Here is a 57,671-nt window from a genome sequence, read left to right as displayed (position 1 = left end):
ACGTCGTACCCTTCATCGGCCTTTGCAACCAGACGCGGGATCTCTTCCGGCGGGTTTTGCAGATCGGCATCAAGCGTAATAATCAGATCGCCCGTCACGTGGCTGAACCCGGCCATAATAGCGGAGTGCTGGCCGTAGTTACGGTTAAGCAGCACGGCAACAATATGGCTGCCCTCGGCCTGCGCGGCTTCGGTCAGCATCAGCGCGGAATTATCGCTACTGCCATCATCCACCAGCAGTATTTCATAGGCTTTGCCGAGCGTGTCGCAGGCGGCCGTCGTGCGGCTGATCAGTTCGGGCAGGCTCTCCTGTTCGTTGTAAACGGGGATAACCACAGAAACTTTTTGTACAGGCGGTGCGCTGAACATATCAATTTCCTGCAAGCTGATGGAGCGCGGTAATGACGCGGGTTGTGTCGTCATGAGTCATGTCCGGGAAAAGGGGGAGAGAACAAATACGCGCGCTATTCCATTCAGAATTCGGGAGCGATACATCAGGAAAACGCTCGCGGTAGTATTTTTGCGTGTGCGCCGCGCGGAAATGCAGGCCGGTGCCAATGCCTTTTTCCTTCAGGGCTGCCATCAGGTTGTCGCGAGAAATCCCGCAGCGGGCTTCATCCACGCGAATGATGAACAGATGCCAGGCGTGGACGTGCGGCCATGAAGGAATACGCAGCGGCTGGAACGGCGTATCGGCAAGCTCGCGCAGATAGCGTTCAGCAATGTCATGACGTCGTGCGTTGGCCTCTTTCAGTTTGCCCAACTGCACCAGCGCCAGCGCGGCGTTGATATCCGCCAGGTTGTATTTGAAGCCGGGCGTGATAACTTCTGCCTGCGGCGCACGACCGTGCGTCTGGCGGTCGTAGGCATCCACACCCAGGCCGTGGAATTTCAGGCTACGGATCCGCTGCGCCAGTTGCGCATCGTCCGTGACCACTAACCCGCCTTCGGCGCAGGTCATGTTTTTAATGGCGTGGAATGAGAAAATCGCGGTGCCCTGCCAGCCCACGTGACGCGAGTGGTAGTACGTGCCGGCTGCATGCGCCGCATCTTCAATGACTGCGATACCGTGACGCTCCCCGATGGCGCGAATGGCGTCGATGTCACACGGCGCGCCGGCATAATGAACCGGAACAATCGCTTTTGTGCGCGGCGTAATGGCGGCGTCGACCGCATCCGGCGTGACCATCAACGTATCCCGGTCCACATCAATCATCACCGGGGTTGCGCCCAGCAGCACAATCATATTCAGTGTGGATACCCAGGTCAGAGAGGGGGTGATCACTTCATCGCCTGGACCAATACCCAGCGCCATCAGCGTGACATGCATTCCCGCGGTCGCTGAGCTGACGGCAATCGCATGTTGATTCCCGGTTAGCTGACAGAATGCCTCTTCAAGCGCCTGATTTTTCGGTCCTGTGGTGATCCAGCCGGAGGTTAATACCTCCTGCAACGCCGCTAATTCCTCGCTACCCATGGACGGCCGGGAAAAAGGCAAAAAATCACTCATCATTAATTTCCTTGAAATAAGAATGGCACGCTTTTGATATTAACCAAATGCCGGCTCGTTTATTTCAACGAACCATAAACTTATATCAAGGTAGCTAACATTTCTTAGGGAAAAATTAAGAAAGACATTCCATTCACTTTGCCCACCAATTAACCACTTAAAATACAAAGAGTTAAATTATTATGAATTATTTATTGTGTGATCAAACTCGACCTTTGCCTGCAATTTTTTAAACATAACATCAACAAACAAAAAAAATCCCGGCTATTTCTTTTAAAAGAATAAATAGCCGGGAACTTTTCTTTTTAGTTAATTGTCGCGCTTATTTTAAATTATCAGGAAAGTTTTTTGGTAACTCGCTCGCCGCACAGGCAATAACGCTTTCATTATTCGCCCCACAGTCGCGAACAAAGGTGATCGTCGCAAATTCATCAATGACTTCAGTGGGGTATGCCGGACCCGCATCACGATACGCATTCATCAATGGAATATGATCGTTCTGGAAGCAGACGGTTTTTTCTGGATTGTTGATCACCCAACGTGGGAAGAAGATGGTGCCGTGGAACAGTTTGTCACCCAGGTTTGCAATCAGGCTCACGTCGGTACCGGTTGGTTCTGTCCAGGAAATTTTATAGATGCTCTCCCCTACGCGAACAATATAAGCCTGCTGATCTTTCACCCAACGGTTCGCCACAATCCCGCTGTGAATACGGTAATCAAGGGTGGTTTCATTTTTGACATAAATCTCGTAGTTCCAGCCATTATCGTAGGTATATACAAGGTGTTTGCCGACGAAGCCGCTTAAGTCATGTTTGTCGAAGGTGTTCATAATGTGTCTCCTTTGTTTTGATGAGACGATCGTACCCCTTCAAAAAATGAATGAATAACGCTATGTTTGAATCAAATTCATCCAAATTTTAGATTAATCATGCATAAGACGACGCTTGAACAATGGTCATTACTGGAAAGAGTGGTCGAGGCAGGTAGCTTTGCCAAAGCAGCGGAAGAGACCAACCGCAGCCAGTCCTCGGTCAGCTATAACCTGTCGCTGCTGCAGGAGCGGCTGGGCGTGGCGCTGCTGGTGCCTGAGGGGCGGCGGGCTGTCTTGACCCCGGCCGGCGAACTCCTGCTCAACCAGGTTAAACCGTTGCTGAAAGCCTTCGCCTATGTTGAGACCCGTGCGGCAAGCCTGCGTAACGGAATGCGCACGCGGTTAGATCTGGTGGTGGACAGCATTTTCCCGCGCCGACGCCTGTTTGCTATTTTGCGTCAGTTCCAGCAGCTGTATCCGCAAACGCAGGTCCGCCTCACCGAAGTGCTGGAAAATAGCCGCACCGATGTCATTAATGATGAAGCCGACGTGATGGTGTTAACCCGCCGCCAGGACATAACCGGTCTTGGCGAATGGCTGATGAATATCGACTTTGTTGCCGTGGCGCATCATCAACATCCCCTCTTTAGCCTCGACGCGCCGCTTAACGACGATATGCTGCGCCCGTGGCCACTCATTCAGATAGCCGACAGCCAGACCGCCGCGCGTGCGGTCGGTGAGTCGTGGACCTTTTCCACCATTGACGCAGCCATAGAGGCGGTGATGTCCCAGGTCGGCTATGGCTGGCTGCCAGAGGAGCGTATTCAGACCCAGCTTGATCTGGGGGTGCTTAAACGCCTGCCGCTTAGCCATGGCGCACGCCGGGCTACGCCGCTGCACCTGATTGTGAAACGCTCCCTCGGCCCGCTGGATGAACAGGTTGAGACCCTGCTGCGCCTTTTTAGCCAGGAGCCGCCATCCTCACCTGCTACGCTTTAAGGTCCGAACGTTAAACACGATAAGGAGCAGATGATGAAGATCGATTTTACGGGGAAAGTCGCGCTGGTGACCGCCTCTACCGGCGGGATCGGCTTCGCCATAGCCCGAGGGCTGGCTGAAAGCGGTGCGGAAGTGATCATCAATGGCCGTAGCACGGAGTCTGTGAATAAAGGTATCCAGCAGCTACAACAGGTTGTGCCTGGGGTGCAGGTACGCGCCGCGATTGCCGACCTCAGCACGGCTGAAGGGGTGGAATCGCTGCTGAACGTAGCGACCCACGTCGACATCCTGGTCAACAACGCCGGCATTTACGGCCAGCAGGATTTTTATGGCACCGATGATGACACCTGGGAGCGTTACTGGCAGACAAACGTGATGTCCGGCGTGCGTATCTCCCGTGCACTGCTGCCGGGTATGGTGCAGAAAGGCTGGGGACGCGTGGTGTTTATTTCGTCCGAGTCGGCCTGCAATATTCCGGCGGACATGATCCACTATGGCGTGACCAAAACGGCGCAGCTGTCGCTCGCTCGCGGGCTGGCGAAGTTCGTGGCGGGAAGCGGGGTCACGGTGAACAGCGTATTGCCCGGCCCCACCCTTTCAGACGGTTTTGCCGGCATGATGAAAGACGAGATCGAGAGAACCGGCAAATCGCTGGAGGAACTGGCGAAAGAGTTTGTGATGACTCACCGCCCGAGCTCGGTTATCCAGCGTGCCGCGACGGTGGAAGAAGTCGCCAATATGGTGGTGTATGTCTGCTCGCCCCAGGCCTCCGCCACCTCGGGCGCGGCACTGCGCGTCGATGGCGGCGTGGTGGATGACATCATCTGATCCCTCAGACAGAACGGTCTGTGACCCGTCGGGCAGTAATATAGTGCGTCTGCCAGTAGTCATCAGTCAGGGTTGAAACGGTTACGCCCTGGCTGCGTGAGGCATGAATAAACTGGCTATTGCCGATGTACACGCCCACGTGCCTTCGGTCTGGACCGGTCTGAAAGAAGACCAAATCCCCCGCCTTCAGACGGTATTGCGCCACCTTCACACCACGATGGATCTGTTCGCCCGTCGTGCGCGGCAGATTAAGGTGGGCCGCATCGCTGAACAGATGCTGCATCAGCGCGGAGCAGTCCACGCCCCGATGCGTGGTCCCGCCCCACTGATAGTGGGTGCCTTTCCACTTCTGGTATTGATCAAGGATCCGGGTACGCAGTGGTCCTGTTTCCTGGTGCAGCAGCACGGATTTTGCCGGAGAAAGGGCAAGCTCGCGGTTCATTGACAGCATCGACGCCGGTAGTTGAAAACTCAATGCCGAAAACGAAGCCAGACTTAACGAGAGGATTGAAATAAGCGATCTAAACGTCATATCAAAATAGATTCAGTGAGTGGATATTTTCCTTACCGGTGGGGGCCAACGTTCCCCCGAAATAGCGCTCAATGTGGCGATAATATAGACAGCTCGCTTTTCAACCAATTATTATTGAGACCAAAAATGGACTCACTTTCCGATCGCAAGATCGCGAAAAAAATGCTCAAGACAGAAGGACAGACAGGGTAAAGCAGGTAAACTAATCAACAGAATGTGTATTTTAGCTAAGACGTATTTATGACCAATATGATTGCCGACGAGGCCGTGGCCAAATCCAACGTGCTCTCCGTCTTCGACTTTGATGGAACACTGACGCACCACGACAGCTTTATCCCTTTCCTGCGTTTTGCCTTTGGTAAACGTTACTTCGCGGGCCGCCTGGTGCGTATGGCCTTACCCACGCTGCACTGCGTGCGTCGTAAGCTGACGCGCGATGAGCTGAAGGAAGTGCTGATTAAAACGTTCCTGACGGGCGTGGATGAACACTGGCTACGGCAGCAGGCGGAAGCGTTTTGCGAAAAATACTGGGACAAGCTGATGCGCCCTGCCGGCGTACTGGCCGTCGCCGCAGAGGTGAATTCCGGTGCGGAAGTGACCATCTGCTCCGCCTCTCCGGCGCTGGTGCTCCAGCCGTGGGCTGACAAGCTGGGGATTAAGCTGATTGGCACGCAGCTGGAAGTGAAAGACGGCAAGCTGACCGGGCGTATCACCGGCAACAACTGCCGCTGTGCCCAGAAGGTGGCGAGGCTGGAAAAAGTGTATGGCGATCTGAATAGCTACCACCTGCGCGCGTGGGGCGATACCCGCGGCGACCATGAACTGCTGGCGGCGGCGCAGGATGCACACTGGCGGCACTTCCATCCACCGCGCAAGCGTCGACATTCACCGATTAAGTGTTAGACACTGTCTACCCGAAAACGGCAACCAAAGGTTGCCGTTTTGCTTTTAATGGGCTTCTTTCTTCCCCGGGAACATCACGCTGGTGATAATCCCCAGCGCCAGCACGCCAAGCACCACAAACAGGCTTGCCGTGGCACCAATGCTGTAACCGTGGTGCCAGAAGTGATCGGTGGCATTTAATCCGAGCTTGAACGCCACGAAGAACAGCAGCAGCACCACCGCTTTCTCCAGATGCACCAGATACTGCTTCAGCGCTTCCAGCACGAAGTAGAGCGTACGCAAGCCGAGGATGGCAAACATCATTGCGCTGTAAATAATAAGCGGCTCACGGCTGACGGCAATAATGGCCGGCACGGAGTCAAACGCGAACATCACATCAGAGAGTTCCACGACCGCCACGCAAAGCAACAGCGGCGTTGCGTAGCGTTTCGCCTTCTTCACGCGTCCAACCGTTACGTCCTGGTTTTCAGGTTTCTCCAGCTCCGCGTCCACCTCTTTCTGGGTCAGAATAAAGGCATTGCTGCTGATTTTAGGCCAGACAGGATAGAAGCGTTTCACCAGACGGTAAGCCAGATGGCCGGAGTAATCTTCAACCTCGTCACTCTCTTCATTGCGTCTGAGCATCATCACCGCCGTCCAGCCGACGACCAGCGCGAAGATAACCTCGACGTAAGGCCCCAGACTTAACAGGCTGGTACCAATGGCCACAAAGATACCGCGGAAAACAATCGCCCCCAGCACGCCCCAGTAGAGGACGCGGTGACGATATTTATCCGGCACGCCGAACCAGGCAAAAATCGCCATCATCACAAACAGGTTATCGACGGAGAGCACCTCTTCCAGCGCGTAACCGGTGAGGAACAGGCTCGCCATCTCTGCGCCGTGGTGAACATACAGGAACCCGGCGAAAGCCATGGCCATCATGACCCAGAAGAGGGACCACATGGCAGCGCTTTTCAGCGAGATCGGTTTATCGTGACGGTGCATAAAGAGGTCGATAAACATCGCCCCGACGGCCATCACTACAAAGACAACAACGGTTTCAGTCGGGAAACCGAGATGAGCAGCAGACATACACAACCCTTTTGGCAGACAAAACACAACACCATGCAAACTGGCGTAAACCAGGAACGGAAAGGGGCAGGCTGTTTACCAGCCTTTAACCCTTAAAGCCGCGGCCTTTCAGGCCCGGCAAAGAGAGGTACTTTACCGCACTCCATGGGGTCGCGCATCTGCCGTTTAGGCGCTCATGCCGCGCAAACGCTGCAGTACGGCCACCAGAACCGCCACTGACCAGCCCACCATCAAGGCGCCGACCAGACCTTCCACGCCCCCAATCAGCCGCCAGTGCTGAGGCAACGTGACATCGCCGTATCCCACCGTGGCGTAACTGACCAGCGAAAAGTAGAAGCTGGTGTTCCAGTCGTTAAACGCATCAATAACAAAATAAAACCCGGCGAACAGACCGGCTTCAAGAAGATGGGCGAAGATCATGGAGATAACGATCCCGACATTACGCAAAACCACACGCACCGCAGAGTCGACCTCTAAGTTAATGAATTTTAAAACGCAAAACATCCACAGCGAATGGATGACCACCGTAAGGGTAAGCAAAATAATGATGCTGAGTAGCTGCATGAAAGGTGCTCTGACCGGGAAGAAAAATGACCCCGCGAACGCAGCGGGGCACCTGGAGTTGTCTGGCCTGGTCGAAGCTTAGCGGATCGGAGGAAAAAAGTTGGTGCAATAATTGCGCTGCGTGATTATCACCCTTATAGAGTCTCCTCTTTGCGGCTGGTTCGACTGCTATGAGCGATATATCTGGAGCGCACTATCTGTGAGTCACCTCTTATTTACATCATTTAAACCTTCCATTAACTGGATAAAAAGAACGCGCCGTCGCTATAGTGGTTTTGTTTAATAAAACTCAGTTGTACCCAATAAAACAAAGAACATACCCTGCGAGGACACAATGACAGAACATTTACGTAACGGTGCTACCGCCACCGAGGACATAGAAAGAGAGACGATGCGGAAGGTGATCTGGCGTATTCTCCCGTTTCTGATTGTCAGTTACCTGGTCTCCATTATCGATCGCGGGAATATCGGCATGGCTTCGCTGCAGATGAATGAGGACCTTGGCCTCAGCAAAGCTGCATTTGGCTTCGCCAGCAGTCTTTATTTCGTGGCCTATTTTCTGTTTGAAGTACCCAGCAACCTGGCCATGCAGAAAGTCGGCGCCCGTCTGTGGATCCCGCGCATTATGATCAGTTGGGGCATCGTCTCCATGTGTATGTCCCTGGTGCAGAACACCACGTCGCTCTATATCGTCCGTTTTCTTCTCGGTGCTGCAGAGGCGGGCTTCTTCCCGGGCGTCGTGCTGTATCTGACCTGGTGGATCCCGTCCCGCTACCGCGCACGCATTATTGCGTCCTTTATGGTCGCCATCCCGCTCGCTAACTTCATTGGCTCCCCGCTTTCCGGGTTGATACTGTCACTGGATGGCTGGCTGGGTCTTCGCGGCTGGCATCTGCTGTTCATTATTGAAGGCTTGCCGGCGGTGCTGCTGGGTATTGCCGCCTGGTTTATTCTCCGGGATCGCCCTCATCAGGCGAGCTGGCTTAGCAGTGAACAGAAACAATGGCTGGAAACCACGCTGGAAACCGAGCGCAATCAGCAAAAGAATATCGGACACCAGACCACCTGGCAGTTGCTAAAGCATCGCCAAATCTGGCTGATGGCGCTGATTTACGCGGGTGCATCGTCCGCGGGTACCACCATCAGCGTCTGGTCTCCTCAACTGCTGAAATCCTTCCATCTCGATAATCTTGAGACAGGTCTGCTTAACGCCATTCCTTACGGTCTGGCATCTGTTCTCATGATTGTATGGGGACGGAATTCCGATCGTACCAACGAACGCCGCTGGCATACCGCACTCACGCTATTCATAATTGCCGCCGGCGTGTTCGCCGCCTTTGTGAGCGTTTCGCTGTCTGCCACGATCGTTATCCTCAGCATTATGCTGATAGGCGCCTATTCAATGAAAGGGCCTTTCTGGGCGCTGGCGTCCGGTTGGATGAGCAGTACTTCAGCGGCGGCGGGACTGGCCGCGATTGGCGCCATCGCAAACCTGATAGGCGGGGCGGGGGTGGTAAACGCGTACGGCATTATCAATGAGCGGACGGGCAGCTACACGCTGGCGATGCTTCCGCTGGCCGCGCTGTGCGTGGCCGGGGGGATAGCGGTGCTCATTATGGGCCGACAGGCCCGCAACGCTCAGCTACACGAAAAACAGGTCACGCATTAGCGTTGACAGAAGCGGGACAATTGTCCCGCTTCTGCATTTAAAGATGTTCTTCCGCCGTATCGCTCGTCTCCCCAAAAAACTGCTGACAGAAGAGCTTACTGGCTCCCATTTTCTGCGACAGACGGCTTGCTGCCGCCTTCATCAACTGACCTATCTCCTTCTCACGACGATCTTCCGTCAGCCGTGAGATGGGGCCGGTCAGGGCTAACGCCGCAACCAGCTTGTCGTGAACGCCGAAGACAGGCATCGCAAACGCAGCGGTGTGGGGATCGCGTGCGCCTGACGTGTAGAATGGGAGTTCAGCGTCTCCCTCCGGCAGGCTCTCATTGAGCCCCCAATGGCGTAATACCTTACTGATGGCCGAATTATCGAGCGGAAACTGGCTACCGGGAAGATTGCTGTGTCGCAGGCCATGCGACGCTTCAGCGCGAAACAGGCAAAGCCGCTGCCCTCCCTCCAGCACATACCAGCTGGCACTCTCCTGAGACGCCAGGGATAAGGCCTGAAGCTCTGGCTGAACCACTCGGGAAAGATGGAAAGATTGTTCATACAGCTTGCCGAGGTAAAGCAGACGTGGGCCCAGCGCATAATTGCCGTCTTCATGCCTGACGACGTAATTCATCCGTTCAAGAGAATTCATCAAGCGGTAAACCGTGGTTTTGTGATAACCCGATAGCTGTGCTAGCGCGGTCAGCGTCAGGCTCTCATCTCCAGGACGGAAGCAATCCAGTAAAGCCAGCGCTTTTTCAACCGCTACAACGCCTTCATTCCCCATCATTATCTCCTTGTTAGCCCGGCAGTGAGTGTACCTCAAATTTTGTGAGTCACTTCGTATTTACATCACAAACGCCATCTCGGGTCTGGCTAAAAGGAAAGCAACACCGCTATAGTTGTTTTGCACTGTACACCTGCATTGTACTTAGTAAAACAATATGGAGGCATTCATGTCCGTTACTGAAAAAAAACCGATTAATCGCCAGTTTGATCGCGTTTCTGCCGAGGACGTTCGTCGGGCTGCCGAGTATCAGGCCGCTATTCTGGCCGACGTGGCCGGTCGCCGCGGTACGCTTCATGGCCGCATCAAACCGCTGGCTCCACACATGTCCGTTGCGGGTCCGGCCATCACCGTTGAAGTCCGTCCGGGTGATAATCTGGCGATTCATGCCGCGATGGCGGTGGCGCAGCCCGGCGATGTCCTGATCGTCGATGGCAAAGGCGACCTGAGCTGCGCGCTGCTTGGGGAAATCATGGCCACTCAGGCTCAGGCGAGCGGCATTGCGGGCATTATTATTGACGGCGCTGTACGAGACGCCGATACCTTGAGCAAAGGTCACTACCCTGTCTTTTCTGCCGGTCTGAACCCCTGCGGCCCGACAAAGCTAATTTCTGGTCGGGTTAATCATCCCATTTCAGTCGCCGGGGCGACGGTTCAGGCCGGGGATCTGGTTGTCGCGGATATCGACGGCGTGGTAGTCATCCCGCGCGATGAGGTTCAGGAAGTTATCGCGCTGGCAAAAGGAAAGCTGGAGATGGAGACCCGACGCCTTGCCGCCATCCGTGAAGGCGATTTACGTCCACACTGGCTTGATGACGCGCTTCGTAAGGCAGGTATGTTAGATGAAGGGGAGACGCTGTGATGGGGGGCAAAGACGTAGTTCTGGTTACCGGAAGCGACCTGGCGGAGCAGGCCATGGTGATGTTGCAGGGCTTTGAGGTGGTGTTTGCGGGCCGCCAGCCCACAGAAGATGAACTGATCGCGCTGTGTGAACGACACAATCCTGTGGCGATTCTGGTACGTTACGGCAAGATTACCGCGAAAGTCATGGATGCCGCCCCAGCTCTTCAGGTTATTTCCAAGCACGGAAGCGGGATCGATGTGATAGACCAGACGGCAGCGTCCGAGCGCAACATCGCCGTCCGCGCTGCGCCAGGTGCAAACGCGGCGGCAGTGGCTGAACATACCTGGGCGCAGATCCTCGCCTGCGCAAAGTCGGTGGTACCTCTGGACAAGCGCCTGCGAGACGGGCACTGGGATAAGGCAACGCATAAATCCATTGAACTGGAGGGCTTAACGTTAGGGCTCATCGGATTGGGTGCTATCGGCTCGCGTGTGGCACATATTGGCCACGCATTCGGCATGAAGGTGCTGGCTTACGATCCCTATGCTAAGTCCATGCCTGCCCTGTGTGAACGCGCAGAAACGCTGAATGGACTTCTTTCCCGCTCCGATGTCATCTCTTTGCACTGTCCGCTGACCGATGAGAATCGGGGGATGATCAATAGCCAGACGCTCGCACACTGCAAGCGGAACGCAATTCTGGTAAATACGGCACGCGGCGGACTGATCGACGATGAATCGTTACTGGCGGCGCTCAGGGATGGCACGCTGCACAGCGCAGCGCTGGACAGCTTTACCCACGAGCCGCTGACGGCGCCGCACCTCTGGCAGTCCGTAGAAAACGTGGTTATTTCACCGCATATTGGCGGCGTTACCGCAGCGTCATATATCAAGATGGGGACAGTGGCCGCGAGCAATATTCTTGCTGTAACAGACGTAACCACCGTCAGCCCGTAAAGCCATCTGTGACGAGTGGCAGTGCTCTTATGTCACTTGTCTTCTGCCAGCGCCTGAGCGCACGCCCAGGCACTTGCCCATGCCCACTGGAAATTGTATCCGCCGAGCCAGCCGGTTACATCCATCACCTCACCAATAAAATAGAGCCCCGGCACGTTGCGCGCTTCCATGGTGCGTGAGGAGAGTTCATGGGTGTCGACCCCACCAAGCGTCACTTCCGCCGTGCGGTAGCCTTCGGTGCCGTTGGGCTGCACCCGCCAGGCTGTCAGCGTCTCAACCAGCACCTCCTGTTCGCGGCTGTTAAGCTGCTTGAGCGACACATCGGGGATCTGACCCAGCACCTGCAAACATTCCACCAGACGTTTTGGCAACTGCATGGCCAGCGTGTTTTTCAGGCTTTGATTCGGGTGCGCCGCGCGTTGCTCGTTGAGGAAAGCCTCCAGGTCGCAATCGGGTATCAGGTTAACCGTGACAAACTCCCCCGGCTGCCAGTAGCTGGAGATTTGCAGTACCGCCGGGCCGGAAAGACCACGGTGGGTAAACAGCAGGTTTTCACGGAACACCGTACCGTCTTCAGCCGTAATGACCGACGGCACCGAGACGCCAGAAAGCGTCTGGAGCTGTTCCAGCAGGGGCTTATGCAGGGTGAACGGTACCAGCCCCGCACGGGTGGGCAGCACGTTCAGGCCAAACTGTTCGGCAATCTTGTAGCCGAATGGTGAAGCACCGAGCCCCGGCATGGAGAGGCCACCGCTGGCAATCACCAGGTTATCGGCGCTGACGCTTTCCCCGTTTAACTGCAGCGTGTAGCCCTGCTCATCGCGGGACACCTCCAGCACTTCCGTGCGCAGGCGCATCACCACGCCGCCCTTCTCGCACTCGGCCACCAGCATATCGACAATCTGCTGGGCGGAGTCATCACAGAACAGCTGGCCCAGCGTCTTCTCATGCCATGCGATACCGTGCTTACCCACCAGGTCGATAAAGTCCCACTGGGTGTAACGCGCCAGGGCCGATTTGCAAAAATGACGGTTCTGGCTCAGATAAGCTGCGGGTTCAACATAGAGATTTGTAAAGTTGCAGCGCCCGCCACCGGACATCAGAATTTTACGTCCTGGCTTTTTACCGTTATCCAGCAACAGCACGCGACGACCCGCCTGTCCGGCCATCGCCGCACAAAACATACCCGCCGCACCGGCGCCAATTACCACGGCATCAAACCTTTCCACGTCAAAATCCTCTTCGTTAACTGCCGCGGATTGTAAAGTTTCCTCTGTGGTCACACCAGCGTAATTAACCGAGATATCAGTCATATACTTGAAATATAAAATATATTTCTTTACCTAACGCCAACAAAGCCGAAGTTATATCAAAAAAAAGCTATATTTCACTTTGCCCGCCGCGCATTTGTCCTGGATAATGCGCCGCGTTCATGTCCTCAAAATGGCGTAACGTCCTATGCTACATTTGTTTGCTGGCCTGGATTTACATACCGGGCTTTTATTATTGCTTGCTCTGGTTTTTGTACTGTTTTACGAAGCGATCAACGGCTTCCACGACACTGCAAACGCAGTAGCAACGGTTATCTACACTCGCGCAATGCGATCGCAGCTCGCGGTTGTTATGGCGGCGGTATTTAACTTTTTTGGTGTTCTTCTGGGTGGACTGAGCGTTGCATATGCGATCGTGCATATGTTGCCAACGGATCTGCTTCTCAACGTTAGTTCTGGCCATGGCCTCGCTATGGTGTTCTCAATGCTGCTTGCTGCAATTATCTGGAACCTCGGTACCTGGTATTTCGGCCTGCCTGCATCCAGTTCTCACACCCTCATCGGCGCGATTATCGGTATTGGGTTAACGAATGCCCTCATGACCGGTACCTCGGTTGTTGATGCGTTAAACATCCCGAAAGTGCTGGGAATTTTCGCCTCACTGATTGTCTCCCCTATCGTGGGTCTGGTGGTCGCAGGCGGATTGATTTTCATCCTGCGTCGTTACTGGAGCAATACGAAAAAACGCTCCCGTATTCACCTGACACCGGCAGAGCGTGAGAAGAAAGACGGCAAGAAAAAGCCGCCATTCTGGACGCGGATTGCCCTGATCCTTTCCGCTATCGGCGTTGCCTTCTCTCACGGCGCGAACGACGGTCAGAAAGGCATTGGTCTGGTAATGCTGGTACTGATTGGCGTCGCACCGGCGGGATTCGTGGTTAACATGAACGCCTCCGGTTACGAAATCACCCGTACCCGTGATGCGGTGAACAATGTTGAAATCTATTTCCAGCAACACCCTGAGCTGCTGAAGAAGGCAACCGGCGTTGACCAGTTGATCCCTTCTCCTGAAGCAGGCGCTACCACTGCGCCGGGCGAATTCCACTGCCATCCGGCAAACGCGATTAACGCGCTGGAACGTGCCAAAGGCATGCTGGGTAATATCGAAAGCTACGACAAACTGTCCGTTGAGCAACGTGGTCAACTGCGTCGCATTATGCTGTGCATCTCTGATGTCACGGATAAAGTGGCGAAGCTGCCAGAAGTGAATGCTGACGACCAGCGTCTGCTGAAGAAACTGAAAGGCGATATGCTCAATACTATTGAGTACGCGCCAATCTGGATCATCATGGCTGTCGCACTGGCTCTCGGTATCGGTACGATGATTGGCTGGCGTCGTGTGGCGACCACCATCGGCGAGAAGATCGGTAAGAAAGGCATGACGTATGCGCAGGGTATGTCCGCGCAGATGACGGCGGCGGTTTCAATCGGTCTGGCGAGCTATACCGGTATGCCAGTTTCGACCACCCACGTACTCTCCTCTTCCGTGGCAGGGACCATGATTGTTGACGGCGGCGGTCTGCAACGCAAAACCGTGACCAACATTCTGATGGCTTGGGTATTTACCCTTCCGGCCTCTATCCTGCTGTCGGGTGGGTTGTACTGGATTTCGCTGAAGCTTATCTAATCGGCAGAACGCGATAAAAAAGCGGGTCAGGAAACTGACCCGCTTTTTTTATGCTCAGTGCCAAATCATCAAGGCAATCATGCTGACCACAACCAGACCACACAGGGCGCTGGTTAAAATGAACTGACGGCGAAGACGCTCGCAACGGCGAATAAACTCTTCATCGTGGTGATCGCGATAGCGCTGGTAATAGATATACCCTACCAGACGCATCTGCTTGCTGGGCTGTCCGTGCGAGGTGAAGAACCCTCCACCGTCCACATACTGATAAAGCAACGGATCGCAACCACGAAGTACCACTAACAGCGCACGTAACGATGAGAAGTAGCGCGCCATATTCACTATGCAAACCACGCATAACGCCCAAAACAATGCGACGGTGCTAATCATACATCCTCCCCGGCGTACGCCCACGAAGCAAGGCCTCTGAGCTACCGCACTCCAGTGCCCTGACAGACAGTTCAGTGAAAGAATGAACAAAAGTCGATCCGGTTCGCGTTTTAATATCCGAACGGCTCATTAAATAGTGTAGGAGATCCGTTAATTTTTTTGCCACAAGGTTAATCGTTATCAACACCAAAGCTTGAAAAATATGTTTTACTGGGCCGTAATGAAAGCATCAGACGACGGCTTTTCCATTTAGTCATCGATAACTTAAGGAAGGAGTAACACTATGGCTTACAAACACATTCTCATCGCGGTAGACCTCTCTCCGGAGAGTAAAGTGCTGGTTGATAAAGCGGTATCCATGGCACGCCCTTACAACGCGAAAGTTTCTCTTATCCACGTTGATGTGAATTACTCCGACCTCTATACCGGTCTGATTGACGTCAATCTCGGTGATATGCAGAAACGCATCTCTGAAGAGACACACCACGCCCTGAGCGAACTGTCCACCAACGCGGGCTACCCTATCACCGAAACCTTAAGCGGCAGCGGCGATCTGGGTCAGGTGCTGGTTGATGCGATTAAGAAATACGATATGGACCTGGTCGTTTGTGGTCACCACCAGGACTTCTGGAGCAAGCTGATGTCTTCAGCGCGTCAGCTGATTAACACCGTTCATGTGGATATGCTGATTGTTCCACTGCGTGACGAAGAAGACGAGTAAGTCTGCTTTCCCTCTCCCAAAGGGAGAGGGAACCGTTCGAGCCTCTTTCCAGCGCGGGTTGGGGTGACAGCATCAAACTGCACACCCTAACCTTCCTGTTCCGGCGTCCCCGAATAAATATCAAACCGGTGCCCTTTGGTAACCACCGCATTGGCCGTGGCCACGTCCGCCAGCGGCGGCGCATAGTCCGGGCGTTTCACCACCACGCGCTTCGTGGCTAGCTGACGAGCAGGCGCCAGCAAACCATCCGCGTCTAAATCCGGTCCGACCAGCGACTGGAACACCCGCATCTCTTTCTTCACCAGCGCGCTTTTCTGCTTATGCGGGAACATCGGGTCGAGGTAGACCACCTGCGGACGCGGAGTGATATCGGTCAGCGCCGTCAGGCTGGAGGCGTGAATCAACTGCAAGCGCGCCTGCAGCCACAGTCCAATCTCCGGGTCGGCATAGCCGCGCGTCAGCCCGTCGTCGAGCAGCGCGGCCACGACCGGATTGCGCTCCAGCATCCGCACGTGACACCCTACCGAGGCCAGGACAAACGCATCGCGCCCTAAACCCGCCGTGGCATCCACCACGTCCGGAAGATAGCTTCCTTTGACGCCAACCGCTTTGGCAACCGCTTCACCGCGACCGCCGCCGAACTTGCGCCGGTGCGCCATGGCGCCCCCCACAAAATCGACAAATATCCCGCCGAGCCTGGGTTCGTCACGCTTACGTAATTCCAGATGCGCCGGCGTCATCACCAGCGCCATCAGGTTTTCATCATCATGCTCCAGCCCCCAGCGGGCGGCCAGAACAGATAAGGCGCCGTCTCCGGCGCCTGTTTCATCGACTAAACAGATCTTCACGTAACGGTTAGCCTTTAATTCCGTAGTGCTCAAGCATCGCATCCAGCTGCGGCTCGCGGCCACGGAAGCGTTTGAACAGCACCATTGGCTCTTCAGAACCGCCGCGCGTCAGGATGTTATCAAGGAACGACTGGCCGGTTTCACGGTTGAAAATGCCCTCTTCTTCAAAGCGAGAGAACGCATCCGCCGCCAGCACGTCGGCCCACAGGTAGCTGTAATAGCCTGCCGCATAGCCGCCCGCGAAGATATGGCTGAACGCGTGCGGGAAGCGGCCCCATGTTGGGCCAGGAATAACGGCGACCTGCTTTTTGATCTCGGCCAGCGTCTCGAGGATTTTCGCCCCCTGCTCCGGACTAAACTCGGCGTGCAGACGGAAGTCGAACAGGCCGAACTCCAGCTGGCGCAGGATAAACATCGCCGCCTGGTAGTTTTTCGCCGCCAGCATTTTATCCAGCAGTTCTTTCGGCAGCGGTTCGCCGGTTTCGTAATGGCCGGAGATGAACGCCAGCGCGTCCGGCTCCCAGCACCAGTTTTCCATAAACTGGCTTGGCAGTTCGACCGCATCCCATGGCACACCGCTGATACCGGCAACGCCTGCGGTTTCGATACGGGTCAGCATATGGTGCAGGCCGTGGCCGAACTCGTGGAACAGGGTAATCACTTCGTCATGGGTAAACAGCGCAGGTTTGCCATTCACCGGACGGTTGAAGTTACAGGTCAGGTACGCCACCGGCTTCTGCAGGGAGCCGTCCGCTTTACGCATCTGCCCGACGCAATCATCCATCCATGCACCGCCGCGTTTGTTCTCGCGAGCGTACAGATCCAGGTAGAAGCTCCCGCGCAGCTCGTTCTTCTCGTCATACAGTTCGAAGAAGCGCACGTCCGGATTCCAGACGTCGATGTCGGTACGTTCTTTGGCGGTGATCCCGTAAATGCGTTTAACCACTTCAAACAGGCCGTTAACGGCTTTGTTTTCCGGGAAGTAAGGGCGCAGCTGCTCATCGCTGATGCTGTAAAGGTGCTGTTTCTGTTTTTCGCTGTACCAGGCGATATCCCACGGCTGCAGCTCGTTGACACCGTATTCCGCTTTCGCGAAGGCGCGCAGCTGTGCCAGCTCTTTCTCGCCCTGCGGACGCGCACGTTTCGCCAGGTCAGTCAGGAAATCGAGGACCTGCTGTGGATTTTCCGCCATTTTGGTGGCGAGGGATTTGGAGGCGTAGCTCTCAAAGCCCAGCAGCTGTGCCAGCTCGTGACGCAGCGCGAGGATTTCAGCCATCACCGGGCTGTTATCCCACTTACCGGCATTCGGACCCTGATCGGAAGCGCGGGTGCTGTACGCACGGTACATCTCTTCGCGCAGCGCCTGATTGTCGCAGTAGGTCATGACCGGCAGGTAGCTCGGGATGTCCAGGGTTAAGAGGAAGCCTTCCTGCTCTTTCGCTTCGGCCTGCGCTTTCGCCGCCGCCAGCGCGCTTTCCGGCATACCGGCCAGCTCGGCTTCGTCGGTAATCAGCTTCGTCCAGCCCATGGTCGCGTCCAGCACGTTGTTGCTGTACTGGTTGCCCAGCTCAGACAGACGGGCCGCAATTTCACCGTAACGGGTCTGTTTCTCTTTCGGCAAACCAATGCCGGAGAGTTCGAAATCACGCAGAGCGTTATCGACCGATTTTTTCTGCGCGGTATTGAGTTCGGCATAGTGGTCGCCATCGCGCAGGTCGCGATAGGCTTTGTACAGCCCCTCGTGTTGACCAACCCAGGTGCTGTACTCAGAGAGCAACGGCAGGGTTTGTTCATACGCTTCACGGAGTTCCGGGCTGTTTTTCACTGAATTCAGATGGCTTACCGGGGAGAAGAGGCGTCCCAGCACGTCATCCACTTCGGCCAGCGGCTGACACAGATTTTCCCAGGTGTACGGCGCGCCCTGCGCCACCACGCTTTCTACCGCCGCTCGGCAGTTGTCCAGCGCCTGTGTTACGGCTGGAACCACATGCTCAGGGAGGATTTTAGAAAACGGTGGCAACGAAAAAGGCGTCAGTAATGGATTGGTCATAAACGCTGTCCTGTTGAATATGATGAATGAAGCGCGCATCCGGCGCTGTGCATATGCGATCTAGAATGGGGATAAGTGTAGAGGATTTCAATGCCAGACGTTGCGCTTTCGCGGCAGGATAAACTTTTCTGTATACTGTGGCGATACGCTCTATTTTTGCCCGATGGCGCTACGCTTATCAGGCCTACGTTTACTACCTGGAACACAATCATTCATGCTCAGTTATCGCCACAGCTTTCACGCAGGCAACCACGCCGACGTCCTTAAACACACCGTTCAGAGCCTGATCATTGAATCACTTAAAGAGAAAGATAAACCGTTTCTCTATCTGGACACCCACGCGGGCGCGGGACGTTATCAGCTGAGCGGCGAACATGCCGAACGCACCGGGGAATACCTGGAAGGGATCGCCCGCATCTGGCAGCAGGACGACCTGCCGGCAGAGCTGGAGCCCTACATTGGTGTGGTGAATCATTTTAACCGCAACGGCCAGCTGCGCTACTACCCTGGCTCGCCGTTGATTGCCCGCCAGCTGCTGCGCGAGCAGGACAGCCTTCAGCTGACCGAACTGCACCCAAGCGACTTCCCGCTGCTGCGTTCTGAATTCCAGAAAGACAGCCGCGCCCGTGTGGAAAAGGCGGATGGCTACCAGCAGCTGAAGGCCAAACTGCCGCCGGTATCCCGTCGCGGTCTGGTGCTGATCGACCCGCCTTATGAGATCAAAACCGACTATCAGGCGGTAGTGAGCGGTATTAACGACGGCTACAAACGCTTTGCGACGGGCACCTATGCCCTGTGGTATCCGGTGGTGCTGCGTGCGCAAATTAAACGCATGATCAAAGACCTGGAAGCGACCGGTATCCGCAAAATGCTGCAAATTGAACTGGCCGTGCGCCCGGACAGCGACCAGCGCGGCATGACCGCTTCCGGCATGATTGTGATCAACCCGCCATGGAAGCTCGAAGCGCAGATGAACAACGTGCTGCCGTGGCTGCACAAGACGCTGGTGCCGGCCGGAACGGGCCATGCCACCGTCAGTTGGATCGTGCCGGAGTAATCGCAGTCATCGGTGGAAACTATTGATTTCAGGTATACAATCGCGGCAATTCACGATTAAGGATAAAAGCTATGACTAAGCATTATGACTACATCGCAATCGGCGGCGGCAGCGGCGGCATCGCCTCCATCAACCGCGCGGCCATGTATGGCCAGAAATGTGCGCTGATCGAAGCCAAAGCGCTGGGCGGCACCTGCGTCAACGTGGGTTGTGTACCGAAGAAAGTGATGTGGCATGCGGCCCAAATCCGTGAAGCAATCCATATGTATGGCCCGGATTACGGCTTTGACACCACCATCAATAACTTTGACTGGAACAAGCTGATCGCCAGCCGTACTGCCTATATCGACCGTATTCATACCTCGTACGACAATGTGCTGGGCAAGAACAACGTCGATGTTATTCATGGTTTTGCGCGCTTTGTTGATGCGAAGACGATCGACGTTAACGGTGAGACGATCACTGCCGATCACATCCTGATCGCGACCGGCGGGCGTCCGAGCCACCCGGATATTCCCGGTGTGGAATACGGTATCGACTCCGACGGTTTCTTCGAGCTGCCTGCTCTGCCAGAACGTGTTGCCGTGGTGGGCGCGGGATACATCGCCGTAGAACTGGCCGGTGTGATTAATGGCCTGGGCGCAGAAACGCACCTGTTCGTGCGTAAACACGCGCCGCTGCGCAACTTTGACCCGCTGATCGTCGATACGCTGGTCGAAGTGATGAATACCGAAGGCCCAACGCTGCACACCCACGCCGTTCCAAAAGCGGTCGTGAAAAATGCAGACGGTAGCCTGACGCTTGAGCTGGAAGATGGCCGTAGCCAGACCGTGGATTGCCTGATCTGGGCGATTGGTCGTGAACCGGCTAACGACAACTTCAACCTGGCGGCGACGGGCGTTAAAACCGATGAGAAAGGGTACATCGTTGTCGATAAATTCCAGAACACCAGCGTTCCGGGCATTTACGCGGTGGGCGATAACACCGGTGCGGTCGAACTGACGCCGGTTGCGGTTGCCGCGGGCCGTCGCCTCTCTGAGCGTCTGTTTAACAACAAACCGGAAGAGCATCTGGACTACAGAAACATTCCGACCGTGGTCTTCAGCCACCCGCCAATCGGCACAGTGGGCTTAACAGAACCCCAGGCGCGCGAGCAGTATGGCGACGACCAGGTGAAAGTGTATAAATCCGCGTTCACCGCGATGTATACCGCCGTCACCTCTCACCGTCAGCCATGCCGCATGAAGCTGGTCTGCGTGGGTCCGGAAGAGAAGATTGTCGGTATCCACGGCATTGGCTTTGGCATGGACGAGATCCTGCAGGGCTTCGCCGTGGCGCTGAAAATGGGTGCCACCAAGAAAGACTTCGATAACACCGTTGCGATCCACCCGACAGCGGCCGAAGAATTTGTCACCATGCGTTAAGCAAAATGCCCCTCTGCGGAGGGGCGTTTGTTTCAGACATAAATCGTTGCACAACGAATGCTCTGAATTATTTGCCCCATAGATCTGTCTAAAAATCCCTTTTAGCCTTTATTTTTCAGGCAATTACTGTTTTAACTCCGCAAATACCTCGCGTTTAAAAACGTGATCAACCGCACATTTCCCTCAGCCAACACCGAAGCGAATGTCTACGCTTATAAGACGCCCGGAAAAAACTGTTATTTTGAACACACAACCGGAGGTCCTTATCGCCATGTTCAACCAGAAACTACAGGCTGCCGAGAACATCGAGTTCGAGATTGCAGAAGAGCTGCGCTACGAGACCGATCCCTGCGAGTTAAAACTGGATGAAATGATTGAGGCGGAGCCGGAACCCGAAATGATTGAGGGGCTACCCGCCTCTGATGCTCTGACGCCCGCCGATCGCTATCTGGAACTGTTCGAGCACGTGCAGTCGACACGGCTGTTTGCGGACAGCAAAACCTTCCCCGACTGTGCCCCGAAGATGGATCCTCTGGATATTCTGATCCGCTATCGCAAGGTCAGGCGCCACCGGGATTTCGACCTGCGCCGGTTCGTGGAGAACCACTTCTGGCTGCCAGAGACCTATACCACGGAATATGTCTCCGACCCCGGCCTGTCGCTAAAAGAGCACATTGACAGCCTGTGGCCCGTGCTGACGCGCGAGCCGCAGGACCACATCCCCTGGTCTTCTCTGCTGGCGCTGCCGCAGGCCTATATCGTGCCCGGCGGGCGTTTTAGTGAGACCTATTACTGGGATTCCTACTTCTCCATGCTGGGTCTGGCAGAGAGCGGACGTAACGATCTGCTGAAATGTATGGCGGATAACTTCGCGTGGTTGATTGAACGCTACGGCCATATCCCGAACGGTAACCGTACCTATTATCTCAGCCGCTCCCAGCCGCCGGTATTTGCCCTGATGGTGGAGCTGTTTGAAGAGGATGGTGTGCGCGGTGCAAAGCGCTACCTTGAACACCTCAAAATGGAGCATGCCTTCTGGATGGACGGGGCCGAATCGCTGCTGCTTAATCAGGCCTATCGCAGCGCGGTGCGTATGCCGGATGGCTCGCTGTTAAACCGCTACTGGGACGACCGTGACACGCCGCGTGATGAATCATGGATTGAGGATGTGGAAACCGCCCGTCACTCTGGCCGTCCGCCGAATGAGGTTTATCGCGATTTGCGCGCAGGCGCGGCCTCCGGCTGGGATTACTCCTCGCGCTGGCTGCGGGAGCCTGGCCGACTTGCCAGCATCCGCACCACGCAGTTTATCCCTATCGATTTGAACGCGTTCCTGTTCAAACTGGAAAGCGCGATCGCCAATATTTCGGCATCGAAAGGGGATAAAGAGACCGCGGAACTGTTCCGCCAGAAAGCCAGCGATCGCCGCGCCGCGGTGAACCGGTATCTGTGGGATGACGAGAATGGCTGTTACCGTGACTACGACTGGCGCCGCGAGGTCATGGCGCTGTTCTCAGCGGCGAGCATTGTGCCGCTGTACGTTGGCATGGCGACCCACGAGCAGGCTGAACGCTTGTCGGATGCGGTAAAAGCACGTCTGCTGACGCCGGGCGGGATTCTGGCCACCGAGTACGAAACCGGCGAGCAGTGGGATAAACCCAACGGCTGGGCGCCGCTGCAGTGGATGGCGATTCAGGGCTTCAAACAGTACGGCAATGACTCGCTGGGCGATGAGATTGCCTGGAGCTGGCTGCAGACGGTGAATCATTTCTATAAAGCCCACCATAAGCTGATTGAGAAATATCACATCGCCAGCAGTACGCCGCGCGAAGGGGGCGGGGGTGAGTACCCGCTGCAGGATGGCTTCGGCTGGACTAACGGCGTGGTACGGCGGTTGATAGGGTTGTATGGGGAGCCGTGACCTTCTGCGGTCTGATGCCCGTATCCATCCCTCTCCTGCCGGGAGAGGGAGAAGACAGGATTAACGAATCACTTCATAAATGGCGGTCTGTATGGACTGCCATTTTTTTGTGGTGGCATCCGGCTGTGATTGTGCCCGACGCGTCGCCAAATCCAGATCATGCTGCTGGCGCTTCACCACGGCAGGCACGGTGCAAAACGCCTTCAGATACTGTTTACGCATTGACGTCAGGGACTCGCCATTCGACATGGCATGGCTGAGCGTGTTGATAAAGCGCCGGCACGGCTTCTGTTCCACCATGTTCTGTCGGTAGCGCAACATCAGCTCCAGAACGTCGTCATAGTCAGCCGACATCGCCTCTTCCGTCCAGGAGAGCTTCCAGTCCATCCCTCCCTGCAAAAACAGCAGTGCCACCCGGGTATCATTGCGGTTAATCGCCGAGCGGAAATTATTCTCGTCCCAGGTCACGCCCATACGCGACAGCGTCTCGCGCGAGGACGGGGTTTCGCGCATCTCCTGAGGCTGGGCCGTTTCTGCAACGTTCCCGGCTGCAGGCTGGGGTTTACTGCTGGTTACCAGCCAGAAGCCGCCCGCCACAATGGCAATCACCATCACGCCAACCGCCCCCCATAACGCGCCGGAAATAAGCTGCTCACGCTGTTCTGGCGTGCGCGGTGCGCGCTGGGTCGGTTTTTCAATCGTGTCACGAACCTCAAAGAGATCCCCGCCGGTCACACGATCCATTTTCTGCGCCTTTTCCCAGAAAGCATGTAGCTCGCTGGCATCCACCGCCATCAGTCCGGCCGGGTTGACGCGGGTTCTCCCCTCTTCAAAAGCACGTTGAACCGGTCGGGTGATCTGCGTGTAGTAGTTATCCAGCAGCTGGATTTGCGCCGAACTTAACGCCTTCTGCACGGTAATATTGTTGCGGATTTGCCGAATATCATCGAGGAAGGTTTGCAGGGTTTTCCGCGGTTCCACCATCAGCGTGAGCATTGACGGATCGCTAAACAGCGAGGCGTAGTAGCGGCTGAACTCTTTTTTATCCACCAGCATCTGTGCCAGCTCACTGAACATCATGCCGCTCAGCACATCATTGATGTCACCAAGCTTCAGCCAGCGCCGCACGCGGTCCGCGTTAAACAGGGTTTTAAGATGGTTATTCAGCCGCACCTGATCGGGCCAGGCCTGCTGGATGAGCCCTTTTATCATCAACTCAATCGTACGTACCTGCTTGTGCGCCTGTTGTTGCTGGAGTTCACTGCCAGGCGCCACTTCGGTGCTGTAGGTCAGAAGAGGCTGTTGCAAACGAAGGTGCTCCAGCGTGGTCACAAACCGCATCGCGGCAATCAGCTGGTTTTCACTGACATCCTGACCGCTTTCGTACTGAGGAACACGCTGCTGAAGCAGACGCAATTGCAGCGTGAATTCGGACATCTCCGCGTCATTCAAATTGAGCGTCTTCGCAACCGCATTCCAGCCCCCCAGGCCTAAACGCGCGCTGTCCAGTTGTTCCAGAAACCAGCGTGGATCTTTTCCCTCAGAAACATGTACATTCAGGAGAAGTAAAATTTCAACCGAGGCCTGGCGAATAACCGCCAGACAGTGTTCGAACTGTTCGCGGATAGGGTGTGCTGTGCTGAGAGTCATTGTTTTCCTTAAGCGACAACGAAGACAACCAGAATGGGCCCGTAATGGCCGTTTTTCTTTTTATTTATACGAGGTTAACCATACCTGACTTTCTGTTGAAATAAAGTGACACCACGAAAATCATTTTAAATGTTTCAGGAGAATCTGAATGCCTGTCTTAACGACATCGCGTCTTATCTGTTCGCCGCTGCAAGACCTTGACTGGACCTTTTTCCTGGCGTTACAGCACGACCCCGAGGTGATGCGTTTTGTCGCGGAAGATCGCCCCGTGGAGGCGATCCGCGAGGCGTTCGAATCTCGTCTGACGCCCTGGACGCCGGGCAGCGCGCACTGGCTTTGCCTCGTTGTGCGTGACGCCACCTCCGGCGTACCGCTCGGCGTCACCGGTTATATTCATCGCGATGACGATTGCGCGGAAGTGGGTTTTCTTTTTGCACCTGCGGCCCAGGGGAAAGGTTACGGCTTCGAATCGCTGCAGGCGCTGTGCGGTTACGCCTTTCATCAGGGCGGCATCCGCCGCCTCACCGCCACCGTCACGGCGGGGAATATCGCCTCCAGACGCCTGCTGGAAAAAACGGGCTTTCGTCTGGAGGGCGAGTTACGCGAGAGTTATTATCTTGGCGGACAATGGCATAATGACTGGCTGTTCGGTTTATTGAAGCAGGAATATCTCAGCAATCATTCCTGATCTATAGCCATTTGGCGGATATTTCGCGTGCGTCGTTTACTCTACAATATTGCCATTAAGAGGAAACGAATATGAAAGGTCATGCGCTGAAGATATCTTCTGCCGCCATTGCGTTAATAAAAAAACACCAGGGGCTTTCTCTGGAGAAATATCGTGATGAAAACGGTTTATGGGTTATTGGCTATGGCCATGTTATTCGCCAGGGCGAATGTTTTCAGCGTCTTATCACGCCGCTACAGGCTGAATATTTACTTCACGATGATATTCAGCTGTGCGAAACGCTGCTGCGGGAAAAATTTAAACGCCCGTTAACCCAACAGCAGCACGACGCGCTGGTGTTGATGATGCTCAGTTTCGGTGAGACGACCTCACTCCCGACCGCAATTCTTCAGGCCGTCGCCCGGGTATAGTACATCGCGGCCTGGGTTCTGTTTTTCACCTCCAGGCGGCGGAAAAGCGCTTCCAGGTGCGCTTTCACCGTGGCGGCGCTGATGTTGAGATTGCGTCCGATCTCTTTGTTGGACTCCCCCGCCGCCAGTAATTTCAGGACTTCGCGCTGGCGTTCGCTTAAGGATAATAACGCCTGCGGCGCCGACGGTTGCCTCACCCACTCACCGGGGAAGCACACCATTCCTCGGGAGACCGAATCCAGCACCGCGGAAAAGCGCTCCGGGTGCGCATTGCGGGGAATAATGGCCATCACGTTTCGCTGCAGCAATTGCTCAACCCATCGGGCCTCTTTTTTAGCCAGAACCATTACCACGCGTATCGTCGGAAAACGCTGCATGATCGCTTCCAACCAGGCGATCCCCTCATCCTCAATTAAATTCCCGTCAATCATGACGATAGCCGAGGGTGACGCTGAAATTTGCGCCCATAAATCTTCTGCCTGACAGCTTCCCGTAATATTTATTTCCGGAATTAATTTCTGAAGACTGTGTATCGCTCCGTGAATAAACAGGGACTGCCTGTCAAACATAATTACCCGCATCGTTTTTCTCCCTCTGAGAGTCGCGAAGGGAGATTCTACAGAGGCATTATTTAAGAAAAAACTCAATGAACGGAGACGTTACAAATCCACCAGTGTTATTTATATCTCCCAGGATCTGGACACATTCAATTTGAGGATTTCCTTAAGAGGTTCCATCCCCTTAAGCGAAGACATCACAGGAACATACCGCCTGATACTTCAATACGTTGCGCATTCATCCAGCCCAGTTTATCGCTGAGCAGCGCCGCAATGGCATCACCGATATCATCCGGCAGCCCTACGCGCCCGAGCGCCGTCTGCGATGCCAGCATCTGATTAAGCTGCGCGTTGTCACGCACGCGTCCGCCGCCAAAGTCGGTTTCTATCGCACCGGGAGCAATGATATTGACGGAGATGCCGCGCGCGCCCAGCTCTTTCGCCTGGTAGCGGGTCAGCACTTCCATCGCCCCTTTCATTGCCGCATAGGTGCCGGAACCGGGTTGCGTAAAACGGGCCAGCCCGCTGGAGACGTTCAGGATCCGCCCACCGTCGTTCAGCAAGGGAAGCAAACGCTGCGTCAGGAAAAAAGGCCCTTTGAAATGGATATTCAGCGCCTCATCAAACTGGGCTTCCGTTGTCTCGGCATAGGGCGCGTACAAGCCCGTCCCGGCGTTGTTTAATAAATAATCAAAGGTTTCACGCTGCCATACGGTATTAAGGATTTCCTGAAGCTGACCGGCAAAAAGGTCGAAACTGGCAACATCGCCGACGTTGAGCTGCAATGCGGCCGCGTTAACGCCTTTTTGCTGAATTTCGCGCACAACATCCAGCGCGTCCTGTTGGCTTCGGTTATAGGTCAGGATAATTCCCGTTCCGTCTGCTGCCAGCTTTAAGGCCGCGTTTTTACCCAGGCCACGGCTACCCCCTGTGACTAATGCAATACGTTCAGACATAAGAAACCTCGTTTTGACTGTTGTGGAGATTGAGAAAGAGCTTATTAGGTGATAGAAGATCAATAAAGATGTCGCAGAGCGCTTCACTGTTTCAATTGCAACAACAATGAGCTTCGTCTATGGATAAAATTCACGCAATGCAGCTGTTTGTTCGTGTCGCGGAACTGGAGAGTTTTTCCCGGGCGGCGGAGTCACTGACGCTGCCGAAAGGCAGTGTTTCGCGGCAAATTCAGGCGCTGGAAAACCGACTGGGAACCCAGCTATTGCACCGAACCACGCGTCGCGTAAGCCTGACGCAGGACGGCATGGTGTATTACGAGCGGGCAAAAGATCTTCTGACAAACCTGGATGAACTGGACGGTATGTTCCAGCATGACCCCTCCACCATCAGCGGTCGGTTACGCGTGGATATGCCCGTCAGCGTTGCTCGAAATTTAGTCATCCCCAAACTGCCTGCTTTTCTGCAGCAATATCCGGGCATCGAGCTGGAACTTAGCAGCAGCGATCGCCTGGTGGATGTTATTCGTGAAGGGTTTGATTGTGTGGTACGCGTCGGCGCGCTCAAAGACTCGGGACTTATCGCCCGCCCGCTGGGCAAGCTGTCGGTGATTAACTGCGCCAGCCCGGATTATGTCACGCGTTTTGGCTATCCGGAAACGCTGGAAGATTTGGGTTCACACGCCGTCATTCACTATGCCGCCACGCTGGGAACACGTCCCCAGGGCTTTGAATTTTATAACGGCACGTCGACGCAGTGGGTGAAGACGGGCGGGGTCTTAACCGTCAACAGCACAGAAACGTATCAGGCGGCGTGCATCGCCGGACTGGGTATTATCCAGGTGCCGCGCGTTGGCGTGCGTGACGCTCTGCGCACCAGGAAGTTGATTGAAGTTCTCCCGCAGTACCGGGCGGAACCGATGCCGGTATCGCTGATTTATCCCCACCGGCGCAACCTCTCCCGTCGGGTACATCTGTTTATGGAGTGGCTTACTGCACTCACAAAAGCTTACGTGGATTAGTCGCAAGCTATAATTCAATAACATCCAGCCAAACGAAAAGGAAAAGTCGCGTGACGCCGGAAAACAACCCGCAACGACCTACCCAACATTTAGATTACGAACCCATCCAGAAGATGGAAACCGGGCCCGAAGAAGTAAAAATGCCAGGCACCGCCAGCAAAGCGCTGGGGACTGTCACCAGCCTGGCAGAGCGGATACAGCAGTTCCCCATGATTGCGCACCTGATACGCGCAACAGAGCGGTTTAATGACCGCATGGGTAACCAGTTTGGTGCTGCCATCACCTATTTCTCTTTTTTATCGATGATCCCGATCCTGATGGTGTCCTTTGCCGCAGCCGGTTTTGTGCTCGCGTCACACCCAACGCTGCTGCAGGATATCTTCAATAAAATCCTGAATAACGTCAGTGATCCGACCCTCGCCACCACGCTCAAAAACACCATTAATACCGCCGTACAGCAACGTACGACGGTCGGTATCGTCGGTCTGCTGATTGCCCTTTACTCCGGGATTAACTGGATGGGCAACCTCCGCGAGGCCATTCGTGCCCAGTCGCGCGAGGTGTGGGAGCGTAAGCCTCAGGACCAGGAGAAAATCTGGGTTAAGTATCTTCGCGACTTTGTTTCGCTGATTGGCCTGCTCGTCGCGCTGATTGTGACGCTCTCCATCACCTCCGTCGCCGGTTCGGCGCAGCAGATGATTATCTCTGCGCTCTATCTGGATTACATCGAATGGCTGAAGCCCGCGTGGCGCGGCATTGGACTGGCTATTTCCATCTTCGCCAACTATCTGCTGTTCTTCTGGATCTTCTGGCGCTTGCCCCGCCATCGTCCGCGTAAGAAGGCGCTGATCCGCGGCACATTGATTGCGGCGATAGGCTTTGAAGTGATCAAAATTGTGATGACTTACACTCTGCCATCGCTGGTGAAATCCCCTTCTGGCGCGGCGTTTGGCTCGGTGCTGGGGCTGATGGCGTTCTTCTACTTCTTCGCCCGCCTGACCTTGTTCTGCGCGGCATGGATTGCCACCGCCGAGTACAAAGACGACCCGCGAATGCCGGGTAAAACACACCGATAACGTCTCTCCCGGGCTGAAACTTCAGCCCGATTCATCATTTCAGCATATAAATCCAGTCCGTAACTTTTATTTAACCAAAAACCAGTTTTATCAGCTGATATCTGAAAACTGTGAAGCATTTCATAGAAGTGTTTTGTCTGGCCTGAACATTATCCGCTTTTTGTTGCTTTTATCACCAGCGCGCGGCTTTGTTACAGATTGAAATGTCGCTTTTGCTGTGCGTAATATGGCCTTTCGTCCGACTAAAAATAAGAAAATATTATGCAAGCAACAGCCACAACACTCGACTCCGGTGCGGAAACCGCGCCGGTTAACTCGCGAAACAAAGTTGTCGTCGCCTCGCTGATTGGCACCGCCATTGAGTTCTTCGACTTTTACATTTATGCCACCGCAGCGGTCATTGTCTTCCCGCATATTTTCTTCCCGCAGGGTGACCCGACGGCAGCCACGCTGCAGTCTCTGGCTACCTTTGCGATCGCGTTTGTTGCGCGTCCGATTGGCTCTGCCCTGTTTGGACACTTTGGCGATCGCATCGGCCGTAAGGTCACGCTGGTGGCCTCGCTGCTGACGATGGGGATCTCCACCGTCGCTATCGGCTTGCTGCCTACCTACGAAACCATTGGTATTCTGGCCCCGATGCTGCTGGCGCTGGCGCGTTTTGGTCAGGGTCTGGGGCTGGGCGGTGAATGGGGGGGTGCGGCGCTGCTGGCCACGGAGAACGCACCGGCACGCAAACGCGCGCTGTACGGTTCATTCCCGCAGCTTGGCGCACCGATTGGCTTCTTCTTTGCGAACGGGACTTTCCTGCTGCTCTCCTGGCTGCTGACGGACGAACAGTTCATGAGCTGGGGCTGGCGTATTCCGTTCGTCTTCTCCGCCGTGCTGGTGCTGATTGGCCTGTATGTCCGCGTGTCACTTCACGAAACGCCGGTTTTCGCTAAAGTTGCCGCCGCAAAAAAACAGGTAAAAGTGCCGCTGGGTACGCTGCTGACTAAACACGTCCGCGTGACGGTACTGGGCACGTTTATCATGCTCGCGACCTACACGCTGTTCTATATCATGACGGTCTATTCAATGACGTTCAGCACCGCCGCCGCGCCGGTTGGGCTCGGCCTGCCGCGTAACGAAGTGCTGTGGATGTTGATGATGGCGGTCATTGGGTTTGGCGTCATGGTGCCGATTGCCGGCCTGCTGGCGGATAAGTTTGGTCGTCGCTCAAGCATGATTGTTATCACCACGCTGATCATTCTGTTTGCCCTGTTCGTCTTCCCGCCGCTGCTGGGTTCAGGTAGCCCTGCGCTGGTGATGGCGTACCTGCTCATTGGTCTGAGCCTGATGGGCCTGACCTTCGGCCCGATGGGCGCGCTGCTGCCAGAGCTGTTCCCGACGGAAGTGCGTTATACCGGCGCGTCGTTCTCCTATAACGTTGCCTCTATTCTGGGTGCGTCCGTTGCGCCTTATATCGCCACCTGGCTGCAGGCAAATTATGGCCTGTTCTACGTGGGCGTTTACCTGGCCGCAATGGCAGCGTTGACGCTGATTGCCCTGCTGCTGACCCACGAGACGAAGCACCAGTCTCTGTAATTCACCGCGGCCTGATACCCTCTCCCCCAGGGAGAGGGTAAAGGTCCCGAAAGCCGTACGTTATTTTTTCATCTGCGACAAAATGTTCCGGCACTGATTCGCATCCCCTTCTGACGGCGAAATTAACGCCAACAGCGCCGCCGCTGGCGTAACCAGCGTCGCGAGTGCTGCCGCCACCGCGCCGCGCGCAATCAGCGGACCGGGTTTCACACCCGCCTGCGGATTTTTAAAGGTCCCACGCACGTAGAGCGGCGAACGCAGGGTGATGATACGAATCCCCTTACTTTCCGGATCGATGGTTAAATCAAGCTGCTCGGAGGCCATACTGGCAGTGCCGGTCACGTTGATGACCGCGTTCTCCGTATCGAAGGCAAAAATTTGCGGGCGCGCCACGCCGTTGACCAGATCCAGGTTGGCCGCCGCACAGTTCACCCGCACCTCATCATCACCGAAGATTTGCCCGATGACGTAGTTCCCGACGTTCAGCCCCAGGATCTCCATCAGGTTACGGCTCACCAGCCCGTCATTCATCAGAAGCTTCAGGTTACCGTTACTGCTCCCGAGCAGTGCAGCCACAGAATTCCCCACGCCGCGGATATCGGCATCGCCGTTCATTTCACCCAGGGTTTTCTGCATCAATTCCACGTTCGGCATCAGCTCTTTCAGTTTGAGCCGGCGGGCCTTGATATCGGCACGCCCCTGCATCGGCTTTTTATCGCCTTCGAGGTGAATGTTCGATGAGAGGGTCCCACCCGCCATACCAAACTTCAGCGGCTGCAGGCGTAAATCGGCATTTTTAAGCAGGATATGGGTCGAAAGATTGCTGATCGGCAGCGTACTGCCATGTTCGATTTTGCCCCCTTTAAAGCGAACATCCGCATCCATTACGTCCCACTTATCGGTTTCAAAGCGATCGTAAGGCAGGACTTTCCCCGCCGGCTGGCGATCTTTCTTCACCTCTTTTGATTTCGTGCCTTTACCTGAATCAATCCCGATCAGCGGCCCCAAATCGGCCAGGCGCAGCTGGCGAGACTCCACATCGCCTTCCAGTTTCGGGCGCGGTTTTCCGGTGGTGTAGGTCAACGAGCCATGGATATCGCTGTCGCCAATACGGCCATTGAAATCGCGATAATCAAATACCGACGATTTTTCCGTGTCGATTTTTGCCACCAGATGCCCGTCCGTCTCAAACGGTGGCGTATCTGGCAGCAGGACGCCAGTGAGTTCATACAGTTCACCCAGCGAATCACCGGCAAATTTCAGCCGCAGATCAACGCCCCCCATGTTCATAGGGTCGTTGACGGTCCCGGTGAAGGCCACCCGCGTGTTCCCGGAGCGGAAATCCCCCTGCACAGGAAATGGCGTCGAGTCGCTTCGAAGCGCCAGCATGCCGCCAATTTTGCCAGTGCCGGTCAGGGGCTGCCCTTTGTAGCGCCCTTCGGCCTTCAGGCCGAAAACATAATCCCCGGCTTTGGCATTATCGCCCTTCGCTTTTGCGCCGGTCACTTCGCTAAACGGCAGCGGTTTGCCCAACGGATCGACCAGGATCTCGATATCAGCTTTGCTGACCTTGTCGTCGATGGCGATCCGCCCGCGATCGAAGAGAATATTGTCGAGACGGAATGACCATGATGAGGGCTGCGCATTGGGATCTTTTTCGTCGCTGCTGGCGAGATCAAACGTCCAGTTGTTGTTCTTTTCGGAAAGGCGGATCAGGCGCGCATCGGGCTGCTGAAGCTTGATCCACGGCAGGTAAACCGTTTTGGTCAGTAGCGCTAACGGGGCCAGCGTGGCTTCTACGCGGGGCAGATGCACCATTGTCACGTCAGGAATATCCGGCGGGTTGCCGAGAATGATGTCGTCGGCGTGGACATGCGGCCAGGGGATCCAGCTTCGCCAGCCGGTCTCCTCTTTCTGGCGTTCCCACACCACCCCGAGATCGCCGCGTATGGCGAAGGGGCGATTGAGTTCGGTGGAGACTTTCTGGTTGATGGTCGGCTTAAGGCGGTTCCAGTCAAACGTCGCGATAATGACGACGGCGACCACGATCAACAACAATAAAATCCCTGCTGTCCAGGCGATTACCCTGGTTGTTTTTGTCATTGTTATCCCCTTTCCTGATGACCTTACCTGTAAAACTATAGTTCAGACAAAGGGAAGCGGGCAGATCAGAGGATCGTTATCACGGAATCGAGGGTATCCATTGGGACCGGACGAGAGAGGAAATAGCCTTGTGCCGCCGCCGCGGGAGAATTTTGCACATCACGCCACTCTTCCAGCGTTTCCACGCCTTCCACTATCACGCCCTGGCAGTAGCGGTTCATCAGCTGTAATAACAGCGTAAACAGATTCCGCCCTTCCGGGGTCTGGCGCAGCATAATGAACAGGTCGCGGGCCACTTTAATGTAGTCGTAACGCACTTCGCTGAGGGCAGAGAAGTTCGCCATCCCGGTGCCAAAGTCATCCAGCCACAGCGGGCCGAATTCGCACATTGAGGCAAATGATGAGTCCTGTGGCAGACGAACATGCTCCACCAGCTCAAAGCGCATCCACGGTAAGGAGGCGATCAGCTCCTGTAATTTCGCGTTCTGGCGCAGCGCCAGCAGGGTGGGTCCATCGACGTTGACCGAGGCGAGGATGGCGTGCTGTTCGAAAAAGGCCTGTTTGGTTGCCAGCATACGGAGCTGTTCTTCCAGCACATCCAGGCGCTGGCGCACGGCAACTTCGGCAAAATAGCGGTCCGGTGCGATACGCTGTGAGGGGTTTGACGGGTGCGTCACGACGGTCAAAATTTCAATAGCCATCAGTCGACCGTCCGTTCGGTAGATCGGCTGATAGGTGTACGCACGCTCACATTGCAGCCAGTAGCGATGCTCCTGCAAGTTCTCAATACTTGCCTCAGGCGTAGTGCTCAGCCGCTGGATAACCTGCTCTGACTTCATTTCAGATGTCCTGTTGTTGGATGGCCTTTCTGGACTCGTCAAAGGGTTATCGGCCCGGCAATTGAGAACTTTATGTTCAATTCACCCGGAAAATGAAATTAAGCGGGCAGAAATTAACAGGAACACGCGCTGGCTCAAATAAAATAATGGAACGTCGTTTTAATATAGTTGACCGCATAATTCACTCAGCGCACACTACCGAAAATTACTCTGTTCAGGTTCACGATTATGACCAAGAAAATTGCCGTGATTGGCGAATGCATGATTGAGCTGTCACAAAAAGGCGCGGAAGTCAGCCGCGGTTTTGGTGGCGATACGTTAAACACCTCCGTTTATATTGCCCGTCAGGTTGCCCCTGAGGCCCTTACCGTGAACTACGTCACCGCCCTGGGGACGGACAGTTTCAGCCAGCAAATGCTGGAAGCCTGGCAGAGTGAGCAGGTGGACACCTCGCTGATACAGCGTATGGAAAACCGCCTGCCGGGGCTTTACTACATTGAAACCGACGATACCGGCGAGCGGACCTTCTACTACTGGCGTAACGAAGCCGCGGCCAAATTCTGGCTGGAGAGCGACGATGCGGCTGCCATCTGCGAAGCGTTAGCCACCTTTGATTATCTTTATCTGAGCGGGATTAGCCTGGCTATTTTAAGCTCAGCCAGCCGTGAAAAGCTGCTGTCGTTACTGCGTGAATGCCGCGCCAATGGCGGCAAGGTTATTTTCGATAATAACTACCGTCCGCGCCTGTGGGCCAGCCGTGAAGAGACGCAGCAGGTTTATCAGCAGATACTGCAATGCACCGATATCGCCTTCCTGACGCTCGATGATGAAGATGCGCTGTGGGGTGAGAAACCCGTTGATGAGGTGATTGCGCGTACGCAGGCCGCCGGCGTAAGTGAAGTGGTGATTAAGCGCGGGGCTGATTCGTGTCTGGTCGCCATCGAAGGTGAAGCCGTCATCGACGTCCCTGCGGTGACGTTGCCGAAAGAGAAAGTGATTGATACGACGGCGGCGGGTGATTCATTCAGTGCGGGCTATCTGGCGGTGCGTCTGACGGGCGGGACGCCAGAAGCGGCGGCCCAGCGTGGACACCTGACGGCGAGCACCGTGATCCAGTATCGCGGGGCAATTATTCCGCGTGAGGCAATGCCACAGTAAAAACAAAACCCTCTCCGACAGGGAGAGGGTTCTGGATGAGGGGCATTACTGCCCCTGCGGGATATCCGTTGCGTCCTGGTGCAAATCATCTGCCGTAGCAGCCTGCGATGGCTGCGGCGCGGAGGCCATAATGGTATTCCAGGTCGACTGAAGTTCCTTCATGTCATATTCCGGCTCGCCTTTCGGCTGCAGAAGAATCAACGCCATTTCCTGCGACAGCTGCTGACGTAAGTCCTGATTCAACATATCGACGGTCAACCCCTCCAGGAAGTCCTGACGAAGCTTCTGGTACTGCTCCGGCGCGATATCCACCACCTGATTCTGCAGTGAGCGAATACGCTGGCTGATCAGAATGTCGGTATCGGCGCGGGCATACGTTGCAAACAGCTTCTGCAGCTCAAGTTTTTTCTGCGCGACCAGCGCATTGAACTCTTCTTCCGACAGACCCTCTTTGCGCACTTTTGCCAGCTCTTTTGCCACCACGCCCAGATTCGCATTCAGCTTATCGCCCGGCGATTCAACGTTAATGGCACACTGTGCACGCTGGAACAACACGCGGCAGTCAAAGCCGAGACCGATATTCTTCACGTTATTCTTGCTGAGCGTCTGCTGAACGTGCCAGAACAGCGCTTCACGTGCCAGATCGGCACGCCAGTAGCGCAGTAGCGCCGCTGACTCACGGATTGGCTGCCAGGCGTTATCCCACATGACGGAGAGGCGATCCTGACGAACGGTATCCGTCATAATGCTGACAGGCTCTGCACGCAGCGGAGAGAGCGTTGGGACAGGGGCCGGTGTTTCGCGTTTGCCTTTCAGTTCGCCAAACGCTTTGTTGATCTGCTCCACCACCGCACGGCTGTCCACATTCCCCACCACGATAAGCGTCATCGCGTCCGGGGTGTACCATTTCTGGTAGAACGATTTTACCTGCTCAGCGTCCACTGGCTGTTTCAGCGGCTCAGCCGGGTCATGCCCAAGCAGCGTTGAACCCTTCAGGCGGTAACGCCACCAGCCCTCTTTGGTGTCCACAGGCCAGGTGGCAACCATGTCACTGTTGCTCAGCGCATAGTTAACGGTTTCCGGCGTAATCGCCAGATTGCCCGACGCATCGGCGAGATACGTAAGGGCTTCTTTGAGCAGGTCGTTACGGTTATTTGGCAGGCTCAGGTTGAACATGGTGTAGTCATACGAGACCACAGCCGGCGGAAGCGGGCGTTTCGGATCAATGGCCTGTTGCCAGAGCGAACGCACCTGAACTGCTTGCAAACTGCCGCTCTGCGTGAGCGCCAGTCGGGGAATAAAATGGCTAAAACCGGTTTGCTGAGTGCTTTCCGTGAGGGAGCCGGTATTGACAGACAGACGGATTTCAACACGGTCACTCGGACGTTGTGGGGTGGCTAAAACCTGCCACTGAAAACCGTTCGCTAGTGTCCCTTGTTGCCAGGCCGGGTCTGGCTGGAGCGCATCTGCCTGCACATAACTGGCTGCTGCCATCATCAGCAAACCGCCGGTTAAGAGTCGAATTTTTGTGCCCTGCATGTGAACCCCTGATCAACATTCCTGGTTAAAGAGAGTGTCTCGCGACGCGTTTCACTCTAAAAGATGACGATGAAAACACGTCGATTAGACCGCGTGTTCTACAAAACGTCACGGTCAGAAGTGAAATATACCCAAAAAAAATCTTGTCGAATTATGACAGGTACGAACAGTTATTATGCGCAGGAGCCCGCATCCCGACAAGGGAATGCGGGCATTTGTGACAATATTAAGAGGATAAACCAGGAGTTTTGCTGTCTGACTGGCGATTATTTAACGTATCGTCGAGCTTTTTGTGATCCAGCTCTTTCACCCATTTTGCCACGACTACCGTTGCCACACCGTTACCTACGAGGTTGGTCAAGGCACGGGCTTCAGACATAAAGCGGTCAATACCGAGAATCAGCGCCAGACCCGCCACCGGCAGGTGTCCGACCGCGGAAATGGTGGCCGCTAGCACGATAAAGCCACTGCCAGTGACACCTGCGGCCCCTTTAGACGAGAGCAGGAGCACCACCAGCAGGGTAACCTGATGGAAAATGTCCATATGGCTGTTGGTCGCCTGAGCGATAAACACGGCCGCCATTGTCAGGTATATCGAGGTGCCATCAAGGTTGAAGGAGTAGCCCGTCGGGATGACCAGCCCCACCACCGATTTACGGCAGCCCAGCTTTTCCATCTTATCGAGCATGCGCGGCAGGGCCGATTCGGATGAAGAGGTCCCCAGAACAATCAGCAGCTCTTCGCGGATATAACGGATAAATTTGAAAATGCTGAACCCTGCCGCGCGGGCGATTGAGCCCAGCACCACCACCACGAACAGAATACAGGTGATATAGAAGCAGATGATGAGCTGGCCCAGCTGCACCAGGGTACCCACGCCGTACTTACCGATGGTGAATGCCATCGCACCGAAGGCCCCAATAGGCGCCAGGCGCATGATCATATTGATGATGCCGAAGATGACCTGCGAGAAGCTTTCAATGACGTTAAAGATCAGCTGGCCTTTGTTGCCCAGACGGTGCAGGGCAAAGCCAAACATGACGGCAAACAGCAGCACCTGCAGAATGTTGCCGCTGGCAAATGCACCGATGACGCTGCCTGGGATAACGTCCAGCAGGAAGGCCACTACCCCCTGGTCTTTCGCCTGATCGGCATACACCGCGACCGCTTTGGCATCCAGCGTCGACGGGTCAACGTTCATCCCCGCACCGGGCTGCACCACGTTCACGATGATAAGACCAATAATCAGCGCAAGGGTACTGACCACTTCGAAATAGAGAAGCGCCACTGCACCGGTACGGCCTACCGCCTTCATGCTTTCCATGCCAGCGATGCCCGTCACGACGGTACAGAAGATCACCGGGGCGATGACCATTTTGATGAGCTTAACGAATGCGTCGCCAAGCGGTTTCATTTGTGCGCCAAGTTCAGGGTAATAGTGACCAAGCAAAATACCGATTGCGATGGCTGTCAGGACCTGAAAATAGAGACTTTTGAAGAGTGAGGTTTTCATAGGGTGTCCTTGGGAAGAAAAACCACAGGCTTTGTAAGGTTATGGTTAACCTGCGGCTCTAAAATAACACCCGTATAACAGGACAGAAATAAACCCAGTTCAAATTTGAAACACAAATGTTAAGAACTTTGAGCTGGCTCGCACAAGCCAGCAACAAAATTACACGTTTGCGCTATTGTCCCCACCGGAAAGGTAGCGTTGTTCAAAGACATCCGACGGAACAGCCGGTGCAAACAGGAAGCCCTGTCCGCCCTCCACGCCCGCTTCAGCCAGCCAGGTGCGCTGCGCGTCTGTCTCAATCCCTTCGGCAATCAGCTGCAGTTTCAGGCTGCGGGCCAGCTGGATAATGGCCTGGACCATGCTGCTGTCTTCCGGCAACCCTTCAACAAAGGCTATGTCGATTTTCAGCACATCCACCGGCAGGGTTTTCATATGCTGAAGCTGACGCAGCCCGGCATAACCCATACCGAAATCGTCCAGCGCGATGCGTATACCGGCATTACGCAGCGGTTTCAGAATCGCGACCGCCTCATTAGGATCGTCAATACGCCGGCTTTCCGTGACTTCCAGCGTTAGCGTATCAGGCTTGATCCGGTAACGATGGATCAGCTCCAGCATCTCAGACACCATGGTCGGATGCATCAGCTGCAGGGCGGACAAGTTGACCGACAGCGGGAGCGTCACGCCTCGTTCCTGCCAGGCAGCAAGCTGTCGGCACGACTCCTCCAGCACCCAGTAACCGACGGTGACCATCAGGCCACAGGATTCAATGCGCTCAATGAGCCCTTCCGGCAATTCCCATGAACCATCCGGCTGCTGCACGCGCAGCAGCGCTTCCGCGCTGATCACCTCGCCCGTCAGCAAATTCACCTGCGGCTGGAGCCAGAGGGCAAACTGACGGTTATCCAGCGCGGTCAAAATGTCGCTCTCTTCCGTCAGGCGCTGCTGCGCCCTTTCCATCTGTTCCGGGTCGAAGAACTGGATCTGATTTTTCCCTTTGCGCCGGGCGGTAAACGCCGCCGAGAAAGCACGACGGTAAAGCTGTTCCGCCGTTAAGTCACCGTAGTACATCGCAATACCGATACTGGCGCTTGGACGAAGCTGGATGCCCTGAATGGGCAGCCGCTCATTAATGACAGTGAGTACTTGCTGACCTAACGTGATCGCATGCCACGGCTCTTTCACGCCGTTGGCAATTACCACCAGGTCATACCCGCTGACCTGGGTCAGCACCATGCGCGGGGCCAGCACGGACTTCACTTTCTCCACCAGCGTCAAGAGCAGCATTTCACGCTGGTTCTCTTTGAGCACGCCGGCGGTGTCCTGCAGGGTTTCACAGGCGATCACCATCAGCGCGGTGGTTTGCTGGCGGGCGACAGTCTGTTCCAGCATCGCCATCAGGAAGGCTTTATTGGGCAGCTCCGACACCGGGAAGCGCGTGGCGCTGCTGTTCAGCTCATCCTGCTGGCGCTGCATCCGCTGCTGGTTGAGGTTATAGCTGCGTACCAGCATACCAATCTCGTCATCATGATGAAGACGCGGCAGCGGAAGCTGATGCCCCACCTGGTCCTGCGGTGAAAGCGTGTTCAACTCCCGGGCAATCCGGCGTAGCGGATGCACAATCAGACGGTTAATACACCAGGTCAGCGCCACGCTCAGAATAAGCGTCATAAGTAAGCAAGTGGTCACTAACGTGACAACCCAGCTCATGACGAACTTGTACATGCGGTACGAGTCTGCCTGCAGAACAAGGTAGGCCAACGGCTGTGGATTCGCGGGACGCTCAAGCGAATAGACCGGCAGCGAAATCTGCACCGGCAGTTCAAACAGTCGCATCACCATCATGGGGACCGGGCGCTCGGGGATAAAACTCATCCGCAGCGCCTGAAACTGATTGGGTAACACCACGTCTGCGCGGCTCACGACACCGGCAGGCTGAATGCGTTTTAAAATGGTTTCCGCTTCGGGAATATCCCCTTTCAAAATAGAGGCAGAGAGCGGGCCACGCACCGAGCGGGCAATACTTTCTAATTGCGAAGCCGTGTTATAGCGATTCTGCTGTACGGAATGAAACAGCAAAATTACGCAAAAAAGGAGTACAAACAGCATTGTGACGGCAGAAACCATCGCCATCTGTTTGATAGTTAAGGAACGGCTGACACGCAAAATGACTCTCCACAAAACTCGAAGCGCAGGGCGCACCAGGGTGTAAACCTGGTGCGCCTGAGTATACCCGATTGCTGTACTTTTAAGAGAGACTTACAAATGGATTAAGTTAAATCCGATTACCAGTCCGCGTAAGGGATAAGCGGCTGCGGCGGTAAGTCCATATCGCCCTGCCAGCCTGCAGCAGAGTAGCGTACATAAAGCAGTGCGTGGCTTGGGGTATAATCTTTTGCTTCCTGAATATCCACACCGAGGCCCACAAACCAGTTGGACGTGACCCGGCGCTCGATAATGGCCCGTGCGGTATAACCCGTACCTGAGGAGCTGCTGCCGGTTTCCATTTCGCCTCTGTCGGTGTAGCGACCGGGCTCATCGGTCGGAATCAGTCCCTGAATGGGATAGCGCATCACGTCGTTAGTTTTAGAATGAGACCATGACACCGATCCGCCCAGCTCCCAGGACCAGTTCTCGGTACGTTTACGCCAGGTGACAGGCAACGCGAAGGAGACATACTCCTGCGGGCTGTAATAACCGCCCTGACCCAGGGTATAACCGCTCAGATCTTTATCGTAGTGCCAGAGCATGTTGCTCACGCCGACGGTCAGACGCTCATTGTTTTTATTGATGAGCTTGTAGTAGTAACCGGTCATCCAGCGGACGCGCCAGTTATCTTCCACATTTTTACCCGTCAGCGTTTCCGCATTCAGGCTCGACCAGACGCCGTGCGCCTCACCTTTGTCATAACTGATGCTCGCGCCACCGCCGGTTGCGCGCACGCCGCCCCAGGTGGTGCCGGTGTTGGTATCTTTTTGCCCGGCAAAGGCGAGCAGAGAGCTGGAGATCGGGCGACGATGGGCGTTAACGGTGTAACCGATTGGCCCCAGGTCGCTGCTGTAGCTTACACCGCCGACCACGTCGACAACGTCAAAGCCCATCGGCGTGGTCCCAATATCCCACGCCCAGGTTTTATTCTGCCAGCCCACGGCAATACTCGCGCCATTTGCTGACTGATGCGTGTTGCCACTACACGGCGTTTCGGCACAAGTGCCCCATTTCGGATCGTAGGTACCGTTATCGGTGGAAAAGGACCCGGCATCCATATTGACCAAATCGCTACGCAGGAACATACGGCCATCCGCCAGTGGTGCATCCACCTGTAACATGGTGGTATGCGCTTTAAGATCGGAATAGCCGCCGGTGCCGCTGGAGCCCCAGTAATCATGCTGCAGCGTGACGTTAACATCCTGCTGACGGTACAAATCACCGGCGTCGCTACGCACGCCGCGTTTCAGCCAGTCGTCTTTTTCGTCGTTACGCGTCAGGCGGGTAAAGCTGTCATTGTCAGCCGGACGTGTCGTCGTGACGCCTGACGACACCATCGCATCTTTATACGTTTCCAGTGCCTGCTGAGGCTGACCATTTTGCGTCTGGAAACGGGCGGCATCACGTAATACCAGCGCGTTTTCCATAGATGCAGGCTGTGATTTCGCCTGAGGAATAATCTTGCTGAACGTCTGCTCTGCGGCGGCGGAATCCCCAAGGCCTGCCTGCGCCATCGCGATCCGGCGCTGCATATTGAGCGACAGCGGCTCTCCGTTTTGCGCGGCAGGCAGTTTTGCCAGCGCGGCACGGGCTGCCTCTTTGTTGCCCTGGGCGCTATACACTTCGGTCAGACCGAGGATCGCATCTTCGTTCTGCGGTTCACGCTCCAGCACGGTGTTGTAAGCCGTTTTCGCGGCCTCCAGATCGCCACGCTGCTGCGCCCAGTCCGCAAGGGTTAAGTCGATACGGGTAGAGGACGGCTGCTGGCGAAGGAGGTTTTCCGCCTCCTGCTCTTTGCCGCTGTCGCGCAGTCGGTTTGCCGTTTCCAGCGTCTGGTTACTCTGCAGGCGGTCGGCAAGCTCCTTAATATTGGCGTTCCACTGGCTGCGCGGAAGCGTCTCCAGATGCGTGAGCGCGGCCCGGTCCTGATCGTTTCCGGAGAGATACAGCCCACTGGCATACACCTGTTCCGGATCGGACGGTTTCTGGCTGGCAAGCTGGCGCATCAGGTTATCCGCCTGGCTGCGCTGGCCCGCGCTATAGAGATCGCGCGACAGACGGTAGGTTATCCAGACGTCGCCCGGAGAGAGTGCCAGACGACGACGCTGAATTTCCGCCGCCTGAGCGTATTGGCCCTGGTTTTCCAGCTGTTCCGCCTGGGCTGACAGCTGCTCGTTGGTCAGGCTACGTTCAATGTCATCAATGCTTCGGCGCTGGCTGGCAGAGAGCGACTGGATAAACTGCGCGGCCTTTTCCGGGGACTGCGCACGATAAACATTGGCAAGGCCACGAACGGCATTGCTGTTACCGCTGTCCATACGCAGCGCCTGACGGTAATAACGTTCCGCCGCAGCCGTGTCTTTACGCGCCGCCGCGGCATCTCCCAGCCCCAGCACCGCATAACTGTCGGTATTGTCGAGGGTACGCGCCTGCTGGTAATAACGTTCCGCCTGCGCCGTATTGTTCGCTTTCAGGGCGGTATCACCCTGCTGGATCAGCAGCCAGTAGCGGTTAACTTTCAGCAAACTGTCCCATTTGCCACGGTTATCGCTCTGCGGATCGAGGGCGATCGCCTTTTCAAACTGCGCCACCGCACGGGCGCGATCGCCTTTCTGAGAGTACGCCTGTCCAAGCGCGCCCACGGCTTCGCTGTCGGCATGATTTGCGCTGACCGCTTTTTGCAGATCCGCCACCGCCTTATCGCCCTGCCCGGCATCCACCGCCGCCAGCCCTTGTGCTTTTGCACGGAACGTTGGATCGGCGAGCTGTTTTTGCTGCGTATCAAGTTGAGTACGCGCCGCCGCTACGCTGTCGCCGTCGCTGAAGACGCTCAGGTATTTTTGCAGCGCGCTGACGCTGGCGTTGCTGACAGGCTGATCTTTGATCTGCTCATACCACATATCAGATGCCTGGCTGCGGCCATTGCTGGATTTGGCCATCTCCTGCAACACCGCAAAGCCTTCATCGCGGCGTCCGGTCTGGAACAGCAGCTGTGCCAGCGTGCCCTGCAGCTGCGTATTGCCCGGGCTGCTGGCGTTAATTTTCTTCAACTGGTTAATGGCGACGCTACGGCGGGCAGGATCTTTCGCCACAACATTCCAGTATTCCGTCGCCACGTCACCGCCCGGCGGATTACCGTCAAAAAGCTTGTCATAGGCCGCAATGGCCTCCTGAGTATGACCCGTTGTAGCCAGTAACCGGGCCTGCTGTAACTGCTGACGGCCTTCAGGCGTAGAAAGCAGCATCGTATTGCGCGAGGACTGATACGCACTGGAGCCCGGCGCGATCCCTTTCAGACGATCCAGCTCTTTTTGCGCACCGGCGTTATCACCCTGACGAAGCAGGTAACGAAAGCGCGCCGCAATGACGTCGGGGTTGTTCGGGTCAATCAGCTCAAGGCGGTAGAGCGACTGACGAACCAAATCCTCACGCTGCGTCGATTCACCCAGCCGCACCTGTTGCAGCAGCTGTTGCTGCTGCGGGGAGTTAGCGGCCTGAGCCAGCGGCATCAGTGCCAGGCTAAGCGATAAACTGAGAAGATTTACTGTGAAGTTGCGCATTCCTGGCCCCAGTCCGGTATTAATTCACCTTGAGCGGTGAAGCGAAAACGATGCTGATCCCATCCTTGCCCGAAGAGAGTCAGTACGTAGCTGTAATAGGCATTATTATCGGGAAAATTATCTGCAACGCGCTGGCGCTGTACCGCCTGCGCATCACGCTGCTGTAAAAAAGGCAGCATCGCAGCGGAAAAGCCGACCGGCCCCTTGCCCGCAGGCTTCCCGCTCGCCACATCCACTTTTTCCGGCGGTACACCGTGTTTCGTTGTCATTGTCGCCATCGGCCGGAAGCGCGTAAGCAACCGGGCTTTCTGGGCGTCTTTGTCATTCATCATTCCGACCCAGAGGTAGACGCGGATGGCGTCGTAGCCGCCCACCAGCGATTTATCATGCTGCAAATGCCAGCCTCTGTTTTTTTGATACTGCACCCAGTCCGGCGAAAACCCCTTTGGCGCCGTTTCCAGCAACAAGCGCAGATTGGTTTCACGAAGGGTCGTCCACGGGGCACCAAAGCGCGTGAAATAGCTCGCTATCTGCGGAGGAAGATAGCTGGGGTTAAAGCGCCAGGCTTTCTCCTCGGCAAAACCGACCTTCCCGGGCAGCAGCATGGAGCCGAGTCCCGGTACTTTCACCACTTCCTCATGGGCAATGCGTTTAAGGAGCGCCTTACCCGTGCGGGTATAGTCCGGATGTTTCCACAGCCGACCCGCCTCAAGCAGTGACCAGGCAATCCAGACATCGGCATCCGAGGCGGAGTTGGTATCGATTATCGCCCAGTTATCGTGGTCTTTCTGACCCCATAGCCAGGCGGGCAAATTATCGTTCAGATTGCCCCCGGCCAGGTTGTCGCGCGTCCACGTCAGCAATTGATCAAAGGCTTTGCGATCGTTCGCGGCCAGGGCAAAGAACAACGCATAGCTTTGCCCTTCCGACGTGGTGATTTTGCGCGTGTCGCTGGGATCAATGACACGCCCGCTCTCACTGATGTAATCCTTTTTAAACTGCTCCCAGGCAGGCCAGGTGCAGGCGGCGCGAAGAGGGATCGCCGCCAGCATCAACGCTGCTAACACACACCAGCGAAACGCTTTCATCGCCTGTTACTCATCCGGGTTAAGGCGACGACGGCTGATGATACGCAGCAGACGCCACAGCACCCACGCCAGCAACACCACGCTGACGGCGGCCAGGATAGCCAGCAGAACCGGATGGTTAGCCAGCGCATACCACAGACGCTCGAACCACGGCAGATGGCCCACGTAGTACACATCGCCCACGCGCAGGCTATTGACCCCAGACTCGCGGATCACCGCCACCGAACCATACATCGCGGCACGTTTGCCGCTGTCGTTCATCGCGCTGTTGAGTAACGCATACCCACGCGGGCTGTCCGCCAGGAGCGCCACTACGCTACGCTGCTCGTTGTAAGGTGACTGGAAGCCAACCACCGCGGCCATTGGTCCCTGAGACGTAACGGTTGTCTGCACGCTGGCCTGACGATCGTTGATATCCGGCATAATGCTCGGGAACTCGGTCTGACGCAGTGGCGTGTTAACCCAGGACTGCGCCGCTTTGACCAGCAGATCGATACGCTTGTCATCCTTCAGCTTATCCGGGATGTTACCGATCACCATGATGTCCGCGTCTTTGTTCTGGATCTGGCTACCATCGTCAGTCAACGTGACGTTAATTGCCGGTAATCCGGTCTGCGCACCCACGGACGCCATGGTGTCCAGCAGGGTCGTCACCTGGCCCTCATTTGGTGCTTTTGGCATGACGACAATGGATTCAGAGAGATCGGCCATACGGCTGAACGGGAAGCTGGCATTGGCAAATGCACGCAGGTCCGGCATGGCAAGGAAGTGATAATACTTCGAGAAGTCGATGGTTGACTCATCACCAATCACAACGTGGTTCTGTACTTGCTGGAAGGTGATGCAGTTATCCACCGAGCCGCCAGGCATCGGGTTCATGTACTGGAAATCAAAGCGCAGCTGGTTGATCGCCCCAAGCTTCAGCGCCGGAATAGAGACGTCCGTTTTCCCGTCCAGCAGCCCCTGCAACACCGGCAGACGGAGCATCAGTCGGTTAGTATCCTGCGTGCTTGTCAGACTGAAAGATTGCAGGAACTGGTTGTTCAGGCTGATATCCATGCGTGAACTGTCTTTGGTTGCCGGCGCGGTGTAACGGTAGCTCAGATTGATATCAATGCCGTTGGTGCGCAGCAGGTACAGGTCTGGCGGCAGATTCAGTGACAGACTAATCGGGGCTGGCTCAAGCCCCGTCGCCTGCAGCTGTTCTTCATACGTTTTCAGTTCGCCAAACGTGACGGCACGGTCAGTACGCACCCAGTTTGGTGCATCATAAGGTTTACGCGGCAGCAGCGGTTTAACCTCATCCACCACCACGCTGTTTCCACGGAACAGAACGTTACCCTGGGCAATGCCCTTGGCCGCCTGCACCAGGTCTTTATCATCACGCCCGAAGACCACCAGCAGCTTCACGTACGGGTTATCCGGGTGGCTCATCATCTCAATGGTCGGCGCTTTTACGTCCGGGTGATCGCGCAGGAAGGCAGGACGTTTCGCGTTGGTCGCAAACACGATCGCGTTTCTGTCCGGCATTTTGTCGTACATCACCGGGAAGTTCTGCCCGCGCCAGCCGGAACGTGAACCAAACCACGATGCCACAATGGTGGCCGCCAGCTGCTCGGTGACGTCCGGAGACGCCGCAAACACCATTGGCAGCACTAACTGACGATTATCACGCGGATCAAAGAACGGAACCGGGAACGACGAGAGGTCGTTTTTCAGCGCCAGCGACTGGTAGGTCATCTGCAGCGAAGAGTTGCGTCCTACGTCTACCCACAGGGTATTGCTGGCAGGGTTCTCACAGACGTCACGGTAGTGACCGACAAACTCCAGACGTATGCGGTTAAAGTCGGTGATGAAAAGAGGGTTAATCGGCACCTGGGCCTGTGTTTTCTTACCCAGTTGCTCTTTTGTGACGGGCAGGACGTCCATCAGCTCATCATTCAGGTAAACCTTCAGCTGAGACTGTACCGGCAACAGCGACGGTGATGGCGTGTATTCAAGGTTCAGCATGGCGTGAGAGACCACCTCATCGCTGCGCATACCGAACTCAATGCCACCGTTAGGGTTAATACCGCGCAGCACCATGCTGCCCGGCGGCGGTGCAATCTGCGCAAAGCTCAGCTTCACGTCCCGTGACGGGGCATCTTCCGCGACAATAGGCGCGTTTGCTCCCTGTACGCCCGGCATCACCTGGCCGACGACATTGCTGTCTGCCGGCAGGGTGTTGCCGTCCGTAGGCTGGTTCGGAATGACGTTTTCCGTTTGACCGGGTGCCGCGGTGATAACCGGATCGGTCGCCTGGGCGACCACAGGTACCGTCGGAGCAGGCGTTGCCGCTGCGTTATCGGGTGCTGCGTTAGCCATCGTTGTGGGGAGCGCACTTACCCCCATTGCCACTGCACATAACCAAGAAAGTTTAGTTTTCATCGCGTTATCATCATTGTTGAGCCATAACCGGGTCCGCCTGCTTCGCCTCATCCCGCTCGGGACGACGAGGAACGAACGATACGATCCAGGAAACCAGCGAAGTAAGGGACCGGAAAATTAATTTCACCGACGACGGGGCAAATTCTGCAAGGTGACGATAGCCACGGAACCCCAGCTTCAGAATATCCAGCAGGCTTTCCAGAGGTTTATCTTCCGGGAAGCTGTCCTGCCAGAGAGCCCACGTGTCCGCGCGGGCAAACGTACACTGCACAAAATCAATATGTTGCTTTTTCGTCAGCGGCATCAGCTGCAGACCGACTTCATTACCGGCTACACGCACCACCTGCGTCGGGAAGACGTACTCCTGCTGGCCGCGCTTCAGCAGCAGGTTAACCTTCTGCCCTTCCAGCACCTTCGCCTGACCGTTGATTTTTATCCCCAGACCACCGTCTGAGAAGTCGTGCACGGTACAGGAGAAGAGGTGACCATCTTCACGGGCGATTGCCGCAGGCATGCAGATTTCCACGCGATGCGCACGGCGGACCTGTTTGCTCTCCACCGACACCGCAACCGCGCCGCCGAGGATAATCAGGTTGTAGAACACCCATGCCATACTCACGAACACGGTCAGGATCTCGTTTTCCGGGCCGTAGAAGTAGCGCCAGATACCGGCAATCACGCCCACGATATTCAGCAACACCAGGAAGATGTACGGCCGGGAGATGACCCAGTCGACATACTCTTCTTCCACCAGACCGCCCTTCGCGGTGACGTTGAATTTACCTTTGTGCGGATTGATCAGCGCTACCATCGTCGGCGGTGCGATGTACCAGGCCAGCACCGTTTCGTAGATTTCACTCCAGAACGAATGGCGGTATTTACCCTGAATCTTCGAGTTCGTCAGGCTCGCGTGAATCATGTGCGGCAGAACAAACAGCGCAATCATCAGCGCAGGCGCGTAGATGATATAGGCGTGAAGAAGCAGGAACGCCAGCGGCGCGGTCAGGAAGATGAGGCGCGGGATACCGGACAGGAAGTGGAACATGGCGTTGACGTAGCACAGACGCTGCGCGAGTTTCAGCCCTTTCCCAATCAGGGGGTTATCGAGACGGAAAATCTGCACCATGCCGCGCGCCCAGCGAATACGCTGGCCGATGTGCGCCGAGAGAGATTCCGTTGCCAGACCCGCGGCCTGCGGAATACGCATATACGCGGAGGTGTAGCCCCGACGGTGCAGGCGCAGCGAGGTATGCGCATCTTCGGTGACCGTTTCGACGGCAATGCCACCGATCTCATCCAGCGGTTTACGGCGAATAACTGCACAGGAACCGCAGAAGAAGGTCGCATCCCACATGTCGTTCCCGTCCTGCACCAGGCCATAGAACAGCGTACCTTCGTTAGGGGTTTTACGGAAACGGCCAAGGTTACGTTCAAATGGATCCGGCGAGAAGAAGTGGTGCGGCGTCTGCATCATCGCCAGCTCTTTCTCCTTCAGGAACCAGCCCATCGTCATCTGCAGGAACGAGCGCGTCGGCACGTGGTCGCAGTCAAAGATTGAGACAAACTCACCTTTGGCATACTTGAGGGCGTTATTGATGTTCCCGGCCTTGGCGTGTTCATGCGTGGTACGGGCGATGTACTCGACACCCACCTCTTCCGCGAACTGGCGGAACGCCGGGCGGCCGCCGTCATCCAGGACCCAGATTTTGAGTTTATCTTTCGGCCAGTCGATACCCAGCGCGGCGTAAATCGTGTTTTTTACCACGCTCAGGTCTTCGTTGTAGGTCGGCACGAAGAGATCGACAGACGGCCATTGTGACGTGTCTTTTGGCAGCGGAACCGGCTGACGGTTGAGCGGCCAGATGACCTGGAAATACCCCAGCACCAGTACAACCCAGGCGTACGTTTCCGCAAACAGCAGAACCAGACCGCACACCAGGCTGACCGGGTCATCCCAGTTAAGCGTTGAGGTGTAACGCCACCAGATGTAGCGACAGGAGACGGTCAGCGACAGCACTATCAGCATCAGGGCGGAGAAGCGTCCCGGGATACGGCGCACCAGCAATGCCACGCCCCACAGCAGGATCAGGAAGGTGAACTGCGCCAGGGGGTTAAAGGGTTGCGTAATACAGACCAGGGCCAGAATGAGCGAGAAAACGACGATTACGCCGAGTATAAAACGCCGCAAGCCCGGGTGCAGATGCCCGAGCTCTTTATGGTTATCCAGATGGCTGGTCTTGTCACCCACGCGGTCAGGCAAACTGTCCAGCCACTGGTGATAGCGCTCACGTAAATGTTGCACGCGGGAGAAGCTGCGCCAGCGCGGCGCTTTGTTTTCTGAGCGGGACGACGTGGCCACCAGCCAGACAGCCTGAATGATATAACGCGCCGGATCCAACGGTCGCGGGCGGTCGGGATGAATATGCGGATATAACTCACTGTGCTGCGCACGAATGCGCTGCCAGCGCGGGTGTTCGAGGGGAATGAACGTCCAGGCCAGAATCATCCAGAAGCAGCCGAGCGCGGCGCTGAATGCCGAAGCTCCGTGCCGGCGAAAATGCCGGTAATGTTCGCTCAGACGCGAACTGACCGGCGGGATGAGTAACCAGCTGGCGAGACGGCTCATACAGAACTCCCTGCAGGCTCTGCCCCTTTGGCAAAGTGCAGCAGACACCAATTCGCCAGCGTCAGGATCTCTTCTGCCGCCAGGGAATCGCTGCGGTATTCACCGAGTGGCTGTTTGGAGGCAAGGCATTCCGCCATGCCCTCATCACGATGGATAACAATCGGCAGCAGACGGCGCTGGCTTTGCAGCCAAACCTGATACAGATCGTCCTGGATCTGGCTGCCAATGCGTAAATCGTTAATCAGGATATGACCATTTTCAGGCAACCCTTGCTGATGCAGACGGATATGGCAATTCGCGTCGACGTTCACAATCGACAGCACGCGATCGCACTGCGCCATAAACTGTCGGGTCAGCGTGCCGGCGCCGTGCGGCAGATCCAGAAGGATCCACTTATAATGGCCTTTTTCTTTCAGCTCCTGCAGCGCGACGGTGAACTGGGAAAACAGACGCTGATAGGCAGCTTCATTTTCACGCTCGGTAGTGGTCAATTGGCCAAAGGGCAGTACATCAAGCTGCGAGGTATAACGCATACCCGCATCGCGCCAGTCTTTATCATCAAGCAGCGCGCGAGCCCAACCCTCTGTACGCGTAAAGTCGACATTAAACGACATGCGCAGCAAATTATCGGCACAGGCGTCAATCACCAATACCGATTCACCTAAAAGCTGTAATGACCACGCCAGCGCCGCGGTAACGGATGTTGTACCTACTCCACCACGGACGCCCTGTAATCCTAGTATGGCCATCAATGGCTCCCTTATTGTTGTTGGGCAAATTCAGCTAATAGCGGCCAACGTTTAATAGCCGCGGCCAACTGTTCCCGCTGGGAAATGTCGGTGTAATCTATTTCAGGTAATGAAAACGCCTGCGTCAGCGCCAGAAAGTCGTTCTGGAATGTGTAACCCAGGGTTGAGTCGACTGGGGTGCCGGGTTCGTTATTATCCATTCTATTCCATCCCTTTGAGTAAAATCGCACAATCAGAAGTAGCGAGGCTTCCTGCCCTATCAAATTTCATTTACATGCTAAATCTGATGTTCTTTAATTTCAATGTTAGGTTTATTTCTACGCTTTCGCTAGTAAACTGAGATACAGAGAAATTAAACGAAAAGAGGGACACCGTGGACTCCATATTTTCTATTGGCATCCAGTCATTATGGGACGAATTGAGCCACATGCCAGTCGGAGGAGTCTGGTGGATTAATACGGATCGTAATGAAGATGCTATCAGTCTGGTAAACAAGACAATTGCCGCTCAGGGCAAGGATTCCCGCGTGGCCGTCGTGAGCATGGGCGAAGAGCCAAAGAAAATTATCACCCTTGAAAACGATCGCGGTCCGCAGACGGTGCGATTATTTTCCATGCCTGCGGAGGCCGATAGTCTATACTTTTTGTCCCGCGACATTCAGTGCTCTATTGATCCGGATCACTATCTGGTGATTCTGAAATGCTCAAATAACGCCCTGCAAAATATCCCTGCTGAAAAACTACTGCCCTGGCTGGAAAAAATCAATAAATGGGCAAAATTTCAAAATTGCACGCTATTGATAGTCAATCCTGGCAGTAATAACGACAAACTGTTTTCCCTTTTAATGGGCGAATATCGCTCCCTGTTTGGTCTGGCGAGTCTTCGGAACCAGGCAGACAGCTATCTCTACGATATTGCGTTCTGGTGTAATGAAAAAGGCGTAAGCGCCAGACAACAGCTCACCCTTAAACATATTGAGGGCGAATGGCACCTGGCGCAGCAGGAAGAAACCGTGGTGCAACCGCGCAGCGATGAAAAACGAATCCTGAGCCATATTGCCGTTTTAGAGGGGGCGCCTGCGCTCTCGGAAAATTGGTCGTTGTTTGATTCTAACGAAGCGCTTTTTAATGAAGCTCGCACAACCCAGGCGGCAACCATTGTTTTTTCGCTCATGCAAAATAACCAGATTGAAACGCTGGCGCGACAGATCCATACCTTACGTCGCCAGCGCGGAAGCGCCTTAAAAATAGTGGTGCGCGAAAATAACACCAGCCTTCGCGCCACGGATGAGCGCCTGCTTCTGGGCTGCGGTGCCAATATGGTCATTCCGTGGAATGCGCCGTTATCACGCTGCCTGACGCTTCTCGAAAGCGTTCAGGGTCAGCAGTTCAACCGTCACGTACCGGAAGATATCTCCACCCTGCTCTCCATGACGCAGCCGATGAAGCTGCGCGGATACCAGAAATGGGATACCTTCTGCGACGCCGTCGGCAACATGATGAGCAACACGCTGCTTCCTGCAGACGGGAAAGGGGTGATGGTTGCCCTGCGCCCGGTACCGGGTATCCGCGTTGAACAGGCGCTCACGTTATGCCGTCCGAACCGCACAGGAGACATCATGACCATCGGCGACAACCGCCTGGTGCTGTTCTTGTCCTTCTGCCGGATAAACGATCTTGATACCGCCCTTAACCATATCTTCCCCCTGCCAACCGGGGATATTTTCTCGAACCGTATGATCTGGTTCGAAGATAATTCTATCAGTGCAGAGCTGGTGCAGATGCGCGCCCTCGAGCCTGAACAATGGGCGAAACCGCTCACCGTGAAGAGCGATGCCAAACCGATTCTCAACGCCCGACATGACGGACACGTCTGGCGGCGAATACCGGAACCCCTTCGCCTGTTAACTGAGAATGGGGAGAACGCACCATCATGAATATCAGCGATATCATTCAACTGGTCGTATTCTGTGCGCTGATCTTTTTCCCGCTTGGCTACTATGCACGCCATTCCATACGCCGTATCCGCGATACGGCCAGAGTGCTGTTTGTAAAACCTCGCTATGTAAAACCAGCCGGAACACTGACACGGGCATCACACGTCAAGGCAGACCGAAAACATGACTAATTCTACCTATACCGCTTCGTCACCATCGCCGCTCTGGCAATACTGGCGCGGCCTTTCCGGCTGGAACTTCTACTTTCTGGTGAAGTTTGGTCTGCTGTGGGCAGGCTATCTGAATTTCCATCCCCTGCTCAACCTGGTGTTTATGGCTTTCCTGCTGATGCCTTTGCCCAATATCAGGCTGCATCGCTTGCGTCACTGGATTGCTATCCCTGTCGGCTTTGCTCTGTTCTGGCATGACACCTGGCTGCCGGGACCGGACAGTATTATGAGCCAGGGCTCGCAGGTGGCAGGGTTTAGCGCCAGCTATGTCCTTGACCTGACCGAGCGCTTTATTAACTGGCAAATGATAGGTGCCGTCTTTGTGCTGCTGGTAGCCTGGCTGTTCCTGTCACAATGGATCCGCGTCACGGTATTTGTCGTCGCCATTATGATCTGGCTGAACGTGTTGACGCTTGCAGGTCCAGACTTCTCCCTGTGGCCCGCGGGTCAACCCACGACCACGGTGACCACTACTGGGGGAAGTGCAGCGGCAACCGTCACGACGGCAGGTGATACGCCTGTGGTCGGCGATATCCCGACGCAGACCGCACCGCCGACGTCCACTAACCTGAACGCCTGGCTCTCCAGCTTCTATACCGCGGAAGATAAACGTCAGACCAAATTCCCGGAAGCCCTGCCGGCGGATGCTCAGCCGTTTGAGCTGCTGGTGATCAACATCTGTTCACTCTCCTGGGCTGACGTCGATGCCGCGGGTTTGATGTCTCACCCGCTGTGGTCCCATTTCGATATCCAGTTTAAAGACTTTAACTCTGCCACTTCGTACAGCGGCCCGGCGGCAATTCGCCTGCTTCGCGCAAGCTGCGGTCAGACATCGCATAAGAACCTGTATCAACCCGCCGGCAACCAGTGTTATCTGTTCGATAACCTCTCAAAACTGGGCTTCACGCAGCATCTGATGCTGGGACATAACGGCCAGTTCGGTAACTTCCTGAAAGAGGTGCGCGAACAGGGTGGTATGCAGGCACAGCTGATGGATCAAACCGGACTGCCGGTCACTCTGCTGGGCTTTGACGGTTCACCTGTTTATGACGATACCGCCGTGCTGCAACGCTGGCTGAAGACCATCGAAAAAGACAGTAATCCGCGCAGTGCAACGTTCTACAACACGCTGCCGCTTCACGATGGTAACCACTTCCCTGGCGTGAGCAAAACGGCCGATTATAAAGTTCGTGCGCAGAAATTCTTCGATGAACTGGACGCGTTCTTTACGGAGCTGGATAAATCGGGCCGTAAAGTGATGGTGGTTGTGGTACCTGAACACGGCGCCGCGCTGAAAGGCGACAGAATGCAGGTGTCAGGTCTGCGTGATATCCCTAGCCCGTCTATTACCAACGTACCGGCAGGCATTAAATTCTTTGGTATGAAGGCACCTCATCAGGGCGCACCGATTGAGATCGCTCAGCCAACCAGCTATCTGGCCATTTCAGAACTGGTTGCCCGCGCGGTTGACGGCAAACTGTTTGTGGAAGACAGCGTGAACTGGGATCAGCTCACCAGTAACCTGCCGCAAACTGCCGAAGTCTCTGAGAACGCGAACGCGGTTGTGATTCAGTATCAGAACAAACCGTACGTTCGCCTGAACGGTGGAGACTGGGTACCTTATCCGCAGTAAACCGCATTTCCCTCTCCCCCCAGGGGAGAGGGCTCACCCGTTCCGTTATGGCTGCTCAGCAAGCCATACAAGCATTTTCAGGCTTGCGGAGTAGTAATCATCCTTTGCAGTGATCTCGGGTTCTCCGGATGGCTGTCCCATCGTTAAATCACGTACCGCCAGCAGCCCCCCTTCCATCATGTAAGGCGCATATTCATTGGTCGTCACGTTTACCCATGCGGGAGTTTGTTCGCGGGGGAACTGACCGAACCAGGCTCGCCACGGCGTTAACAGCGGGCTCTTCTTATCGGACCAGGCCAGGTAAAGTGGAATGCGGATCGCGTCGTAGCTCATCCGTGGCGGCCAGGCTTTGGCCGGGGATAGCGTGCCCGTAGAGCCCAGTGAGACCCAGTCCGTGGGAAGTCTGGCTTTACCCGATCCCATTTTTGCCAGCAAGCGATGGCCATCCTGAATCAACTTGCCCCAGACCGGCGAATGGCTGCGGCTGGCAAAGGCCTGCCAGGCCGGGAAGACGAAATAAGAGGGGTTAAGCACGATCTCACCGTCGAGGGTAAACCCCTGGACACCGGGCAGCATTACGCGGTAACCCGCATAACGGGTCACGGTGTGGCTAATGAGTGCTTTCGTTATCGCATCCGATGCGGCGCTGTACTGTTTGTCATGCCAGCGCGTATCCGCTTTCAACAGCGCCCAGGCAATCAGGACATCGCCATCGGCGGCGTTATTTTTGTCAGCAATCGGGTTGGACTCGGCAGGGTTATAACGCCAGTAAAACAGACCATTTTCTTTGTTCTTCAGCGTACTGTCAGTCCATTTCCAGAGCTTATCAAACGTGGTTTTATCGTCGTTAGCCACCGCCATCAGCATAGCGAAGCCCTGGCCTTCAGTATGCGAAACATTGCCGTTGCCGGTATCGACAATCCGCCCTTCCGGCGTAAAGAAGCGTGCTTTGTAACTCTCCCAGGCCTGGCCCGCCTGAGAGAGGGGGGAGAACAGTAAACTCATCATGACGGCCAGAGCGGCGCATGCGGGTTTTCGCATAATGGGTTATTCCGCGCTGCGCAGTGAAATCTCACCGCCCACCCAGGGTTTAATCACGCCATCCTGTTCCAGGAGCAACGCGCCCTGTGCGTCGATGCCGCGGGAAATACCGTAGATCTCTTTATCACCAATCAGCAATTTCACCGGACGGTTAATAAAGTTATCCAGCTTTTCCCAACGGGACAGGAAGGATGCCAGCCCCTCTTGTTCAAAGAGCGAAAGCGAACTGCGTAATTCTTTAATCATACGCACGGCAAGGGTGTTGCGATCGATGGTGATCCCCGCTTCCTGCAGGTTGGTCCACGCCTGATTCACCACGTCATTTTGTACATTGCGCATCACCATATTGAGGCCGGCACCAATGACAATTTGCGCCGCGTCGCCTGTTTTACCCGTTAATTCAACGAGAATACCGGCAAGTTTACGATCGTTCAGATAAAGATCGTTTGGCCATTTCACCCGCACCTTATCAGCGCCCAGATCGTGCAGCACTTCTGCCATCACAATCCCGATGACCAGACTCAGGCCAACAGCAGCAGCGGGACCCTGCTCCAGACGCCAGTACATGGAGAGATAGAGGTTGGCACCAAATGGCGAAAACCACTTGCGGCCTCGACGGCCACGCCCGGCCTGCTGGTACTCGGCTACACAGGCATCCCCGGAGGATAATTCGCTGAGTCGATCCATAAGGTACTGGTTGGTCGAATCGATCACCGGCAAGACCGCAACATTGCCCTGCTCTACCTGGCTGCGGATCAGCTCTTCATTCAGCAGCTGAATCGGCTCCGGCAGGCTGTAGCCTTTTCCGGGTACCGTAAAGACATCGACACCCCAGTCGCGGAGGGTCTGGATATGCTTGTTAATGGCGGCACGGCTCATGCCCAGGTGTTCACCCAGCTGCTCGCCGGAATGGAATTCACCGTCGGCAAGAATGCTTATCAGGGTTAAAGGGATAGTATTGTCCTTCACGCGATAACCTCCACGGCATTCACTTCACCCGTACGGCCAATGAAGCGGACCTCTGGCTCCAGCCAGACGTTAAATTTTTCGCCCACTTGCTGACGGACGTGATGGGCCAACTGGACAACATCCTCGCTGGTCGCATCGTTTTGATTAATCAGCACCAGAGCCTGCTGGCGATGAACGGCCGCACCGCCCACGGAGGCGCCTTTTAACTGGCACTGATCGATAAGCCAGCCCGCGGCCAGCTTCACGCTACCATCCGCCTGTGGGTAATGGGGGGCGGCAGGCCAACCTGCAAGAAACGCTTGTGCGTTTTCGCTGCTGATAACCGGGTTTTTGAAGAAGCTTCCCGCATTTCCATTCACTTTAGGATCAGGAAGTTTGGTCGTGCGCATATGGCACACCGAGTCAAAGACGTCACGGGCAGTCGCCGTTTCGGGATCGAGACGCGTTAAATCACCGTAGGTCAGCACCGGCTGCCAGTTTTTTGACAGACGCAGGCCTACGGCGACAATCACGTAGCGATCCTGATATTCATGCTTGAAAATACTGTCACGGTAGCCAAAACGGCACTGTTCAGCGGTTAAACGCTGAGCCGCGCCGGTCGACAGCTCAATACAATCTACGTATTCACAAACGTGTTTCAGTTCGATGCCATAGGCACCGATATTTTGAATGGGGGATGATCCGGCGCAGCCAGGGATAAGGGCAAGGTTTTCCAGTCCTGGCATCCCTTTATCCAGGGTGTATTGCACCAGATGATGCCAGTTTTCACCGGCGCCAACGTGCAAATGCCAGCTATCGGCGCGCTCTTCCACATCAATTCCCATGATGCGGTTAACGATCACCGTTCCCGCAAAATCATCGAGAAACAGGACATTACTTCCTTCGCCCAGAATCAGTACAGGTTCGTCTTGTTCTGTTGCGCTTTGCCAGGCATCCAGCAGCTGCTGTGCAGTATCGGCACGTACAATTTTATTAGCATTACGTTGAATGCCAAAGGTATTCCAGGGCTTAAGGGAGTGATTCATAGACGCTATCCTGAGACAAAAACCGGGATAGTTTACCGTATATACGGGGGGATAGGTGATTAGTTTAGAGCAACGAGGAAGGGATAAAAACGCAAAAAGGCCATCCTTTCGGATGGCCTCTTCACTTATTTGATGCCTGGCAGTTCCCTACTCTCACATGGGGAGACCCCACACTACCATCGGCGCTACGGCGTTTCACTTCTGAGTTCGGCATGGGGTCAGGTGGGACCACCGCGCTAAAGCCGCCAGGCAAA

General features: G+C 55.4%; 48 protein-coding genes and 1 rRNA gene (1 of these 49 running past the window's edge). 20 read left to right on the top strand and 29 right to left on the bottom strand.

Annotation, left to right across the window (positions count from 1 at the left end):
• The 3 genes from arnC to BJP35_RS00595 form a co-directional block, all read right to left on the bottom strand.
• Positions 1-368, bottom strand: partial view of an undecaprenyl-phosphate 4-deoxy-4-formamido-L-arabinose transferase gene (gene arnC / locus BJP35_RS00605; RefSeq protein WP_020884516.1) — the start only. 616 nt of this gene lie to the left of the window's left edge; 368 of the gene's 984 nt are visible here — the first part of the coding sequence; it begins with the start codon at positions 366-368; its stop codon lies beyond the left edge, outside the window.
• Position 369: 1 nt separating this feature from the next.
• A complete protein-coding gene (gene arnB, locus BJP35_RS00600) occupies positions 370-1,509 on the bottom strand; it encodes a UDP-4-amino-4-deoxy-L-arabinose aminotransferase (RefSeq protein ID WP_068795390.1) in 1,140 nt (379 codons plus the stop codon).
• Between the two features lie 322 nt (positions 1,510-1,831).
• Positions 1,832-2,338, bottom strand: a complete 507-nt coding sequence (locus tag BJP35_RS00595; protein ID WP_020884514.1) for a phenolic acid decarboxylase — start codon at positions 2,336-2,338, stop codon at positions 1,832-1,834.
• A gap of 99 nt (positions 2,339-2,437) precedes the next feature.
• On the opposite strand from BJP35_RS00595, the gene BJP35_RS00590 reads away from it, so the two are divergent.
• Together BJP35_RS00590 and BJP35_RS00585 are read left to right on the top strand one after the other, a co-directional pair.
• A complete protein-coding gene (locus BJP35_RS00590; protein WP_086462854.1) occupies positions 2,438-3,319 on the top strand; it encodes a LysR family transcriptional regulator in 882 nt (293 codons plus the stop codon).
• Between the two features lie 33 nt (positions 3,320-3,352).
• A complete protein-coding gene (locus tag BJP35_RS00585) occupies positions 3,353-4,147 on the top strand; it encodes an SDR family NAD(P)-dependent oxidoreductase (RefSeq protein WP_025202822.1) in 795 nt (264 codons plus the stop codon).
• A 4-nt stretch (positions 4,148-4,151) separates the two neighbouring features.
• Here BJP35_RS00585 and BJP35_RS00580 read toward each other — a convergent pair whose 3' ends face one another.
• A complete protein-coding gene (locus BJP35_RS00580) occupies positions 4,152-4,679 on the bottom strand; it encodes an NlpC/P60 family protein (RefSeq protein ID WP_047742632.1) in 528 nt (175 codons plus the stop codon).
• 240 nt (positions 4,680-4,919) lie between these two features.
• Between BJP35_RS00580 and BJP35_RS00575 the strand changes: the two genes are divergently transcribed.
• Positions 4,920-5,582, top strand: a complete 663-nt coding sequence (locus BJP35_RS00575) for an HAD family hydrolase (RefSeq protein WP_014172059.1) — start codon at positions 4,920-4,922, stop codon at positions 5,580-5,582.
• A gap of 45 nt (positions 5,583-5,627) precedes the next feature.
• Here BJP35_RS00575 and BJP35_RS00570 read toward each other — a convergent pair whose 3' ends face one another.
• Together BJP35_RS00570 and BJP35_RS00565 are read right to left on the bottom strand one after the other, a co-directional pair.
• Positions 5,628-6,656, bottom strand: coding sequence for a TerC/Alx family metal homeostasis membrane protein (locus BJP35_RS00570; protein WP_025202820.1), 1,029 nt, complete (start codon positions 6,654-6,656; stop codon positions 5,628-5,630).
• Positions 6,657-6,821: 165 nt separating this feature from the next.
• Positions 6,822-7,220 carry a potassium channel family protein gene (locus BJP35_RS00565; RefSeq protein WP_020884509.1) on the bottom strand — a complete coding sequence of 133 codons (399 nt, stop codon included), beginning with the start codon at positions 7,218-7,220 and terminating at the stop codon, positions 6,822-6,824.
• A 334-nt stretch (positions 7,221-7,554) separates the two neighbouring features.
• Here BJP35_RS00565 and BJP35_RS00560 point away from each other — a divergent pair, with 334 nt between their 5' ends.
• Entirely contained in the window at positions 7,555-8,889 is a 1,335-nt protein-coding gene (locus tag BJP35_RS00560; RefSeq protein WP_086462853.1) for an MFS transporter, read from the top strand.
• Between the two features lie 37 nt (positions 8,890-8,926).
• On the opposite strand, the gene BJP35_RS00555 is transcribed toward BJP35_RS00560, so the two are convergent.
• A complete protein-coding gene (locus tag BJP35_RS00555) occupies positions 8,927-9,664 on the bottom strand; it encodes an IclR family transcriptional regulator (RefSeq protein ID WP_020884507.1) in 738 nt (245 codons plus the stop codon).
• 169 nt (positions 9,665-9,833) lie between these two features.
• Here BJP35_RS00555 and BJP35_RS00550 point away from each other — a divergent pair, with 169 nt between their 5' ends.
• Positions 9,834-10,526, top strand: a complete 693-nt coding sequence (locus BJP35_RS00550) for an RraA family protein (RefSeq protein ID WP_047954794.1) — start codon at positions 9,834-9,836, stop codon at positions 10,524-10,526.
• A complete protein-coding gene (locus tag BJP35_RS00545; protein WP_063215123.1) occupies positions 10,526-11,464 on the top strand; it encodes an NAD(P)-dependent oxidoreductase in 939 nt (312 codons plus the stop codon). The genes BJP35_RS00550 and BJP35_RS00545 overlap by 1 nt, the downstream gene beginning before the upstream one ends.
• Positions 11,465-11,496: 32 nt before the next feature.
• Here the strand turns inward: BJP35_RS00545 and BJP35_RS00540 are convergent, their stop codons facing one another.
• A complete protein-coding gene (locus BJP35_RS00540) occupies positions 11,497-12,693 on the bottom strand; it encodes an NAD(P)/FAD-dependent oxidoreductase (protein ID WP_032670504.1) in 1,197 nt (398 codons plus the stop codon).
• Positions 12,694-12,922: 229 nt separating this feature from the next.
• On the opposite strand from BJP35_RS00540, the gene pitA reads away from it, so the two are divergent.
• Positions 12,923-14,422: an inorganic phosphate transporter PitA gene (pitA, locus tag BJP35_RS00535; RefSeq protein ID WP_014172068.1), complete on the top strand. Its 1,500-nt coding sequence runs from the start codon at positions 12,923-12,925 to the stop codon at positions 14,420-14,422.
• A 54-nt stretch (positions 14,423-14,476) separates the two neighbouring features.
• Here pitA and uspB read toward each other — a convergent pair whose 3' ends face one another.
• Positions 14,477-14,812 carry a universal stress protein UspB gene (uspB, locus tag BJP35_RS00530; RefSeq protein WP_003861224.1) on the bottom strand — a complete coding sequence of 112 codons (336 nt, stop codon included), beginning with the start codon at positions 14,810-14,812 and terminating at the stop codon, positions 14,477-14,479.
• Positions 14,813-15,095: 283 nt separating this feature from the next.
• Here uspB and uspA point away from each other — a divergent pair, with 283 nt between their 5' ends.
• Positions 15,096-15,533, top strand: a complete 438-nt coding sequence (gene uspA, locus BJP35_RS00525) for a universal stress protein UspA (RefSeq protein ID WP_003861223.1) — start codon at positions 15,096-15,098, stop codon at positions 15,531-15,533.
• 86 nt (positions 15,534-15,619) lie between these two features.
• Here uspA and rsmJ read toward each other — a convergent pair whose 3' ends face one another.
• Both rsmJ and prlC read right to left on the bottom strand, forming a co-directional pair.
• On the bottom strand, positions 15,620-16,381 hold the full coding sequence (gene rsmJ / locus BJP35_RS00520; protein ID WP_040018266.1) for a 16S rRNA (guanine(1516)-N(2))-methyltransferase RsmJ: 762 nt from the start codon (positions 16,379-16,381) through the stop codon (positions 15,620-15,622).
• A 7-nt stretch (positions 16,382-16,388) separates the two neighbouring features.
• Complete coding sequence (gene prlC / locus BJP35_RS00515) at positions 16,389-18,431, bottom strand: oligopeptidase A (protein WP_086462852.1); 2,043 nt, start codon at positions 18,429-18,431, stop codon at positions 16,389-16,391.
• Between the two features lie 214 nt (positions 18,432-18,645).
• Between prlC and BJP35_RS00510 the strand changes: the two genes are divergently transcribed.
• The 3 genes from BJP35_RS00510 (at position 18,646) to BJP35_RS00500 (ending at position 22,833) form a co-directional block, all read left to right on the top strand.
• Positions 18,646-19,488, top strand: coding sequence for a 23S rRNA (adenine(2030)-N(6))-methyltransferase RlmJ (locus tag BJP35_RS00510; protein ID WP_032679166.1), 843 nt, complete (start codon positions 18,646-18,648; stop codon positions 19,486-19,488).
• Between the two features lie 71 nt (positions 19,489-19,559).
• The gene (gene gorA, locus BJP35_RS00505) at positions 19,560-20,912 is read left to right on the top strand and encodes a glutathione-disulfide reductase (protein WP_047742642.1); all 1,353 of its coding nucleotides are present in this window, start codon (positions 19,560-19,562) and stop codon (positions 20,910-20,912) included.
• 271 nt (positions 20,913-21,183) lie between these two features.
• Complete coding sequence (locus BJP35_RS00500) at positions 21,184-22,833, top strand: alpha,alpha-trehalase (protein WP_020884498.1); 1,650 nt, start codon at positions 21,184-21,186, stop codon at positions 22,831-22,833.
• Between the two features lie 60 nt (positions 22,834-22,893).
• On the opposite strand, the gene BJP35_RS00495 is transcribed toward BJP35_RS00500, so the two are convergent.
• Positions 22,894-24,483 (bottom strand): STY4199 family HEPN domain-containing protein, encoded by a 1,590-nt coding sequence (locus BJP35_RS00495; RefSeq protein ID WP_032679187.1) that lies wholly within the window; start codon positions 24,481-24,483, stop codon positions 22,894-22,896.
• A 148-nt stretch (positions 24,484-24,631) separates the two neighbouring features.
• Between BJP35_RS00495 and BJP35_RS00490 the strand changes: the two genes are divergently transcribed.
• Both BJP35_RS00490 and BJP35_RS00485 read left to right on the top strand, forming a co-directional pair.
• Complete coding sequence (locus tag BJP35_RS00490) at positions 24,632-25,171, top strand: GNAT family N-acetyltransferase (RefSeq protein ID WP_047742644.1); 540 nt, start codon at positions 24,632-24,634, stop codon at positions 25,169-25,171.
• Between the two features lie 71 nt (positions 25,172-25,242).
• The gene (locus tag BJP35_RS00485) at positions 25,243-25,581 is read left to right on the top strand and encodes a lysozyme (protein WP_014172077.1); all 339 of its coding nucleotides are present in this window, start codon (positions 25,243-25,245) and stop codon (positions 25,579-25,581) included.
• Here BJP35_RS00485 and BJP35_RS00480 read toward each other — a convergent pair.
• The gene (locus BJP35_RS00480) at positions 25,560-26,162 is read right to left on the bottom strand and encodes a response regulator transcription factor (protein WP_047742646.1); all 603 of its coding nucleotides are present in this window, start codon (positions 26,160-26,162) and stop codon (positions 25,560-25,562) included. The genes BJP35_RS00485 and BJP35_RS00480 overlap by 22 nt on opposite strands.
• Before the next feature lie 173 nt (positions 26,163-26,335).
• Positions 26,336-27,094, bottom strand: a complete 759-nt coding sequence (locus BJP35_RS00475) for an SDR family NAD(P)-dependent oxidoreductase (protein ID WP_032679191.1) — start codon at positions 27,092-27,094, stop codon at positions 26,336-26,338.
• A gap of 119 nt (positions 27,095-27,213) precedes the next feature.
• Here BJP35_RS00475 and BJP35_RS00470 point away from each other — a divergent pair, with 119 nt between their 5' ends.
• The 3 genes from BJP35_RS00470 to BJP35_RS00460 all read left to right on the top strand — a co-directional run bounded on the left by BJP35_RS00470 (position 27,214) and on the right by BJP35_RS00460 (position 30,773).
• Positions 27,214-28,113, top strand: a complete 900-nt coding sequence (locus tag BJP35_RS00470; protein WP_014172080.1) for a LysR family transcriptional regulator — start codon at positions 27,214-27,216, stop codon at positions 28,111-28,113.
• 50 nt (positions 28,114-28,163) lie between these two features.
• Positions 28,164-29,189 carry an inner membrane protein YhjD gene (gene yhjD, locus BJP35_RS00465; protein ID WP_020884492.1) on the top strand — a complete coding sequence of 342 codons (1,026 nt, stop codon included), beginning with the start codon at positions 28,164-28,166 and terminating at the stop codon, positions 29,187-29,189.
• Positions 29,190-29,450: 261 nt separating this feature from the next.
• A complete protein-coding gene (locus BJP35_RS00460) occupies positions 29,451-30,773 on the top strand; it encodes an MFS transporter (protein ID WP_014172082.1) in 1,323 nt (440 codons plus the stop codon).
• Positions 30,774-30,833: 60 nt separating this feature from the next.
• On the opposite strand, the gene BJP35_RS00455 is transcribed toward BJP35_RS00460, so the two are convergent.
• Together BJP35_RS00455 and pdeH are read right to left on the bottom strand one after the other, a co-directional pair.
• Positions 30,834-32,876 (bottom strand): AsmA family protein, encoded by a 2,043-nt coding sequence (locus BJP35_RS00455; protein WP_014172083.1) that lies wholly within the window; start codon positions 32,874-32,876, stop codon positions 30,834-30,836.
• Between the two features lie 65 nt (positions 32,877-32,941).
• Entirely contained in the window at positions 32,942-33,715 is a 774-nt protein-coding gene (gene pdeH, locus BJP35_RS00450; RefSeq protein ID WP_020884490.1) for a cyclic-guanylate-specific phosphodiesterase, read from the bottom strand.
• A gap of 228 nt (positions 33,716-33,943) precedes the next feature.
• Between pdeH and BJP35_RS00445 the strand changes: the two genes are divergently transcribed.
• A complete protein-coding gene (locus BJP35_RS00445; RefSeq protein ID WP_020884489.1) occupies positions 33,944-34,873 on the top strand; it encodes a sugar kinase in 930 nt (309 codons plus the stop codon).
• A 45-nt stretch (positions 34,874-34,918) separates the two neighbouring features.
• On the opposite strand, the gene BJP35_RS00440 is transcribed toward BJP35_RS00445, so the two are convergent.
• The 9 genes from BJP35_RS00440 to bcsR all read right to left on the bottom strand — a co-directional run bounded on the left by BJP35_RS00440 (position 34,919) and on the right by bcsR (position 50,783).
• The gene (locus BJP35_RS00440) at positions 34,919-36,412 is read right to left on the bottom strand and encodes a pitrilysin family protein (protein ID WP_014172086.1); all 1,494 of its coding nucleotides are present in this window, start codon (positions 36,410-36,412) and stop codon (positions 34,919-34,921) included.
• Positions 36,413-36,638: 226 nt separating this feature from the next.
• On the bottom strand, positions 36,639-37,925 hold the full coding sequence (locus BJP35_RS00435; RefSeq protein ID WP_014172087.1) for a dicarboxylate/amino acid:cation symporter: 1,287 nt from the start codon (positions 37,923-37,925) through the stop codon (positions 36,639-36,641).
• 159 nt (positions 37,926-38,084) lie between these two features.
• Positions 38,085-40,091: a biofilm formation regulator HmsP gene (gene hmsP, locus BJP35_RS00430; protein ID WP_047742649.1), complete on the bottom strand. Its 2,007-nt coding sequence runs from the start codon at positions 40,089-40,091 to the stop codon at positions 38,085-38,087.
• A 119-nt stretch (positions 40,092-40,210) separates the two neighbouring features.
• On the bottom strand, positions 40,211-43,693 hold the full coding sequence (bcsC, locus tag BJP35_RS00425) for a cellulose synthase complex outer membrane protein BcsC (RefSeq protein ID WP_047742651.1): 3,483 nt from the start codon (positions 43,691-43,693) through the stop codon (positions 40,211-40,213).
• Positions 43,675-44,781 carry a cellulose synthase complex periplasmic endoglucanase BcsZ gene (bcsZ, locus tag BJP35_RS00420; RefSeq protein ID WP_047742653.1) on the bottom strand — a complete coding sequence of 369 codons (1,107 nt, stop codon included), beginning with the start codon at positions 44,779-44,781 and terminating at the stop codon, positions 43,675-43,677. Before bcsZ ends, bcsC begins: the two co-directional genes overlap by 19 nt.
• Before the next feature lie 6 nt (positions 44,782-44,787).
• On the bottom strand, positions 44,788-47,208 hold the full coding sequence (bcsB, locus tag BJP35_RS00415; protein WP_032670490.1) for a cellulose biosynthesis cyclic di-GMP-binding regulatory protein BcsB: 2,421 nt from the start codon (positions 47,206-47,208) through the stop codon (positions 44,788-44,790).
• 10 nt (positions 47,209-47,218) lie between these two features.
• Positions 47,219-49,834 (bottom strand): UDP-forming cellulose synthase catalytic subunit, encoded by a 2,616-nt coding sequence (gene bcsA / locus BJP35_RS00410; RefSeq protein WP_025202799.1) that lies wholly within the window; start codon positions 49,832-49,834, stop codon positions 47,219-47,221.
• Positions 49,831-50,583 carry a cellulose biosynthesis protein BcsQ gene (gene bcsQ / locus BJP35_RS00405; RefSeq protein WP_049021713.1) on the bottom strand — a complete coding sequence of 251 codons (753 nt, stop codon included), beginning with the start codon at positions 50,581-50,583 and terminating at the stop codon, positions 49,831-49,833. The genes bcsA and bcsQ overlap by 4 nt, the downstream gene beginning before the upstream one ends.
• Positions 50,584-50,594: 11 nt before the next feature.
• On the bottom strand, positions 50,595-50,783 hold the full coding sequence (bcsR, locus tag BJP35_RS00400) for a cellulose biosynthesis protein BcsR (protein WP_020884481.1): 189 nt from the start codon (positions 50,781-50,783) through the stop codon (positions 50,595-50,597).
• 173 nt (positions 50,784-50,956) lie between these two features.
• Here bcsR and bcsE point away from each other — a divergent pair, with 173 nt between their 5' ends.
• Genes bcsE through bcsG form a run of 3 tightly spaced genes read left to right on the top strand, consistent with a single transcriptional unit; the run spans position 50,957 to position 54,382 of the window.
• Positions 50,957-52,519: a cellulose biosynthesis c-di-GMP-binding protein BcsE gene (gene bcsE / locus BJP35_RS00395; protein ID WP_020884480.1), complete on the top strand. Its 1,563-nt coding sequence runs from the start codon at positions 50,957-50,959 to the stop codon at positions 52,517-52,519.
• A complete protein-coding gene (bcsF, locus tag BJP35_RS00390; protein ID WP_025202797.1) occupies positions 52,513-52,710 on the top strand; it encodes a cellulose biosynthesis protein BcsF in 198 nt (65 codons plus the stop codon). Before bcsE ends, bcsF begins: the two co-directional genes overlap by 7 nt.
• Positions 52,703-54,382, top strand: a complete 1,680-nt coding sequence (bcsG, locus tag BJP35_RS00385) for a cellulose biosynthesis protein BcsG (protein ID WP_020884479.1) — start codon at positions 52,703-52,705, stop codon at positions 54,380-54,382. The genes bcsF and bcsG overlap by 8 nt, the downstream gene beginning before the upstream one ends.
• 45 nt (positions 54,383-54,427) lie before the next feature.
• On the opposite strand, the gene BJP35_RS00380 is transcribed toward bcsG, so the two are convergent.
• The 4 genes from BJP35_RS00380 to rrf all read right to left on the bottom strand — a co-directional run bounded on the left by BJP35_RS00380 (position 54,428) and on the right by rrf (position 57,667).
• Positions 54,428-55,423, bottom strand: a complete 996-nt coding sequence (locus BJP35_RS00380; protein ID WP_040018274.1) for a glycosyl hydrolase family 8 — start codon at positions 55,421-55,423, stop codon at positions 54,428-54,430.
• 6 nt (positions 55,424-55,429) lie between these two features.
• Entirely contained in the window at positions 55,430-56,392 is a 963-nt protein-coding gene (gene birA / locus BJP35_RS00375) for a bifunctional biotin--[acetyl-CoA-carboxylase] ligase/biotin operon repressor BirA (protein ID WP_047355813.1), read from the bottom strand.
• The gene (gene murB / locus BJP35_RS00370) at positions 56,389-57,417 is read right to left on the bottom strand and encodes a UDP-N-acetylmuramate dehydrogenase (RefSeq protein ID WP_047742659.1); all 1,029 of its coding nucleotides are present in this window, start codon (positions 57,415-57,417) and stop codon (positions 56,389-56,391) included. Before murB ends, birA begins: the two co-directional genes overlap by 4 nt.
• 134 nt (positions 57,418-57,551) lie before the next feature.
• A 5S ribosomal RNA gene (rrf, locus tag BJP35_RS00365) occupies positions 57,552-57,667 on the bottom strand.
• Positions 57,668-57,671: the final 4 nt, after the last annotated feature.

The sequence above is a fragment of the Enterobacter sp. J49 genome, from assembly GCF_002148625.1.
Taxonomy (GTDB): Bacteria; Pseudomonadota; Gammaproteobacteria; order Enterobacterales; family Enterobacteriaceae; genus Enterobacter; species Enterobacter ludwigii.
This window is presented reverse-complemented; position numbering and strand designations above follow the sequence as displayed.

Bases quoted from the DNA above. Each gene is read 5' to 3' on its own strand.
- arnB (WP_068795390.1), bottom strand. From the start codon at position 1,509: ATGAGTGATTTTTTGCCTTTTTCCCGGCCGTCCATGGGTAGCGAGGAA.
- BJP35_RS00595 (WP_020884514.1), bottom strand. From the start codon at position 2,338: ATGAACACCTTCGACAAACATGACTTAAGCGGCTTCGTCGGCAAACAC.
- BJP35_RS00590 (WP_086462854.1), top strand. From the start codon at position 2,438: ATGCATAAGACGACGCTTGAACAATGGTCATTACTGGAAAGAGTGGTC.
- BJP35_RS00585 (WP_025202822.1), top strand. From the start codon at position 3,353: ATGAAGATCGATTTTACGGGGAAAGTCGCGCTGGTGACCGCCTCTACC.
- BJP35_RS00580 (WP_047742632.1), bottom strand. From the start codon at position 4,679: ATGACGTTTAGATCGCTTATTTCAATCCTCTCGTTAAGTCTGGCTTCG.
- BJP35_RS00575 (WP_014172059.1), top strand. From the start codon at position 4,920: ATGACCAATATGATTGCCGACGAGGCCGTGGCCAAATCCAACGTGCTC.
- BJP35_RS00570 (WP_025202820.1), bottom strand. From the start codon at position 6,656: ATGTCTGCTGCTCATCTCGGTTTCCCGACTGAAACCGTTGTTGTCTTT.
- BJP35_RS00565 (WP_020884509.1), bottom strand. From the start codon at position 7,220: ATGCAGCTACTCAGCATCATTATTTTGCTTACCCTTACGGTGGTCATC.
- BJP35_RS00560 (WP_086462853.1), top strand. From the start codon at position 7,555: ATGACAGAACATTTACGTAACGGTGCTACCGCCACCGAGGACATAGAA.
- BJP35_RS00555 (WP_020884507.1), bottom strand. From the start codon at position 9,664: ATGGGGAATGAAGGCGTTGTAGCGGTTGAAAAAGCGCTGGCTTTACTG.
- BJP35_RS00550 (WP_047954794.1), top strand. From the start codon at position 9,834: ATGTCCGTTACTGAAAAAAAACCGATTAATCGCCAGTTTGATCGCGTT.
- BJP35_RS00545 (WP_063215123.1), top strand. From the start codon at position 10,526: ATGGGGGGCAAAGACGTAGTTCTGGTTACCGGAAGCGACCTGGCGGAG.
- pitA (WP_014172068.1), top strand. From the start codon at position 12,923: ATGCTACATTTGTTTGCTGGCCTGGATTTACATACCGGGCTTTTATTA.
- uspB (WP_003861224.1), bottom strand. From the start codon at position 14,812: ATGATTAGCACCGTCGCATTGTTTTGGGCGTTATGCGTGGTTTGCATA.
- uspA (WP_003861223.1), top strand. From the start codon at position 15,096: ATGGCTTACAAACACATTCTCATCGCGGTAGACCTCTCTCCGGAGAGT.
- prlC (WP_086462852.1), bottom strand. From the start codon at position 18,431: ATGACCAATCCATTACTGACGCCTTTTTCGTTGCCACCGTTTTCTAAA.
- BJP35_RS00510 (WP_032679166.1), top strand. From the start codon at position 18,646: ATGCTCAGTTATCGCCACAGCTTTCACGCAGGCAACCACGCCGACGTC.
- gorA (WP_047742642.1), top strand. From the start codon at position 19,560: ATGACTAAGCATTATGACTACATCGCAATCGGCGGCGGCAGCGGCGGC.
- BJP35_RS00500 (WP_020884498.1), top strand. From the start codon at position 21,184: ATGTTCAACCAGAAACTACAGGCTGCCGAGAACATCGAGTTCGAGATT.
- BJP35_RS00495 (WP_032679187.1), bottom strand. From the start codon at position 24,483: ATGACTCTCAGCACAGCACACCCTATCCGCGAACAGTTCGAACACTGT.
- BJP35_RS00490 (WP_047742644.1), top strand. From the start codon at position 24,632: ATGCCTGTCTTAACGACATCGCGTCTTATCTGTTCGCCGCTGCAAGAC.
- BJP35_RS00485 (WP_014172077.1), top strand. From the start codon at position 25,243: ATGAAAGGTCATGCGCTGAAGATATCTTCTGCCGCCATTGCGTTAATA.
- BJP35_RS00480 (WP_047742646.1), bottom strand. From the start codon at position 26,162: ATGCGGGTAATTATGTTTGACAGGCAGTCCCTGTTTATTCACGGAGCG.
- BJP35_RS00475 (WP_032679191.1), bottom strand. From the start codon at position 27,094: ATGTCTGAACGTATTGCATTAGTCACAGGGGGTAGCCGTGGCCTGGGT.
- BJP35_RS00470 (WP_014172080.1), top strand. From the start codon at position 27,214: ATGGATAAAATTCACGCAATGCAGCTGTTTGTTCGTGTCGCGGAACTG.
- BJP35_RS00460 (WP_014172082.1), top strand. From the start codon at position 29,451: ATGCAAGCAACAGCCACAACACTCGACTCCGGTGCGGAAACCGCGCCG.
- BJP35_RS00455 (WP_014172083.1), bottom strand. From the start codon at position 32,876: ATGACAAAAACAACCAGGGTAATCGCCTGGACAGCAGGGATTTTATTG.
- pdeH (WP_020884490.1), bottom strand. From the start codon at position 33,715: ATGAAGTCAGAGCAGGTTATCCAGCGGCTGAGCACTACGCCTGAGGCA.
- BJP35_RS00445 (WP_020884489.1), top strand. From the start codon at position 33,944: ATGACCAAGAAAATTGCCGTGATTGGCGAATGCATGATTGAGCTGTCA.
- BJP35_RS00440 (WP_014172086.1), bottom strand. From the start codon at position 36,412: ATGCAGGGCACAAAAATTCGACTCTTAACCGGCGGTTTGCTGATGATG.
- BJP35_RS00435 (WP_014172087.1), bottom strand. From the start codon at position 37,925: ATGAAAACCTCACTCTTCAAAAGTCTCTATTTTCAGGTCCTGACAGCC.
- bcsC (WP_047742651.1), bottom strand. From the start codon at position 43,693: ATGCGCAACTTCACAGTAAATCTTCTCAGTTTATCGCTTAGCCTGGCA.
- bcsZ (WP_047742653.1), bottom strand. From the start codon at position 44,781: ATGAAAGCGTTTCGCTGGTGTGTGTTAGCAGCGTTGATGCTGGCGGCG.
- bcsB (WP_032670490.1), bottom strand. From the start codon at position 47,208: ATGAAAACTAAACTTTCTTGGTTATGTGCAGTGGCAATGGGGGTAAGT.
- bcsA (WP_025202799.1), bottom strand. From the start codon at position 49,834: ATGAGCCGTCTCGCCAGCTGGTTACTCATCCCGCCGGTCAGTTCGCGT.
- bcsQ (WP_049021713.1), bottom strand. From the start codon at position 50,583: ATGGCCATACTAGGATTACAGGGCGTCCGTGGTGGAGTAGGTACAACA.
- bcsR (WP_020884481.1), bottom strand. From the start codon at position 50,783: ATGGATAATAACGAACCCGGCACCCCAGTCGACTCAACCCTGGGTTAC.
- bcsG (WP_020884479.1), top strand. From the start codon at position 52,703: ATGACTAATTCTACCTATACCGCTTCGTCACCATCGCCGCTCTGGCAA.
- BJP35_RS00380 (WP_040018274.1), bottom strand. From the start codon at position 55,423: ATGCGAAAACCCGCATGCGCCGCTCTGGCCGTCATGATGAGTTTACTG.
- murB (WP_047742659.1), bottom strand. From the start codon at position 57,417: ATGAATCACTCCCTTAAGCCCTGGAATACCTTTGGCATTCAACGTAAT.